Annotated in this window: 49 protein-coding genes (1 of these 49 only partly in view); 22 read left to right on the top strand and 27 right to left on the bottom strand. The window is 62.2% G+C overall.

The genetic code is table 11. The features are described from left to right. On the top strand, nt 1–782 hold the 3' portion of the coding sequence (locus tag GSQ90_RS03005) for a sugar-binding transcriptional regulator (protein ID WP_158813161.1). The gene continues 187 nt to the left of window position 1, outside the view; the window shows 782 of its 969 coding nt (coding positions 188–969); its start codon lies off the left edge, out of view; it ends in the stop codon at nt 780–782. Between the two features lie 92 nt (nt 783–874). On the opposite strand, the gene GSQ90_RS03000 is transcribed toward GSQ90_RS03005, so the two are convergent. The 3 genes from GSQ90_RS03000 to GSQ90_RS02990 form a co-directional block, all read right to left on the bottom strand. Further along, nucleotides 875–1243, bottom strand: a complete 369-nt coding sequence (locus GSQ90_RS03000; protein WP_158813159.1) for a DUF4189 domain-containing protein — start codon at nt 1241–1243, stop codon at nt 875–877. Nucleotides 1244–1335: 92 nt separating this feature from the next. Further along, nucleotides 1336–2100, bottom strand: a complete 765-nt coding sequence (locus GSQ90_RS02995) for a VanW family protein (protein ID WP_158813157.1) — start codon at nt 2098–2100, stop codon at nt 1336–1338. Beyond that, entirely contained in the window at nt 2097–2777 is a 681-nt protein-coding gene (locus GSQ90_RS02990) for a class I SAM-dependent methyltransferase (protein WP_158813155.1), read from the bottom strand. The genes GSQ90_RS02995 and GSQ90_RS02990 overlap by 4 nt, the downstream gene beginning before the upstream one ends. Before the next feature lie 189 nt (nt 2778–2966). Between GSQ90_RS02990 and GSQ90_RS02985 the strand changes: the two genes are divergently transcribed. After that, on the top strand, nt 2967–5348 hold the full coding sequence (locus GSQ90_RS02985; protein WP_158813153.1) for a glucose/quinate/shikimate family membrane-bound PQQ-dependent dehydrogenase: 2382 nt from the start codon (nt 2967–2969) through the stop codon (nt 5346–5348). Between the two features lie 35 nt (nt 5349–5383). Here the strand turns inward: GSQ90_RS02985 and GSQ90_RS02980 are convergent, their stop codons facing one another. Next, nucleotides 5384–5788, bottom strand: a complete 405-nt coding sequence (locus tag GSQ90_RS02980; protein ID WP_158813152.1) for a MarR family winged helix-turn-helix transcriptional regulator — start codon at nt 5786–5788, stop codon at nt 5384–5386. 93 nt (nt 5789–5881) lie between these two features. Here GSQ90_RS02980 and GSQ90_RS02975 point away from each other — a divergent pair, with 93 nt between their 5' ends. After that, entirely contained in the window at nt 5882–6661 is a 780-nt protein-coding gene (locus GSQ90_RS02975; RefSeq protein WP_158813150.1) for an alpha/beta fold hydrolase, read from the top strand. Between the two features lie 215 nt (nt 6662–6876). Here GSQ90_RS02975 and GSQ90_RS02970 read toward each other — a convergent pair whose 3' ends face one another. Further along, on the bottom strand, nt 6877–7641 hold the full coding sequence (locus GSQ90_RS02970) for a hypothetical protein (protein WP_158813148.1): 765 nt from the start codon (nt 7639–7641) through the stop codon (nt 6877–6879). Between the two features lie 370 nt (nt 7642–8011). Here GSQ90_RS02970 and GSQ90_RS02965 point away from each other — a divergent pair, with 370 nt between their 5' ends. Continuing rightward, the gene (locus GSQ90_RS02965) at nt 8012–8455 is read left to right on the top strand and encodes an acylphosphatase (RefSeq protein ID WP_158813146.1); all 444 of its coding nucleotides are present in this window, start codon (nt 8012–8014) and stop codon (nt 8453–8455) included. Nucleotides 8456–8528: 73 nt separating this feature from the next. Here the strand turns inward: GSQ90_RS02965 and GSQ90_RS02960 are convergent, their stop codons facing one another. Next, the gene (locus tag GSQ90_RS02960; protein ID WP_158813144.1) at nt 8529–9329 is read right to left on the bottom strand and encodes a hypothetical protein; all 801 of its coding nucleotides are present in this window, start codon (nt 9327–9329) and stop codon (nt 8529–8531) included. Between the two features lie 79 nt (nt 9330–9408). Further along, the gene (locus GSQ90_RS02955; RefSeq protein WP_158813143.1) at nt 9409–10200 is read right to left on the bottom strand and encodes a hypothetical protein; all 792 of its coding nucleotides are present in this window, start codon (nt 10198–10200) and stop codon (nt 9409–9411) included. A gap of 448 nt (nt 10201–10648) precedes the next feature. On the opposite strand from GSQ90_RS02955, the gene GSQ90_RS02950 reads away from it, so the two are divergent. The 3 genes from GSQ90_RS02950 to GSQ90_RS02940 all read left to right on the top strand — a co-directional run bounded on the left by GSQ90_RS02950 (nt 10649) and on the right by GSQ90_RS02940 (nt 15299). Then, nucleotides 10649–11311 carry a hypothetical protein gene (locus GSQ90_RS02950; RefSeq protein WP_158813142.1) on the top strand — a complete coding sequence of 221 codons (663 nt, stop codon included), beginning with the start codon at nt 10649–10651 and terminating at the stop codon, nt 11309–11311. A gap of 153 nt (nt 11312–11464) precedes the next feature. Then, nucleotides 11465–12709 carry a PLP-dependent aminotransferase family protein gene (locus GSQ90_RS02945; protein ID WP_158813140.1) on the top strand — a complete coding sequence of 415 codons (1245 nt, stop codon included), beginning with the start codon at nt 11465–11467 and terminating at the stop codon, nt 12707–12709. Between the two features lie 232 nt (nt 12710–12941). Beyond that, entirely contained in the window at nt 12942–15299 is a 2358-nt protein-coding gene (locus tag GSQ90_RS02940; protein ID WP_158813138.1) for a hypothetical protein, read from the top strand. A gap of 129 nt (nt 15300–15428) precedes the next feature. Here GSQ90_RS02940 and GSQ90_RS02935 read toward each other — a convergent pair whose 3' ends face one another. Next, nucleotides 15429–16484 (bottom strand): tetratricopeptide repeat protein, encoded by a 1056-nt coding sequence (locus tag GSQ90_RS02935; protein ID WP_158813136.1) that lies wholly within the window; start codon nt 16482–16484, stop codon nt 15429–15431. A gap of 216 nt (nt 16485–16700) precedes the next feature. Here GSQ90_RS02935 and GSQ90_RS02930 point away from each other — a divergent pair, with 216 nt between their 5' ends. After that, nucleotides 16701–17246, top strand: a complete 546-nt coding sequence (locus GSQ90_RS02930) for a hypothetical protein (RefSeq protein WP_158813134.1) — start codon at nt 16701–16703, stop codon at nt 17244–17246. A 67-nt stretch (nt 17247–17313) separates the two neighbouring features. Then, complete coding sequence (locus GSQ90_RS02925; RefSeq protein ID WP_158813132.1) at nt 17314–18261, top strand: hypothetical protein; 948 nt, start codon at nt 17314–17316, stop codon at nt 18259–18261. A 53-nt stretch (nt 18262–18314) separates the two neighbouring features. Here GSQ90_RS02925 and GSQ90_RS02920 read toward each other — a convergent pair whose 3' ends face one another. After that, complete coding sequence (locus tag GSQ90_RS02920) at nt 18315–18638, bottom strand: hypothetical protein (protein WP_158813130.1); 324 nt, start codon at nt 18636–18638, stop codon at nt 18315–18317. A 371-nt stretch (nt 18639–19009) separates the two neighbouring features. Between GSQ90_RS02920 and GSQ90_RS02915 the strand changes: the two genes are divergently transcribed. Next, a complete protein-coding gene (locus GSQ90_RS02915) occupies nt 19010–19732 on the top strand; it encodes a TetR/AcrR family transcriptional regulator (RefSeq protein WP_158813129.1) in 723 nt (240 codons plus the stop codon). Between the two features lie 206 nt (nt 19733–19938). Continuing rightward, nucleotides 19939–21417: an NCS1 family nucleobase:cation symporter-1 gene (locus tag GSQ90_RS02910; RefSeq protein ID WP_158813127.1), complete on the top strand. Its 1479-nt coding sequence runs from the start codon at nt 19939–19941 to the stop codon at nt 21415–21417. A gap of 311 nt (nt 21418–21728) precedes the next feature. Here GSQ90_RS02910 and GSQ90_RS02905 read toward each other — a convergent pair whose 3' ends face one another. The 7 genes from GSQ90_RS02905 to GSQ90_RS02875 all read right to left on the bottom strand — a co-directional run bounded on the left by GSQ90_RS02905 (nt 21729) and on the right by GSQ90_RS02875 (nt 27656). Next, nucleotides 21729–22493: a DUF5677 domain-containing protein gene (locus tag GSQ90_RS02905; protein ID WP_158813125.1), complete on the bottom strand. Its 765-nt coding sequence runs from the start codon at nt 22491–22493 to the stop codon at nt 21729–21731. A gap of 330 nt (nt 22494–22823) precedes the next feature. Further along, complete coding sequence (locus GSQ90_RS02900; RefSeq protein WP_158813123.1) at nt 22824–23225, bottom strand: PIN domain-containing protein; 402 nt, start codon at nt 23223–23225, stop codon at nt 22824–22826. Continuing rightward, a complete protein-coding gene (locus tag GSQ90_RS02895) occupies nt 23222–23452 on the bottom strand; it encodes an AbrB/MazE/SpoVT family DNA-binding domain-containing protein (protein WP_158813122.1) in 231 nt (76 codons plus the stop codon). The genes GSQ90_RS02900 and GSQ90_RS02895 overlap by 4 nt, the downstream gene beginning before the upstream one ends. A gap of 90 nt (nt 23453–23542) precedes the next feature. Continuing rightward, nucleotides 23543–23950 (bottom strand): type II toxin-antitoxin system VapC family toxin, encoded by a 408-nt coding sequence (locus tag GSQ90_RS02890; protein ID WP_158813121.1) that lies wholly within the window; start codon nt 23948–23950, stop codon nt 23543–23545. Next, nucleotides 23947–24237: an antitoxin gene (locus GSQ90_RS02885; protein WP_158813120.1), complete on the bottom strand. Its 291-nt coding sequence runs from the start codon at nt 24235–24237 to the stop codon at nt 23947–23949. The genes GSQ90_RS02890 and GSQ90_RS02885 overlap by 4 nt, the downstream gene beginning before the upstream one ends. An 818-nt stretch (nt 24238–25055) precedes the next feature. After that, entirely contained in the window at nt 25056–26699 is a 1644-nt protein-coding gene (locus GSQ90_RS02880) for an acyl-CoA dehydrogenase family protein (protein ID WP_246731389.1), read from the bottom strand. Nucleotides 26700–26768: 69 nt separating this feature from the next. Then, entirely contained in the window at nt 26769–27656 is an 888-nt protein-coding gene (locus GSQ90_RS02875; protein ID WP_158813119.1) for a DMT family transporter, read from the bottom strand. Nucleotides 27657–27837: 181 nt separating this feature from the next. On the opposite strand from GSQ90_RS02875, the gene GSQ90_RS02870 reads away from it, so the two are divergent. Both GSQ90_RS02870 and GSQ90_RS02865 read left to right on the top strand, forming a co-directional pair. Further along, nucleotides 27838–28404, top strand: coding sequence for a hypothetical protein (locus tag GSQ90_RS02870; protein ID WP_158813118.1), 567 nt, complete (start codon nt 27838–27840; stop codon nt 28402–28404). 18 nt (nt 28405–28422) lie between these two features. Continuing rightward, on the top strand, nt 28423–28896 hold the full coding sequence (locus GSQ90_RS02865) for a cupin domain-containing protein (protein WP_158813117.1): 474 nt from the start codon (nt 28423–28425) through the stop codon (nt 28894–28896). 42 nt (nt 28897–28938) lie between these two features. Here the strand turns inward: GSQ90_RS02865 and GSQ90_RS02860 are convergent, their stop codons facing one another. Next, nucleotides 28939–30006 (bottom strand): LacI family DNA-binding transcriptional regulator, encoded by a 1068-nt coding sequence (locus GSQ90_RS02860; RefSeq protein ID WP_158813116.1) that lies wholly within the window; start codon nt 30004–30006, stop codon nt 28939–28941. A 145-nt stretch (nt 30007–30151) separates the two neighbouring features. On the opposite strand from GSQ90_RS02860, the gene GSQ90_RS02855 reads away from it, so the two are divergent. The 5 genes from GSQ90_RS02855 to GSQ90_RS02835 all read left to right on the top strand — a co-directional run bounded on the left by GSQ90_RS02855 (nt 30152) and on the right by GSQ90_RS02835 (nt 35087). Continuing rightward, the gene (locus GSQ90_RS02855; protein WP_371418323.1) at nt 30152–31183 is read left to right on the top strand and encodes a Gfo/Idh/MocA family protein; all 1032 of its coding nucleotides are present in this window, start codon (nt 30152–30154) and stop codon (nt 31181–31183) included. Between the two features lie 12 nt (nt 31184–31195). Beyond that, the gene (locus GSQ90_RS02850) at nt 31196–32095 is read left to right on the top strand and encodes a sugar phosphate isomerase/epimerase (RefSeq protein ID WP_158813112.1); all 900 of its coding nucleotides are present in this window, start codon (nt 31196–31198) and stop codon (nt 32093–32095) included. Between the two features lie 101 nt (nt 32096–32196). After that, nucleotides 32197–33210: a substrate-binding domain-containing protein gene (locus GSQ90_RS02845; protein WP_158813110.1), complete on the top strand. Its 1014-nt coding sequence runs from the start codon at nt 32197–32199 to the stop codon at nt 33208–33210. 63 nt (nt 33211–33273) lie between these two features. Beyond that, on the top strand, nt 33274–34071 hold the full coding sequence (locus GSQ90_RS02840; RefSeq protein ID WP_158813108.1) for an ATP-binding cassette domain-containing protein: 798 nt from the start codon (nt 33274–33276) through the stop codon (nt 34069–34071). Further along, nucleotides 34068–35087, top strand: a complete 1020-nt coding sequence (locus GSQ90_RS02835) for an ABC transporter permease (RefSeq protein ID WP_158813106.1) — start codon at nt 34068–34070, stop codon at nt 35085–35087. The genes GSQ90_RS02840 and GSQ90_RS02835 overlap by 4 nt, the downstream gene beginning before the upstream one ends. An 85-nt stretch (nt 35088–35172) precedes the next feature. On the opposite strand, the gene GSQ90_RS02830 is transcribed toward GSQ90_RS02835, so the two are convergent. The 6 genes from GSQ90_RS02830 to GSQ90_RS02805 form a co-directional block, all read right to left on the bottom strand. Beyond that, entirely contained in the window at nt 35173–38313 is a 3141-nt protein-coding gene (locus tag GSQ90_RS02830) for an efflux RND transporter permease subunit (RefSeq protein WP_158813104.1), read from the bottom strand. Between the two features lies 1 nt (nt 38314). Further along, nucleotides 38315–39556 carry an efflux RND transporter periplasmic adaptor subunit gene (locus tag GSQ90_RS02825; RefSeq protein WP_158813102.1) on the bottom strand — a complete coding sequence of 414 codons (1242 nt, stop codon included), beginning with the start codon at nt 39554–39556 and terminating at the stop codon, nt 38315–38317. Between the two features lie 241 nt (nt 39557–39797). After that, entirely contained in the window at nt 39798–40625 is an 828-nt protein-coding gene (locus GSQ90_RS02820; RefSeq protein WP_158813100.1) for an EcsC family protein, read from the bottom strand. An 84-nt stretch (nt 40626–40709) separates the two neighbouring features. Continuing rightward, the gene (locus GSQ90_RS02815; protein ID WP_158813098.1) at nt 40710–41534 is read right to left on the bottom strand and encodes an undecaprenyl-diphosphate phosphatase; all 825 of its coding nucleotides are present in this window, start codon (nt 41532–41534) and stop codon (nt 40710–40712) included. An 87-nt stretch (nt 41535–41621) separates the two neighbouring features. Next, nucleotides 41622–42395 (bottom strand): DsbA family protein, encoded by a 774-nt coding sequence (locus GSQ90_RS02810; RefSeq protein ID WP_158813096.1) that lies wholly within the window; start codon nt 42393–42395, stop codon nt 41622–41624. A gap of 217 nt (nt 42396–42612) precedes the next feature. Next, complete coding sequence (locus GSQ90_RS02805) at nt 42613–45603, bottom strand: ribonuclease E/G (RefSeq protein ID WP_158813094.1); 2991 nt, start codon at nt 45601–45603, stop codon at nt 42613–42615. 704 nt (nt 45604–46307) lie between these two features. Between GSQ90_RS02805 and GSQ90_RS02800 the strand changes: the two genes are divergently transcribed. From GSQ90_RS02800 to GSQ90_RS02785, 4 genes are all read left to right on the top strand, one after another. After that, nucleotides 46308–47666, top strand: coding sequence for an N-acetylmuramoyl-L-alanine amidase (locus GSQ90_RS02800; protein WP_158813092.1), 1359 nt, complete (start codon nt 46308–46310; stop codon nt 47664–47666). Between the two features lie 186 nt (nt 47667–47852). Continuing rightward, nucleotides 47853–50270, top strand: coding sequence for a penicillin-binding protein 1A (locus GSQ90_RS02795; RefSeq protein WP_158813090.1), 2418 nt, complete (start codon nt 47853–47855; stop codon nt 50268–50270). A 300-nt stretch (nt 50271–50570) separates the two neighbouring features. Continuing rightward, on the top strand, nt 50571–51056 hold the full coding sequence (locus tag GSQ90_RS02790) for a GNAT family N-acetyltransferase (protein ID WP_158813088.1): 486 nt from the start codon (nt 50571–50573) through the stop codon (nt 51054–51056). A gap of 334 nt (nt 51057–51390) precedes the next feature. Further along, nucleotides 51391–51879 (top strand): DUF4760 domain-containing protein, encoded by a 489-nt coding sequence (locus tag GSQ90_RS02785; protein WP_158813086.1) that lies wholly within the window; start codon nt 51391–51393, stop codon nt 51877–51879. Between the two features lie 72 nt (nt 51880–51951). Here the strand turns inward: GSQ90_RS02785 and GSQ90_RS02780 are convergent, their stop codons facing one another. The 4 genes from GSQ90_RS02780 to GSQ90_RS02765 all read right to left on the bottom strand — a co-directional run bounded on the left by GSQ90_RS02780 (nt 51952) and on the right by GSQ90_RS02765 (nt 56724). After that, the gene (locus GSQ90_RS02780) at nt 51952–53115 is read right to left on the bottom strand and encodes an amidohydrolase (protein ID WP_158813084.1); all 1164 of its coding nucleotides are present in this window, start codon (nt 53113–53115) and stop codon (nt 51952–51954) included. Between the two features lie 5 nt (nt 53116–53120). Beyond that, complete coding sequence (locus tag GSQ90_RS02775; protein ID WP_158813082.1) at nt 53121–54362, bottom strand: Zn-dependent hydrolase; 1242 nt, start codon at nt 54360–54362, stop codon at nt 53121–53123. Continuing rightward, the gene (locus GSQ90_RS02770) at nt 54359–55432 is read right to left on the bottom strand and encodes a pyridoxal-phosphate dependent enzyme (protein ID WP_158813080.1); all 1074 of its coding nucleotides are present in this window, start codon (nt 55430–55432) and stop codon (nt 54359–54361) included. The genes GSQ90_RS02775 and GSQ90_RS02770 overlap by 4 nt, the downstream gene beginning before the upstream one ends. 62 nt (nt 55433–55494) lie before the next feature. Next, complete coding sequence (locus GSQ90_RS02765) at nt 55495–56724, bottom strand: MFS transporter (protein ID WP_158813078.1); 1230 nt, start codon at nt 56722–56724, stop codon at nt 55495–55497. Between the last annotated feature and the right edge of the window lie 144 nt (nt 56725–56868).

Genomic DNA, 56868 nt, shown 5'->3' with positions numbered 1-56868 from the left:
TGCAACTGATCCACCCGCTGGCCGAATGCATCGAGCTGGCCGAACGTCTCCGCGAACGATTTGATCTCGTCCATTGCGAGATCGCGCCGAGCCGAGCCGGGGTCGAAGAAGACGTTGCGACGATCGCCGCGACAGCCGCCATCTATCTTGAGAACTTTCTCAGCCAAAAGGCGCCCGTCACTATCGGGGTGGGCAATGGCTCGACCATGCGTGAGATCGTGTCGCGTATCGCGCCCATGGCGCGGCCACAGCACAAATGCGTATCGCTGATGGGGAATCTTACCCGGCAGGGCCGCGCTGCTCCCCACGATGTCGTCATGCGGCTCGCCGAGCGCGTTGGCGCACAATGCTATCCGCTACCCATGCCCGTCGTCACAAACACGGTCGCCGATCGTGAAGTGCTTCAAGCGCAAATCGCCTACAGCTTCTACCTATCGCTCGTCGAGGAGGCGAGCGTTGTCATGATGGGAATTGGCCACATTGGTTGGAAGGCTCCGCTGCACGTCGACGGCTTCATCACGGATGTTGAACTTGCACAGGCCATGGAGGCTGGCGCGGTTGGCGAGGTGCTCGGCCAATGCATTGACGAGACGGGCGTCATGATCGGATCGGGCTATCATAATCGATTGACCTCGTTCCGGCTGCCGATTCCGGCGGTTCGACCGACGGTTATCGTGCAGACCGGCAAGATCAGAGTCCCGGCGATCAAGGCCGCATTGGACGGGCGCATCGCCAACGCCCTCATTACAGACGAGCATACCGCGCATTTGATCCTCGATTGAGCGATTAAGCGCGATCATCGCGCGGGCGTGGAGAATAGGTCAAATCCCGATGCGATCAGTCAAATGGCGCGATTGTCCAATGCGAATGCGCCTCAATCGCACACCCAGCGCTTGACCTCGCATCGCTCGCCGCTCTGATTGATGCATTCGCGGACGGCGATTTCTTCGGCAGCGCCGCGGTCCGATCCTGTGCCCCAGCCTTCGGCGCCGCAGCTCTTGTTGACGTCGGTCGAGAGGGCGGCGCAGGACTTTTGAAACGTCTCGACGATCCGGCATCCTGGGCCGCATTGGCTGAGCGCCGCGTCCTGGGCTTCCTGATCGGTCGCATTGTTGTAGGAATAGCCGTCGACGCCGCAATGGCCGACCGCCAGGGCGCCGGCGGCCCAAGTCGGCGCCGACAAATAAAGGATCGACAGCGCCGCGGCCGCTGTCACAACCAGCCATCTCAGGTTCCGATTCATTGCGTTTCCCCCCAGTAACGCGCGATATCCGACCCATCAAAGCTCATGCGCGCGTCGGGCGCAATGATGTTGCGCGATCCGCCCCGCGGCCGTTACGACGATTCCGGCGCGAGCAGGTATTCGTCCTGGCTGACGCGTTGGAGACTTTGCGCGGCGAAGCGGCGCGAGACGCTGACGAGGCGTCGATGACCGGAGGGATCGTCGCGGCGGTCGATCGCAAGCTCGGCCAGAACAATCGGCGCGGGCGCCAGAATGCGCCCTTCGATCGCATCGTCGGCGACGGTGAAAGCGAAAACGATGGGCTCAGCGAGGACATTGCGCAGGCGCAGGTCCTTGTGACCCCAGACCACCGTCGCGTCGAGGCCGAGCGGCGTGAAGCGCGCATCTTCGGAATAGATGTCGCGCGTATGGGGATGGCGCTCGGCGATCGCCATGCCGGCGCGCAGGCCCATTTCATAGATCAGGCCGCTGATCTGGCACAATCCGCCCCCGACATTGGCTTCGAGCCGATCGGCGCGGATCGACCGGCCGATGTGAAAGCCGTTGGCGGCGCTCGGGCGGCCCAGAATATTCCAGAAAGAGAAGAGCCGGTCCGGCTCCACGATGATTCCATCTAAGCGCGCGGCGGCGAGGCGCAGATTGGCGAGCTTGCCTTGCCAATGCACGCTTTTGCGGATCGGCTGGACGATGCGAAGCGCGACATTGAGATCGCCAGGCGCGCGCCGCGCGTCGGGCCCCAGCATGCGCGACGCGTCGCCCGTCAGCCGATCGCGCCATGCGCGGCGCAGCGCCGCTACGCTGAGGCGCAAGGGTTCGGGCGCGGCGCGGCGCAACAAGCGGCGCGCCGGGCCCATCATCGGCGCGCGTCCCGCACGAAGCGTCCGACGATATAGGAAGCGAGATCGGGCGCCAGCGCGGCAAGATGGCGATCCATCGCGACGATCGGCGCGCGCAAAGCCCGCGGCAGACGATGAATCGGCGCGAGCATGATTCCAACGCAATCGGTCATCCGCAGTCCCACATCGGCGCCGATCGCGGCAAATTCCTCGCGCGTCAGGCTTGTCCCGCCATGCCATCCCGAGGTCGCGCGGCGCAGCAGGCGGCGACGCAAAGCGGAAGCGACATCGGCGATGAAAACGCCGCCCGGGCGCAACACGCGCGCCACTTCGGCGAAGGCCGCCTGGATCGCCGCGCGATCGAGATGCATGAAGACGTGAAAGCTGAACGCGGCGTCGAAACTCTCCGCGCGGAAGGGCAGAGCGGCGATATCGGCGGCGCAAAACCTTCCGCTCGCGTGGCGCGCGGCGGCGGCGCGCAGGCTCTCGACGCTGGCGTCGCAGGCATGACTGGCGCGATCGCTCAGGCGGCCCGTTCCGCAACCCAGATCGAGCACGCGATCGGCGCCGGCGGGCAAAAGGCGGGCGAGCAGCGCGCGCTCCTGCGCATCGAGGAAGCGGCCATAGGAATTGCCAAACCGATCCGCGTCATAGGACGGCGCAAGTCTGTCGTAATAGTCGATTATCCTGCGATCCATCGGAGGCCTACGGGAATAACCGGCGACTTGATCATGCGCGTCCTTGCGGCGCCAGGCATTTCTTGCAATCCTGCCGATGCAAGAGGAACCTTTCCGTAGTTCAGGCGTTTGGCGCGACCAGCCATTTTCGGAAAATGGGAGTTGGCCTCCCGGCGCCGCGCCTGGCGTTTTTGAGCGAGGACAAGGCCGATGCCATCCCCATCACGATCGTCCGCCATCATCACGATAACCGGGCTTGTCTACGCCTTGATCGGTCTTGCCCTGGCGGCCGGCGGCGTCTGGCTCGCGATCCTCGGCGGGTCGCTCTATTATGTCATCGCGGGTCTCGGCGTGCTGATCACCGGCGCTTTGTTGCTGGCGGGCCGGCCTTCCGCTCTGTGGGTCTATGCCGCCGTCCTGATCGGCACGCTGGCCTGGGCGATATGGGAGATCGGCTTTGACTGGTGGCCGCTCGCGGCGCGCGGCGACATCCTGTTCCTGCTTGCGCTGTGGCTGCTGACCCCCTGGATCACACGCAATCTCGCCGCGCCCGCTGGCCGGGCCGCGACTCTGCCGCTATGGGCGGGCGTCGCCGCGAGCGTCGTCGTGCTGGCGATCGGTCTTGGCTCTAATTATCATGAGATCGACGGCGCGATCGCCGCGGCCGGCGCCGCGTCGCCGCCGCAAGACGCGGCCGGTCAACCCGATGACGACTGGCGCAGCTATGGCCGGACGGACTTTGGCCAGCGCTATTCGCCGCTGGCTGAGATCACGCCGGCCAACGCCAAGGATTTGAAAGTCGCCTGGACGTTCCGCACCGGCGATCTGGCGGGCAAGAACGATCCCGTGGAGACGACTTTCGAAGTCACGCCGATCAAGGTGAAGGACACGCTCTACCTCTGCTCGCAGCATCAGCGTCTGTTCGCCCTCGACGCCAAGACGGGCGCGCAGCGCTGGTCTTACGATCCGAAGGTGCAGGACAATCCGACCTTCCAGCATCTGACCTGCCGCGGCGTCTCCTATCATGAGACGCAGCCCGGCGCGCTCGACAACGACGGCGCCCCGGCGCCGACCGATTGCCCGCGCATGATTTTCCTGCCCGTCAATGACGGGCGCATGATAGCGCTCAACGCCGACAACGGCGCGCCATGCGAGAGTTTCGCCAACCACGGCACGCTCGATCTGCAGGAGGGCATGGGCGTCAAGACGCTGGGCTTCTACGAGCCGACTTCGCCCTCGATCGTCAGCGACAAGATCATCGTCATCGGCGGGGCCGTGATCGACAATTATTCGACCGAGGAGCCGTCCGGCGTGATCCGCGGCTTTGACGTCCATACCGGCAAGCTGATCTGGGCCTGGGACTCGGGCGCGGCGGACGAGAATGCGCTGCCGTCGGCGACGCATGCTTTCTATACCAATAACTCGGCCAATTCGTGGATGGCCGCGTCCTTCGATCCTAAGCTCGGCCTCGTCTATCTGCCGATGGGCGTGCAGACGCCCGACATCTGGGGCGGCAATCGCAACGCCGACGCCGAGCGCTATTCGAGCGCTTTGGTGGCGCTCGACATCAACACCGGCAAGCGCGTCTGGTCGTACCAGACCGTGCATCACGATCTGTGGGACATGGACCTGCCGTCGCAGCCGACATTGGTCGACCTGCCGACAGCCGACGGCATCGTCCCGGCCGTCATGCAACCGGCCAAATCAGGCAATCTGTTCGTGCTCGACCGGCGCACCGGCAAGCCGATCGTGCCGGCGCCCGAGCGGCCCGTGCCGCAAGGTGCGGCGCCGGGCGACCATGTGTCGCCGACGCAGCCTTTCTCGGAACTAACGTTCCGTCCCGAGGCGAAGCTTACTGGCGCCGATATGTGGGGCGCGACGATGTTCGATCAGCTCGCCTGCCGCATCCTGTTCCATAAACTGCGCTACGAGGGCACGTTCACGCCGCCCTCCTTGCAGGGCACGCTCGTTTTCCCCGGCAATCTGGGCATGTTCGAATGGGGCGGGATCGCCGTCGATCCGGTGCGGCAGATCGCGATCGCCAATCCGATCGCCATGCCGTTCGTCTCCAAGCTGATCCCGCGCGGTCCCGACAATCCGGAGGCGCCCAATGACGCGCATCCCTCCGGCAGCGAGATCGGCGTGCAGCCGATGTATGGCGCGCCTTATGGCGTCGTGTTGCACCCGTTCACCTCGCCGATCGGCTTGCCGTGCCTGCGCCCGCCCTGGGGCTATATGGCCGGGATCGACCTGAAGACGAAAACGATCGCCTGGATGCACAGGAACGGCACGATCCGCGACAGCGCGCCACTGCCGATCCCGATTCCGATGGGCGTGCCCAGCCTCGGCGGCCCGATGACGACGGCGGGCGGCGTCGCGTTCCTGACTTCGACGAGCGATTATTTCATCCGCGCCTATGACGTGACCAATGGCGCTGAATTGTGGGAGGACCGCCTGCCGGCGGGCGGCCAGTCGACGCCGATGACCTATGCGGTCGACGGCAAGCAATATGTCGTCACCGCCGCCGGCGGCCATGGCTCGTTCGGCACCAAGACGGGCGACTATGTGATCGCGTATTCGCTGGGCAAGTAGGGCGGGGCGCAAGGCGGCCCCGACCTTCGCGCCTGTTACAAAAGACGGTCGAGAAGCTTTTGAAGGCGCCGCCGGTCTTCTTCGCTGAGCGGCGCGAAGGATCGCGTGAGCTCTTCCTCGGTCGCCGCATCGCCGCGTCTGAGCAGTTCGGCGCCCTTGGTTTTCAGGCAATAACCGATGACGCGTCCCTTGCCCGGTTCGCGTTCGACCAGGCCTTTGGCGGCGAGGCGCGTCGCGAGGGCGCCGAAGGACTGATCGGTCTGGAACGTCAGTTCGGCGAGATCGTGCGAGGATGCGCCGGGGTTCTGTTCGATGGCGCGCAATGCGTCCCATTGGGCGAGCGACGCGCCGATGGCGACGAGACGCGTCTCCAGCGCGCGGTGATGTTTGTATTGCAGTTGCTTGATCGCGCGGCCGAGGGCTTGCACAGAGATTGACATCGATATAAGTATCCTTATATAAATTAACTTATATTAAGCCATGCAGGGGCGTCAACATCGGCGTCGCCGCCAAGCCCGTCGCAGGAGAGCCCAATGCCGCAGGACCATTCCCATATCGAGACCTTTGATTCCGGCCTGACATTCGTCGTCGACGATCGCGGCGAAGGCCGGCCCATCCTACTGTTGCATGGCGGGGGCGGTCCCGCTTCCGTCGCAGCCTTCGCCAACACATTGGCGCAAGAGGCGCGCGTGCTCGCGCCGACCCATCCGGGTTTTGCAGAGACCGCGCGGCCGGAATGGTTCGGCACGGTGGAGAATATCGCAAGCGCCTATCTCGCGCTGCTCGATCGACATGGACTTCGCGACGTGCTGGTCGTCGGGTCCTCGATGGGCGGCTGGATCGCCGCGGAAATGGCGGCGCAGGATTCGTCGCGTCTGGCCGGTCTCGTTCTCGTCGACGCCGTCGGCATCGAGGTTCCCGGGGAGACGATCCTCGATGTTTTTTCCGTGCCGCGCAGCGAATTGTCATCATACAGCTATCATAACGCCGACGCTTTCCGCATGGATCCCACGAAGTTCACGCCGGAACAGGCCGCCCTGACGGCTTCGAACTTCGCCGCGCTCGCGGTCTATAGCGGCGCGGGAAAGATGTCCGATCCGGCGCTGCGCGGCCGGCTGAAGGCCGTCCAGAAACCGGTGCTGGTCGTGTGGGGCGAAAGCGATCGCGTCGTCACGCCAGCCTACGGCCGCGCTTTCGCGGCGGCCTTCCCGAACGGTCAGTTCGATCTGATCCGGGAATGCGGACACCTTCCGCAGATCGAGCAGCCCGCGCGGCTTTTGGCGACGATCGATGCGTTCCGAGGTCGATTGTGAGCCGGCGCGGGAGACGGCTTCCATCGTGATTGATATCTGATGCGCGCGTAGGCGCCGATTAACTGGAGTGCCTCCCAAAAGTGAGACACGTCTAACTGAGTGACAGGGCGGTTTCTGCTTCTGGTTGGCGGTTGCGAGACCGGCTGAGATCAGCTTCGAACTCAACGGCGTTTTTGTAGCCGAGCGCGGAGCGGAGGCATTCGGAGTTGTCGCAACTACATCAGAGGTTCGCTGCATTTCGACATCAGACCCGGAGCTTGGTTCACGTCCGGCTCTCCGGGTGGTCGCGGCTCCCCCGGCGGGTCCACTCTGATCTCTTCCTCGACGGTACCGTCAAGAAGCTTGGTGGCGCCCAGATATGAAAATGCAAACGAATCTGTGCCGACATACAATCTGTACGGCCGATAATAAACCTCCCGCGCTGGCGTGATCGTTCCAACGCATGCGTCAGACGTCGGGCGAGACTTCTCTACCGGCCTGATCTCCTCCCTATAACACAACACTCCATGCGCTGGAGGTTTGGTAATATTGAACTGGAGCTGTTCAGTGATTCTGCTGCAGTCGGCGCTCTGCCGAACCGGCGCAATCACCTTAATGTATTCCTTGTTTGGCCAATTGGCTCGTATCGTGACCCTCTGCGGCATCGTCTGAGTAATTTCAAGGTGCGTATGCGGCGAGTTGTACACGAAGACGTGCGGCTCTGATTGCGCGAGCGTCGAGGCGAGCAGGCGCACGAATGTTACTGTTCTCATCTGAAAATCTATTTGACGATTTCCGGCGACGAAAACGTAACATCCACGATATATGGCGGCAAGGAGCACACTACCGTCATGGAAGACGACGACCGCGACTTCTCCGATCTCGATCAAGGACGACCGCGAATGCGGTCGCCGCCAGAGGCGGTGCGCCTCGCGCAACTCGAACGCTGGCTTGAAAAACGCCCTCAGCGCGGGCAATGCTGCCCCGATCCAGACCTCCATCTGGAGAATTTCGGATGAGGGGCGCGGGCATGCGCGGCCGCGCACAAAATCGACGTGTCAAGATCGCCAATCCCGCCTGCAAGGCGGCGGGCCCGTAGGAAGCGTGGGAGAATGATCGAATCGACCCAAGCGCGCGCTTGGGAGCGCCGCCGTCCCCGCCGCAGCGGGCGAGGCGCCCGCGATCCCAATAGCGCGTTTATTTTCCGACGACGCGTTGGAGCGCGCCGCCTCGCGTTGGAAACGCGAGATCGGGTATTCCCGCCTGAGAAGAGCAACTATCGGGACAAACCCCGCGTTCACTACCGTGCGACTTGCGTTACAATGACGTTGACGGCGTCCGGGTTCGCGACGTTCGGCAGGAGGCAGGATGATGGCCGAGAAAGAAGCTGTTGAGGCGACCGTCACCGGAAACGACCAGCACGTGGGCTTCCGGGCCTTGGTGATGAAACAGGCCATCGAGTTCAACCTCGCGGGATCGGCGAGGAACGACGCAAACCAAATTGTCCACTTTACCTTGCAAGGCGACAAACATCGGAGCGATTCGGCGCTCGCGACCATTCAAGGAGGGACCAAGAGATCGTCTGACATCAGAATCGCGACGGCGCCCGCAGCCATCGACCCCGTTCTGAACGGGTTTACAATCGCGGATTGGACCTCGTCGAGCCGAAACATCACGAACAAGTATAATCTTGTCTTCGCGCTGAGGGCCGACGATACGGCGATTTCACCAAAAGACGCCAAAGCGGTATGGCGTCAGATTCTCGAGAAAACCCTCGACGCCGACGATCGCAAGAAGCTGCGGCCCGACGACTAAGTCGTCAACAGTGTGCTGGGGACATGAGCTCCGCCCCCGCAATTTCCGAACCTCGCGCGATTGCGTGATCGAATCAATCGACGTAGGAGCCGCCAGGCACCAACCTTGGATCGATCTTTGACATCGAAATTGCAGCTTCCATGACAATGAAGGCCGCTTTTTGCGCAGGAATTATTCCCTTCGACGCCTCGATTAACCTTTGTGCAGCTATCGCAAGTTTCAGGGACCAGTGAAGTGGGTCGTCCCCAGCGGTAATGAAAATCGTTTTGATGCGAGGCCAATGTCGCAACGACTGTTTTGGCGATTCTTGCAGTACTTCGTTATCGGGCCATGTCGGCGTGCCAAAAGCGGCTGTTCCCATGGTCTTGACAATGTTTGCTGCGATTGGATTGATATCGAACATCGGCCCTTCTTCCGCCTTCACCAATGCCCCCGCGACTATCCGCCAGATAGATAGCTGCCCTTCTTTTAGCGACGCCAAGATCAAATTTAGAAAGTCGCCGAGATAATATTGCTCGCCGTTGACCTTGATTGGAATAAATATTTGCGAAGAGCTCATCTTGCCGGTTTTCACAACGCTCTCCCAAATCGCCTGTTGGGCAGCGAATCCGGCGAGCGCTCCCACTGCGCTCAGTATGGTCTCCGCTTGAACGCCGCGTTCTTCGCGATGCGCATCAATTAGAAGGTTGATTATGCGCTGCTGCGACTCAGCGGACTCGTTTTTTGTTCCATCCCCGCTTTGAATCAAATTCAATCCAATGAATCTTGAATTTGGCAAGTCCGGCCGACGCTCAATGGGCGGCCACGCAGAAGGCGCGGGTTCATCTCCGCCGACGCGGCCGAAAGGATTGCCTACTCGCTTGCCAAACGCCATCCGGCCTTGCCTTCTCGATTTAGGAGCCTCGCGGGAGACGACGTCTCGACGCAAGGGTATCTGATTTGGGCCGAACATTTTAGAAACTTGCTGGTAGGCCGGCTTCGCCAACAAGCTTTGGATCGAGCTTCGATCCGTAGAGGGATGTTTCAAAGGCCAGCACAATAGAAACGCTGGGCTCTAAAACATCCTTTACTTCGGCAATGAATTGCCCCGTCACGTACGCCGCGATCAAAGGCCACGCGTGCCTCCAACTGGAAGCAGAATAGTTGCGATCTCCGAGCGGGATGCTCGTGAGCGCTCGACAACAGTGCGGCCAAATGGATGCAAACAGCTTTTCCGGATGGAGGAGCGGCTGATGCTCCGGACCCACGCAGAACTGGCTGTTTTGCTGGCTGATCATTCGCGCGACGTAACGATAGCTCTCATCGACCGCCGGAATGCTATCTGATGGCAGCCCTGCGGCCAAAGCGCCTCCCCGGGACCATCCAAACGCCGTCTTGAGCATTTCGTTGAGAGGATCCCCAAACAAATATCGAGGGCCGTCTCGATAAGGTTGAACGATGAGTAGCTTACCGTTCGGGGCCGACCCATTGAGCGCTCTGACCTGCAAGAGCAGCGCGCTCTGCGCTGCAAAGCCGGCTACAAGTCCGCTGGCGCAGATGAGCGTTTCCGCGTGGAGCCTACGATCCACAGCGACGGCGGCGCGCATGGTGTGCATAAGATTTCCCAAGCCGATATCGTAGGCGGGAGAATCGGGTTGATTGGACCAGGGGAACCTCGCATTCTGCTGGCCTCCGCGACCACCACCCTCACCATTCCCCATCGCCGGACTTGGGGGGATGCGTCGTTTGCCGAATGGTTCCACCATCGCACCCTCCACACTCGGCGCGCCTCGCCCACCTGGATGTTATAAGCTTTCCGATATGTAGATTTCGTTTAGCGGGGCGATCTCTGCCGCAGAACTCCTGCGCAGTCGCGACGTGCTGGATGAAATGTTAATCTAGGAGGTTCGATTTGATCGGCAGCGCGAAGGGACTGCGTTATCGGGCAATGAACTCCAAGATAACTTGTGCGACCCAACGAGCAATCACCACGATTTCCAGGTCACAATTTGATTGTCGTCCGGGGGCGAGCATTGTGGGGGTGCGCGAGTCGGGCGGCACTAAACTCGAACGCATGAGCGGGTGCAGGCCGACGGACTTGACGTCCGTTTTACGGCCGAAAGCTTTGGACGCCCTTCGACCCGCAGCCGACCTCTCAGCCAAAACCGAGCGCCTGCTAACGTGGCGTTAGCCTGCTTTATTCAAGATGGGGGGATGAGCATCGATGATCAGCCCCGCGCCGTTTTCGGTCGACGCGGACGCGAAATCCGCGCCCCGGCTGCGCCATCTAAACGTACGGCGAGACCGGCGCGCGCTATGGGCCCTATCGTGGGCCTGTTTGGTTTGACGAGTCTTTTGGCGGCCGTCATCGGTGTTATCTTCTGGACACTTCCAGATATCGAGAAGCTCAATGCAGAGACCGCGCGGGCCGAGCAGAGAGTGGTCGCAATCGTCAACCAGCCGATTACGCATCTGCCCCGCATGGGGCCGGTGGGGTTGTTTTCACCAGGCTGGTTTCACCCGGACGCCACAAAGCCGGACTTCAACAATGTTGATATCCGCGCCTCACAAGAATTCCCGTATGACCGCTATAGCCATGTCACATCCGACGTGAACCCTTCCGAAATGTTCATCGGAAGCGAACTCGAATTCAACGCGATGACTAAATATTTCTATACCGACCGGACGTTGCCCAAAAAACGGTTGTCCGATGCCGAAATGGTCGAGATCAACGGTCTTTATCGCGTTATCGGTCAAGATGAAGAGGCGTTACCCAAGCGATGGTTGACGATTGGCGGGCTGGTTACGGTTGGTTTTTGTCTGGGATACGCGTTGCTTCTGCTCACCCGTCGAACCCTTCGACTCCCGACGAGTTGATCCACAACGCTCGCTGGGTCGCTCGCGGGTTACGGCGTGTCGCTGCGGCGCATGTTGCTTTCTGAAGCTGAGGCGCCGCCCTTTCATACGTCGCCTTGCATTTAAGTCAACAATACTGTCCTATTGCGTCCTATCCGCACCTTGGGCGCCGACATGACATCTCTTGCAAAAGATTCTCCCGCGACCGATTCCTGGGAGCCGGCCTACGCCCGTCGGGCGGAGCGGATGAAGGCGTCGGAAATCCGCGAATTGCTGAAGCTGCTCGACCAGCCCGGCATCATTTCCTTCGCCGGCGGCATTCCCGACCCGCGCCTGTTTCCCGCCGAAGCGGCGGCTGAGGCCTGTGCCGCGGCGCTCGCCACGCCGGCCTCCGCCGGCGCGGCGCTGCAATATTCGGTCAGCGAAGGCTATGGGCCGCTCGTCGCCTGGATCGCCCGCGAGATGACGCGGCTCGGCTCGCCCGCCGCGCCCGAAAACATTGTGATGACCGCCGGCTCGCAGCAGGCGCTCGATTTTCTCGGCAAATTGCTGATCAGTCCGGGCGACACCGCGCTGGTCACCGCGCCCGCCTATCTCGGCGCGCTGCAGGCGTTCTCGGCCTATGAGCCGCGCTACGACACGATCCGCCCCGAACATGGCAACCGCACGCCGCAATCCTATGCGGACGCGGCCAAAGCCGCCGCGCCGAGCGGCCAGGTCAAACTCGCCTATGTCGTGCCCGATTTCGACAATCCGACGGGCGAGACCTTGTCGCTGGAGGCGCGGCATCATCTTCTGCGCCTCGCGCGCGAACTCGACGCGCCGATCCTGGAGGATTCCGCCTATCAGGCGCTGCGGTTCGAGGGCGCGTCCCTGCCGACCTTGCAGGCGCTCGACATCGCGCAGCAGGGCTCGCTCGACGCCTCGCGCGTCATCTATCTCGGCACGTTTTCAAAGACCATCGCGCCGGGCCTGCGCGTCGGCTGGATCTGCGCCTCGCGCGCGATCATCCGCCGGCTGGTGCTGATCAAGCAGGCGAGCGATCTCAATCTTTCGGTGATCAACCAGATGGTGATGCATCGCCTCGCTGCGACGCGCTACGAGGCCTTGGTCGAGACGGCGCGGGATCATTACCGCATCAAGCGCGACGCCATCCTCGGCGCGCTGGAGGCGCATATGCCCAAATCGGTGCGCTGGACGAAGCCGCAAGGCGGCCTGTTCGTCTGGGCGACGCTGCCCGAGGGGATCGATGGCGCGCTATTGCTGAAACGCGCGGTGGCGGAGGCGAAAGTCGCCTTCGTGCCGGGCGGCGCGTTCTTTCACGACGGCGGCGGCGACAATACGATCCGCCTGTCCTATTCGCTGCCGACGGCCACGGAGATCGGCGAGGGGATACGACGGTTGGCGTCGCTGTTGTAGGGGCGGGGGCGGGTGGGGAGAAACGAAGATGCGTCACCCACTGCCGAATGAGCGTATGCCGTATAATCGAAGCGCCGACTTTTTGAATGGATGCTCATTTTTGAACATTCACGGTTCAAACCAGATGCTTCCGAGTTTCATCGACATTTTGATAGGTTCAATCGGCGTCGGGCCGTCATATCGATTGGGCCTTGCGCACTAGCCCGGGGGGGACGGTATGCGGCGAAGCGCGTTGTTCCGAAATGTTTACGCTCCAACTCTCAGAGGCGTCGTCGACGCGCTGCTCGTTGCGATCGTCTGGTGTTTTTGTGCGAGTGCGGACATTTCTGCGGCCGCAACAGCAACGGAGCCGCAAATCGAGTGGCAGGTTTATAACCGCTTTCGTTTCTATCAGGAGCCGCAAGCGTTCAGGCGCTATCTTTACGCCGCCGCCGCCGAGGCCAAGAAGGAAGACTTGGCGTTCGACAAAGACACGGACAATTGTCGGTCCAAGAGCAATTGGATTTTATGTTCGGAGCGGGCGTTACAGCAAGATTTCGAAGACGCTCATGCGAAAGGCCCCCTAGGCTGGGCTTCGGACAATCTGGGTAAGAATGATCTTTGCTGGGATCGCGAGCATTTCGAATTCGTGAAGAACGATGTTTGCGGAGACAATTTTGCCGTCCCGAACACGCATCGCATCCTGTTGCGGGCGCCAGGCTTGGCGGCGGCGCAGTGTTCCTGGCATATTGAGACGTTTGGCGACATACCGGCAAATTACGCCAAGCTGGCGAACGAAAACGGGTTTACGGGCGGGCTTCACAACGCGACGACGTGCGACTGTCCCATCAAGCTCGACGAAGACGCCGCTTGCGCGCAGGCGGAAATCCCTTACTCGGCCGACGAAACAAAACCAACGGGCGCGAATATCTCTGTCATTGTGACGCTTCCGGGCCAACCTCCGGCAACGTCAAAACCGCTTCCGGTGATCGTCAAGGACTATCTGGTTGTGGGAATGGGGGATTCTTTCGGCGCCGGGGTCGGCAACCCAGATCGGCCCGCGAGGATCGGCAGGTTCGACAGCCTTGCTTATGGCTCGGTCAATTCCAAGCAGCTTCCTGTTCGCTTGGATGCCGCGAAGAGCGGAACAACTTCATCGCAAGCCTTCGTCGCCGCCGCCCCGCAATGGTTGGATGTGCGATGCTTTCGATCTCAATATGGGCCTGAATTCAAAACCGCATTGCATCTAGCGATCACGTCTCCGCATGCCTCGGTCACCTATCTGGATTTTGCGTGCAACGGCGCGCGGATATTGGAAGGACTGATGGCGGCCAAGGCGCTCCACAAGTCCGACGGCTTTGCGTACGACGGTCAGGTTCCGCCTCAGATTTCCGCTGTCGCCGATCTTGTCTGCTCGAGCTCCGACAGTGCATTCAATCAAAAGATCTTGCTCACCGCCAAACCAAATTCGGCGGCATGCAAGGCGGCCGATACGATTTGCGAATATAACAATGCAATTTATAGAGATTATAATTTTTCATCCATTGCGCTTAAGGGTTGTTCTGCGAATAGTCCGCACGTGAGAAGGCCAATCGATTACGTCTTGCTGAGCATTGGCGGCAACGATATCGGATTTGCGCCGATGGTCGCCGACGTGGTTCTGACGACGGACGAAGTCGGAATTATCCCTGGAAGTCTGGCGGATTACTTAAGTTCCAGAGGCGATCTTGAGACAGGCGACATCGGCCTTAAGAGGCTCGGCTATCTCAGAAGCAAATACGAAAAGCTTCGGGACGCCTTTTCAAAATTGCTGCCGATCCGCGACAATGACCAGTCCCGAATCTTTGTCGCCTCCTATCCGATGCCGATCGCAGCCGGCGCGGGACTGGATGGCCTGTGCGACGCCACCGAACAGAACCGCCAAAACGCGGACGCCTCGATGGATGTCCATACAGCGCTGGGCGGTTTTCTTGGTCTCCATGGACCGAAGCCCCAGCTTCGATCGGTCCTGGTCGCAGCCTGTAGTTTGAACCGGTGGCGGTTTTCATGGTTTGCGCCTCCCTCAGACGACGAGTCGAAAGCGGCGGAGCAATGGTTCAAGGACGGCCCGTGCAAAAGCAGCGGGGACGTCGACGTCTCGACGCGCATTCCCTGGACCTATGTCTCAGGCTTTTCCGAGAGCTATTGGCCGCACGGATTTTGCGCGGGGCAATCTGCGCCCGCGCCAAGCGACGCTGATTGTACGCCCAGCGTCGCGGGCGAACCCAAGGCGGCCGAGCGCCTGAATATTCCAACACACGATCCGGGGGAGGCGCCAAACTGCGCGGCTACGCCCTATGATTTGAGCGACCTGCGTCCCTATCATTCCCGTCGACGATGGGTGCGAACGATGAACGACGCTTTCCTCGTCACAAATTGGCACGGCTCTGGCGCAATCGGCACATTCGAGAATGCGGTGCTGGCCGAGAGTACAGGCGCTTTGCACGCGACGGCGGAAGGCTATGCCGCGATCGCTGATTCAATGTTCCACAGCCTGCTCAGCCATCTTTGCGCAAACAAGGGCGCCGCAGAGATTGAGGCTGTCGACGGCCTATCGACATGTACAAAATGATCCGCCCGCATTCGAAGCATGGCGGCGATTATTACTTGCTCTGATAGCGGCATTTGAGTCGGCTAAAACAGCAGCTTCGGGCCGACTGGCCTCATACGTTCCTGAGGCGACACACCGTCGAACCGCGCCTCATCGCTTGCGCAGGGCTTGGGCGTCAGCGAGATTCTCGGCTGCCATCGCGTCTTGCGGATTGATGCGCAACGCCGCCTGATAGTCGGCGATCGCCCGGATCAGGTCGCCCTTGCGGCGATAGGCCGTGCCGCGGTTGTTGTAGGCGTCGGCGTAGGCCGGGTTGAGCTTGATCGCGCGGTCATAGTCGGCGATCGCGGGCTCGAGCGCGCCCTTGGCCTGATAGGCGTCGCCGCGATGGGTGAAAAAATCGGCCCGCGCGGAAATCCGAATCGCCTCGTTGTAGTCGATGATGGCGCGGTCGAAATCGCCCTCCGCGGCGTAGGACAGGCCGCGATTGTCGTAATATGCGGGCTCCGACGGATTGAGCTTGATCGCCTCGCTCACGTCGGCGATCGCCTCATTGTTGCGGCCAAGCTTGCCGTAGGCGGCGCCGCGATTGGAGTAGGCGCGATCGCTGCGGGAATCGAGCTTGATCGCCTCGGAATAGTCATCAATCGCGCGCTGGTAATCCTGCTTGAAATAATAGGCGGCGCCGCGATCCCTGAACGCCAGGCTCAGTTTCGGATCGAGCCGCAGCGCTTGGTCATAGTCCTGGATCGCGCGATCGTATTTGCTTTTGCCGACGAACGCGTCGCCGCGGGTGTCGAAGGCCTTCGCGTCCTTCGGATCGAGCCGCACCGCCTCGCTCGCGTCGGCGAGCGCGCGGTCGAGCGCTCCGGTCGAGCGCCAGGCGTTGGAGCGCTCGCGAAAGGCGCGAGCGTTGTTCGGATCGAGCGCGATGGCGCGATCGAGATCGGCCAAGGCCCGCTTCGTGTGGCCGGCGTACCAGGCGGCCCGGCCGCGATCCACGAGCGCCTCCGCGACCTGCTTGGGCGCGTTCCCCGCCGCCTTGATCATGGCGTCGCATGCCGCGATGCGCTGCTCCGGCGAGAAGGCGCTGTCGTCGTCCGCGGCGCAGACCGTCGCGTTGGCGTCGCCCTGGGCGCTGGCCGGCGACGCGGCGAGGGCGGCGAGCAGACAAAGGGCGGCGCAAGACGGCAGGAATCGGCGCATGGCAGTCGATCTCGTTGATGGCCAGTTTGTCTTACGGGACGATCCCGCAATGAGGAAAGTGGGGCGGTGTTCCAGGCGGTGAGGGTGGGGCGTCAGGGCGCCTCGGCGCTCGATGGGGCAACCGCTTGAAGTCGCGGCGGCTGTTGACGCGGCCTCTCACCGAGTTCCAAAGTCAGACCGTAACGCGACAAGGCCGTCGCAGCGCCGGGGGAGCCCATGCGCCGACTTTTGACAATCGTCTTGATCGCCTTGAGCCTGTTCGGCTCTGACGCGGCTTTCGCGCAAGGCGCGCCGGCCGAGGTTGTCGCCAATATCTACCGCGAGGCGGTTCGTTTTGAGAAGGCTAAGCCGGGATTGGGCATCTTTTTCGACGCTCCATTCCGACGCCGGTATTTCACCGCTTCCTTCCGCGCCGTCGCCCAGACGATCGACGCGCGGCAAGAGGCCGCCAAGGATCCCACCAACCTCATTATCGCCGATGGCGATCCGATCATGGCGTTAGACGGCGCCCGCAATGGCGATCTGGCGGCCAGAGCTTTCACGGGCCGGGGCCTGGTCATTAAAACGGAGCGCGAAGACGCGACGCGCGCGCGCGTCATCGCTCGCTTGGGCGAAGGGCGGGTCTCCGTGATCTACGCGATGGTGAAGGAGGCGGGCCAATGGCGCGTCGACGACATCGCCGTCGGCGACGATAGGCCCAAGGCTTGGTCCGTGCGCGGCGCGCTCGCCGATGATCTCGCGGCGGGCGCGAAAAAACAGTGAGCGCCGGGAATTTGCCGACGCCGGGCGGCGGTATCAGGCGCCTTCAACGCCAGCGGGAGACAGGACTATGTTCGCAATGCAGGCGCGGCGCCGGCCCGGTCGGGTGAAGACGCTCGTTCTCGCCGCGCTGCTGCTGGCGCCGACCGGCGCCCGCGCCGCGTCGCCGGAGGACGATTATGTCGCCGCGCGGGACCGCTATATCGCGGAGCTCAAGGCGCTCGAAGCCCCGGAAGATTCGGCGGCGCACGAATCCTTGAAGGAAAAGGATGCCAAGGATCTCGAGCGGCGGCTAAACGCCATGATCGGCTCTTTTGCGCTCACCGGCTTTCCCGCCGAAGGCAAACTCAACCCCGACCTGTATGAGACAGATGCGCCCCTCGGCAATCTCGATGGTCTCGCCTATTACTTTGACGACAAAGCGTATGTCGGCGACGCTAGCCGCCTCCTCATCACCACCGATGGCCTGCTCGACAAATGGCTCCTCCACCATCCTCGTCGGGAGTCGGACCGCGATCTGCCGCGCTCCGCCGTCGCCGCGGTGCGGTCCGATGCGTTCTACAGCCAGGCCCTGAGCAAGATAGCGCCCGCCGTCGCGCGCTACGCGATCATCCCGATCCTTGCCCCGCCCGGCGCGAAATTCGCGACGGCGATGCTGGCGACCACCGACGTCGGGCCCGAAATTCCCGACACGCCGGATCGGCTGTTTGTCGCCCTCGAAAAAGGGGGGCGCGTCTTCATTGTCAGCGCGCGCCCCGCGACCCCGATCAAGGGGATCGCCGCCTGCGACGCGCTGCTGGGGACCTACGACAAAAAAGCAGACGCCGCCGAGAAGGCGACCGCTAGGACCAACGACCCGAAATCGCAGGACAAGCTTGGCAAGCTCGCGGATAAATTCCGCAGCCAGGGCCAGGCCGCCTTCCTCACCTGTTTCAACGACAAGATGAAGACCACGCCTGAATTCGAGGCTGCGACGAAACAGGCCGCGGCGATTGTCGAGGCGTTGGCAAGGAACTGAGCGGGCCGCCGGGCGTCACCGTAATGCCTAGCCCGCAGCCGCGTCGCGCTGGTTCACTTGCCGCTCCACTGCCAAAGCGTATCGCAATTCAAAATCGGCCTGTCGAACCGGACGCCAAACGCGGCAAACTCGGCTCCAAGATCGATCATCGGTTGAAAAGTCGCCATTTGCTGCGCATCGGCGACGCTCTCCCAAACACTGACATTGTGCATGGCGTTGTTGGTGCGGTCGACGCCGACATAGAAGGCGATATTTCCGTTCATCGCGCGTATTCCGCTTTCGACCCGCCCTCTCATTTCATTCAACTTCTCCTCGACGAGGGCGGCTATATCGGGGTCAAATTTGCCTAGGGATATGCGAATGACCGGGGCCTTCATGGTTTGATCCCTTCACGCTCGGCGTTTTCAATTGGAGACAGGCTTCTCGGCTTGGCCCACGGCAAAATACCCTCCGGACTCCGTGCGCGAAAGCGGGAAATGAGATTTTCTCAAAAGACCGCGATGTGAATCGGCGCGGGGTTTGACTCCCTTTTGGAGGACGCCCCGGCGCCCGGTCGCGTCAATCCCTCGCCTTCGGCAACCCGCTTCGCGGGCTTCGGGGATTGACCCGCCCTGTGCGCCGTGGCGTTCTGGAAGCGTCGGGACGAAGGGCGTCCCAACCGCTTCTCACGGTTGCATGCAAGGTTTGGATAGGGCACGACGCCGCAGTCTGATCCCATCGCGATGGGAGGTCGGCGGCGAAGGACGAGGTGACCAACAAAATGCCATACGACGATCTGAAGGCGTTCCGGATCAGAAAATCTCCCAAGGGCGGCCGCAAGCCGCCGCCTGGCCTGGATATCGAGGCGAAAATCCTCGACGCGGCCGAGTTCGTCTTCGGCCATTTCGGCTTTCGCGGGGCCACGACGGCGCTGATCGCCAAGAAAGCCGCGATCGCCAAGCCGCATATCTACTACTATTTCGAGGACAAGGAGGACCTCTACAGGGCCATTCTCGAGCGCGCCATGCACATGTGGGCGCGAGAACTAGAGGCGCTTGACACCGCCGGCGACATCCAGACCATCTTGATCCGTTACATCCACAAAAAGGTCGACTTCTCGCGCGACCATCCGGACCTGTCCCGCCTCTACGCTAACGAAATCATCAGCGGCGCCGCTTTTATCGGCGGCTTCATCGAGAAGGTTTCGACGCCGCTCCTGCGGGACAAGGTTGCGACCGTCGAGGCATGGGCGTCGAGCGGCGCCATCCGGCCCATCAGCGCCGTCGATCTTTTCTTCTGCATCTGGGCCATGACGCAGGCCTATGCCGATTTTATGAGCCAGATGACCATTATGAAGCACAAGCGAGCCTTGCAGGACGCCGACTACGAGACCGCGAAGGCCACGATCGTCCAGCTTGTTCTTGGGGGACTCGGCCTCGCAGAGACGCCCGCTCCGCAACCCCGCGCAGCCCGAAAGCCGCGGCGGACATAGCGCGCTACGGCCAAACGGCGCACGGTTTGGTCAAGAATTTTTACCGATCGTTATAAATCTGGCACGCGAATTGCGAAAGCAGGTCTGCTTCGCATGGTGCGCGGCGCCGGACCACAGACTGCAGCGGCCCGGTCAAATCGTTCGACGGCGCGATTGCATCCGCCATGGTCATCGCAGCCGGCGACCTAAAATGTCGAGGTCGAACCATGACGTCCCATAGCGGCGAAGTCCCAACGCTGGTCATCACCGGAGCCCATCCCCAGCTCTATAATCACGATCTTGCGCCGACGGCCCCGGCGGGCCGCACATGGGGCGCTTTCAGTCTCTTCGCGATGTGGATGTCGGACGTCCATTCGGTCGGGGGCTACACTTTCGCCGCGAGCCTGTTCTTCCTGGGCCTGACGGGCTGGCAGGTGCTCATCTCCATGCTGGTTGGCATCACGGCCGTCTACTTCCTGATGAACCTCATTGGCCGCCCGTCGCTGCGCTATGGCATTCCCTTCCCGGTTATGGCCCGCGTCTCCTTCGGCGTGATGGGCGCCAACCTCGCGGCCATCGTGCGCGGCGTCGTCGGCATCGTCTGGTATGGCGTGCAGACCTATTTCGCCTCGAAAGCGGTGCAGGTCCTTGTCGTGACGCTGATCCCCGCGTCGGCCGACCTGACGCACAACAGCATCATCGGCCTGTCGACGCTGGCGTGGTGCAGCTTCCTTTTCATGTGGTTCTTTCAGCTCATCATCTTCCTGAGCGGGATGGAGCGCATCCGCCGGTTCATCGATTTCTGCGGCCCCGTCGTTTATGTCGTGATGTTCGCCCTGGCGATCTGGATGCTCTACCAAGCCGGGTTCTCCAGTCTCACGCTGCAGCTCAGCCCGCCGGCGTCCTCGAATGTCGCCACCGTCGGCGTCATGGCCAATGCAGCGATGCTGATTGTCGCCTACTTCGCCGCTCTGTTGCTGAACTTCGGCGACTTCGCGCGCTTTGGAAAGGACGAAGCGGCGATGAAGACGGGGAATTTCCTCGGGCTTCCCGTCAACTTTCTCGTCTTCTCGATCATCACCGTGATTGTGACGGCGGGAACGCTGAAGGTGTTCGGCCAGGCGATCATGGACCCCGTGCTGATCGTCGAGAAGATCGGCAACCCGGTCGTCGTGATCATCGGCTCGATCACGTTCATCGTTGCGACGATGGGCATCAACATCGTCGCGAACTTCGTGTCGCCGGCCTACGACATCTCCAACCTCAAGCCGGAGAAGATCAATTTCAAGATGGGCGGTCTTATCACGTCGATCTTGTCGGTCCTGGTCTGTCCCTGGCTGTTCGTCGCCAGTCCTTCGGCCATTACGCTGTTCGTGAGCATCTTCGGCTCCGTGCTGGGGCCGATGTTCGGCATCATGCTGGCCGACTATTACCTCGTCAAAAAGCAGTCTGTCGTGCTGGACGACCTCTATACGATGTCGCCGAGCGGCGCCTACAATTACGACGGGGGCTGGAACCATAAGGCGCTGATCGCTCTGGCGATCTCGGGGCTCCTGTCGATCGGCCTTTCGCTAGCCGGCGCGTATGGCGTGATGTTCAACGTGGGCGACTGGGGCTGGCTGATTGGCGCAAGTGCGGGCGCGCTGGTCTACCGCAGCCTTTCGGCGCCGGGGCGATCCCTGGCCGCCTTGCACGCGGGCGAGTAAAACGCGAGACAAACGAAGCCTCGGCCATGACCGACATGGCCGAGCGCGTTGGCGGCTCTCTCAAAGCCTTTTTTGGAGCCGCTTTCGCGTCGCTCCGTCGACTACCACTTCGTGCGCGGCGGATGCGCGTGCGGGCGCAAGGGCAGGGGGCGCCACGGCGCCCGGGCGCGTCAATCCCTCGCCTTCGGCAACCCGCTTCGCGGGCTTCGGGGATTGACCCGCCCTGTGCGCCGGGGCGTTCTGGAAGTGTCGGGACGAAGGGCGTCCCGCAGCAAGATCGACACGCCTGCGGCGCGTCGAACAAAGGGGCGTTATCGACGGTAGGCGTGATGACCTTGGGTCTCAAATCGCTCGGCGAAAGCGCGGATCGCGTCGCTTTGCGAAGTTCCCTCCAACAGTTGATTGACGCCGACGGATACTCCTAAAAGCGCACTGCACGCCTCATCTATGGTTGCCAGCCGTTCTGTTGGCTTGAAAGGAGGCGCGACGGTCATAGTCAAAAAGTGCTTATCGCCTTCCTTCTCCCATTTGGAATGGCGTCGTAGAGCAGTGACCGAGGCGTGTCCGGCGTCCATTGATAACACTGCGTAGGAAAGATATGAGCGCGATGTCACGCCTTCATCGGCAACATTCTTGACGCTGAATTTTTTGGGCTTCGGAAACTCCGCCAAGAGAGCCCTAATTTGCGTGCGTATGATCTGCGCCGACTTGTCGGCCCTTGCTTCGGGGCTGCTGACTTTGAGCGACAACTCGCCAATGGCCTTTCTATTCGCCGCCTCGTCGCTCCGCATGTCCCTAACGAAATCTGCGCCACGCTCGCAAAGAGCCGCCACCAAGAATAAATTTTCAAAACACAACCGAACCAACGCTCGGGACTCTACGGGCTGGTCGTCACGCGCCATCGTGAGTGCGCCCCTGAAATTCGTTATTGTGCGACACAGAAGCGTAAGCCCCACAACTTTCGGATCGCGGGCGCTGTTCAAATCAACTTCAACGGAAGACGCACCAACAATATCGATTGCAAGCCCAAGAAGCTCGCTGGCAAAATCGAAAGCCTGCTTCTCTTCTGGCGTCACGCGTCAGCCTTCCGGTCGCCAGCGGAGCGACGTTATTGCGCCATCGAGCCAGCCTGACACAGCTCGCGCTCGTTCCCTTTATGTTCGCATGTCGATCGAGACTTTACAAGATGCCTTGTCGGCGGGCGGCAGTTCTCATTTTGGCATCCCTTGTGTCATGGCCGTGCTTGTCACGGCCATCCACGCCGCGAGGTTGCGGCTTCGTTCCGTAAACTTAGCGCGACGTCACGGCGTGGATGGCCGTGACAAGCACGGCCATGACGGAGGAGCGGCATCAAGCGATGAGAACTGCCTGTCGGCGGGCTGGCGGGGCGACGAGGGATTGCGCGTTCATGGCGCGCTCACAAAGGGATTGCGGATCGTCAATCCGTCGATCACGCGGCCGTCCTGCATGTCTTCGCTGAATAGCGTGTCGCAACCGGCTTCGAGCGCGGCGGCGGCGATGAGGGCGTCGTAAAAGGAAAATCCGTGGTCGCGCGCGATCGCCAGGGCTGCCGCATGGGTTTCGGCGCTGAGCGCCGCGATCTCGGGAAACTGGCGACGAATCGAAGCGACGGCCAGTTCGATAATTGGCCAATCCTGCTTCTGCTTGTTGCGCAGAACATTGGTGAACTCGTTGAGAACCTGCACGCTGATCTTGCCGCCCGGGGCGATGACCTCGATCGCCCGATGGCGCCGCCGGTCGATCGAATAGGCGTAGATGAGGATGTTGCTGTCGAAGAACGCTTTCACCGCTCGTTGGCCTCGTCACGGTCGAACGTATAGCCTTCGGGCAATGGGAATCTGAACTGCTCTACGTCCTTGAGGAACTGAGCCTTGCGGTCGATCTTTTCCACCTCGATCGTCTTGTTGGCGGCCGCGGTGAGTTTGACTTCGTCGCCCTCCGCGACCCCCAATTCCTCGACCAGCTTTTTGGGCAGCCGAACGGCGAGGCTGTTGCCCCATTTGGAAACATGCATGATATCCTCCGATGATATCTTTGGAAAGAGGATATCATTGGAGGATATCATCAACAAGGGCGATCAGAACTCAGAGCGCGTCGGCGCCGCTCATCTCGCCCAGTCCGCGACGATGAGCCCCGGCACGCGCTCGAATTCGCGGCTGTTGGCCGTGACGAGCGGCGCGCCACGGCAGCGGGCCTGCGCGGCGATGAGATAATCATAGTGCCCGATCGGTTCGCCCTGGCGCTCCAGATACGCGCGGATGTCCCCGGCGTGGCGAGCGTCCGCCTCTTCAAACGGGAGGATGCCGACGCCCGTCGCGAGAAATCTGTCGAGAATCCGCTCGGAGGCCTCGCGGCGGTCGCTCTTCGCATTGCCGTATCGCATCTCATAGAGCGCGATGACCGGCATCACGACGCGGACGCGCGATCCCAGATATTCATTCAGGCGCGCGCGGATCACTGGGTTGCGTCCGTTGATCGCGCCTATAATGACATTGGTGTCGAGGCAAATCATTCGCCGAAGAACTTGCGCGGGTCAGGCTGGGCCGGAGGATCGTCTGGCGGACCGTCGGGGAAGAAATCCCTGGCCCCCAAAGCATCGAGACTCGCCCAAAGCGCATCGACATCGAGCTGCGGGCTGATCATCGGCTCCAGAATCACCTTGTCGCCTTGCCGGGTGACGCGCACTTCCTTGCCCTCGAAGCGGAATTCCTTGGGCAGGCGAACGGCCTGGCTGCGGCCATGCATGAACAGCTTGGCGGTCGATTTCGCTTCGTCGGGCTTTTTGACGTTCGCGGTCATGTCGCCTCCTTTGCTGCTGTGGCGATGCGCTGTCCGGCGTCATAGTCGGGCCGATCCGGCGAATGCCCGGTTGAGAGGCACGCGCTATGCGGGGGCAGGGCCACGCCGCCGAGCCGCCGTCAAGCGGCAAGAAGCCGCTTCTTCGCTTCGCTTCGACCCCTGCGGGGTGACTGCGTCTCGTCGGCGCGGCAAGTGGCATCCATGTTCTTTTGGTGATCGACGCGGCCGACCGGCCGCGTTCGTTCACCAAAGGAACATGGCATCCGCATCGTCTGAGCCCTCTGCCGCCCAGTCCATGTCGGCCCACCCGGCGATCCTGATGGCGGATAAGGCGCCGGCGTCGGCGCAAACAAACGGTATCTACCTTTGGTAGCTATTATGTCGCCGCGTATCTGTCAAATTCTTCGGGCTGGAGCGAGAGCGCCGGGCAAGCCCCTCAGCGCCGGCGCGTGTTTGCCCTGAGTTAACACGGCGGCGGCACGTTTCTGTTTTAGAGAAACATTGTCTGGACATTCCAGCTTTTCCGGTGCACACTTTCCGATGGTTCCGACTGGAGGCGCTTGGACTTTCTCCGAGGACGAGAAGCAGTCTGCGGTGCGCCGGGGAGGGGGAAGGAAGGGCGCTGTGGCTGCGGTTTTTCAGAAAATCACATTTTTTCGGTTTTTCGCTTGCAACGCTTTGAAATTGCTCAATCAGGCCTGAAAAAGATTTGCGGAGGAGAAATGTAACCCCTTGATATCATTAGGATGGTTTCGAGGGCACTAAGCTGGGATCGCGTCAAACCCGCACAATGCAAGGTTTTGCAAATGCCCTCTGGCTCAGTTGCCGCCCTCCAGCAGGCGCCGCGCGATCACTTGCGCCTGAATCTCGGCCGCGCCTTCGAAAATGTTGAGGATGCGCGCGTCGCATAAAACGCGCGAGATCGGATATTCCAGCGCGAAGCCGTTGCCGCCGTGGATCTGCAGCGCATTGTCGGCGGCGGCCCAGGCGACGCGCGCGGCGAGCAGCTTGGCCATGCCCGCCTCCATGTCGCAGCGGCGGCCCTCGTCCTTGGCGCGGCCGGCGAAATAGGTGATCTGACGGGCAATGTGGATCTCGACCGCCATCATCGCGATCTTGTCGGCGACGCGCGGAAAGGCGATCAGCTTTTTGCCAAACTGCGTCCGCTCTTTAGCGTAACGAAGCCCGAGCTCCATCGCCGATTGGGCGACGCCCACCGCCCGCGCGGCGGTCTGGATGCGCGCCGATTCGAACGTCGCCATCAATTGCTTGAAACCCTGGCCTTCTTCGCCGCCGAGCAGCGCTTCGGCGGGAATCTCGAAGCCGTCGAAGGCGATCTCATATTCCTTCATGCCGCGATAGCCGAGCACTTCGATCTCGCCGCCCGACATGCCCTTGGCCGGGAAAGGCTCAGCGTCTGAGCCGCGTGGTTTGCGCGCCAGGAACATCGACAGGCCCTTGTAGCCGGGCTCATTGGGGTTCGTGCGCGCCAGCAGGGTCATCAGATCGGCGCGCACGGGATGGGTGATCCAGGTCTTGGCGCCGCTGATCTTGTAGACATCGCCTTCGCGAATGGCGCGCGTGCGCAGGCTCGCCAGATCGGAACCGGTGTTGGGCTCGGTGAAGACGGCGGTGGGGAGGATTGCGCCCGACGCGATTTTTGGCAGCAGTTCTCGCTTCTGTTCGGGCGTGCCGCCGACGAGGATGAGTTCGGCGGCGATTTCCGAACGCGTGCCAAGCGAGCCGACGCCGATATAGGCGCGCGACAGTTCTTCGGAGACGACACACATCGCGACCTTGCCAAGGCCCATGCCGCCGTAATCCTCGGGGATCGTCAGCCCGAACACGCCCATGCCGGAAAGGCCTTCGATCACCTCCATCGGAATGTAGGCATTGGTGCGATGCCAGCCCTGCGCATGCGGGATCACTTCGGCGTCGGCAAAGCGGCGCATTTCGGCGCGGATCGCCTCGAAAGTCTCGTCGAGGCCGGGGTCGCCAATCGTCGCGGCATTGTCGGAGCGCTCGATCAGGCTGGCGAGGCTCGCGCGTGTCTCAGGAATATTGCCGCTCTCGATTAATTGCGCGATCGCGGCCGTCCGGTAGGGCGCGACTTGCGCTTCATCGAGGCCGAAATCGGCAAGGCGCAGGATCTCGCCCTGGCTCATCGGAATGCCGCCGAAAATCTGCGCGCAATATTCGCCAAGGCCGATGCGGGTCAGCAGAATCTCGATCTCGCCGAAGCGGCCTTCGGCGCGCATGCGCAGCGCGTAAGCGGTCATTTCCCGGATCGCCTCGACATAGGTGGCGAGCCAGGCGAGGCCATGGGCGGCGCGTTGTTCGCGCTCGATCAGCGGCGCGCTCAACCGTCCCCCTTCGCTGACGCGCGCGCGAACGCTGGCGATGGCTTGCGCGAGCAGCGCTTCGACTGAGGCGAGCGCTTCCGTCGCGAGGTCAAGCTTCACGCCAATTCTCCGTTCACCGCCCCATTGCAGCGCAGCATGCGATGGCTTGGCCCTCGTTGCAATGCGCCTTTAGCTTTGCCGCCGGGCGGCGATCGCGACGCCGACCGCCGTCAGCGCCATGCCGGCGATCTGCAGCGCGTTCAGCGTTTCGCCAAACAGCAGCCAGGCCTGCGCGGCGGCGGTCGGCGGCACGAGATAGATCAGCGCCGAGGCGCGCGAAACCTCGCCATGCCTGATCAGCAGCAGCAGCAGCCAGATCGCGCCGATCGACAGAGCGAGCACGGACCAGGCGAGAACGAGCGCCATGGTCCAGTTCCATTCGATGTGCATCGGCTCCAGCAAGTAAGCGGCGGGCAGCACGAGGACGAAAGCGCCGACATATTGCACGCCGGCCATGGCGCGCAGATCGCCGGCGGGAAGAAAGCGCTTCTGGTAGAAAAAGCCGGCCGTCGCGCCCAGCATGGCGAGAATATTGACGCCGATGATTGTCAGCGCGCCCGCGCCAATATTGGCCGCGCTCAGTTTTGGCCAGAGCACCAGAACCAGGCCGACGAGGCCAAGGACGACGCCGAGCGAGCGCCGCCATGAACCGCGCTCGCCCAGCAGCGCCGGCGCCAGCAATGCCGTGGCGATCGGCTGCACGGCGGCGATCAGCGCCGAGACCGAGGCCGGCAGCCCCGCGCGGATCGCCCACCACACGCCGCCGAGGTAAAGGGCGTGAAGGAAAGCCCCTGAGATCAATGCGTGACCCCAGTCGCGGCCGGTCTTGGGGAATGGCGCGCGTGCGACGACGGCGAGCCCGAGCAGCAGCAGGCCGGCCGATCCGAAGCGAAAGCACAGGAAGGTCAGCGGATCGGCATATTCAGCGGAATAACGCGCGACGATCCAGCCGGTCGACCAGATGAGGACGAAGAAAAGCGGCGCGAAGCGATCGAACAGCGGGGAGGAGGAGGGCATCGGGGCTGAGTAGAGGAGCCGCGCATGGCGGGCAAGCGCCGGATTTTCGAGCGCGGCGCCAGACCGTAACGCTCGCCCGACGCGAAATTGTCACATCGCCCTGCGAAGCGTCGGCGAGACTTGAACCGTCAGCCGGGTATAACCTAAACTGGCTCTTGCACCCGCTCACAAGGAGACCGCCATGCGCGCCGCCATTCGCCCCTTTGTCACCGCGTTCAGCATCGCGTGTCTGCCGATTTTGATGGCCGCCGCCCCCGTCGGCGCTGCTTTTGCGCAGAATGCGCAACCTGACGCCGCGCAGGCGCCGGTCAAGCAGATCGCGCTCACGGAAAAGCAGATCGAGGGCGCTCTCGCGGCGAAGGCGGATATCGATCCGATCGTGTCGAAATTGCCGGAAGGCGCCAACGACAAGCCCGATCCGAAGGCGCTCGCCCAACTTGATGGCGCGGTGAAGAAACACGGGTTTGCCAATTACGCCGAATACGAGGACGTCGACGACAATATCAATCTGGTGATGGGCGGAATCGATCCGCAGACGAAGAAATATGTCGGCGATGAAATCGTCCTCAAGAAGGAAATCGCGGAAATGCAGGCCGACAAAAAGATGGCGCCGAAGGACAAGAAGGAAGCGCTCGACCAAATGAACGACGCGCTGAAATCGATCACGCCGCTTCAGTTTCCCGCCAATATCCCGCTGGTCGTGAAATATTACGACAAGCTCAGCGAAGAATCCCCGCAGAACCAATAGGCGCGGAGCGGGGAAACGATGAGCGCTCCTCACGACGGCGAGCCTGCCTGGAAGCACGATGGCGTGCGCGTCGTGCCAGGCGACAACCTCGACGCCAACACTGCGCAGACGCCCGGCATGGACCGCAAGGCGGCGATCAATTTCGCGCGCGTCGGGGCCCAGAAGCTATGGGCCGGCACGGTGAAAATCCACGCTAACGCCAAGACCGGCGCGCATCACCATGGCGCGCTGGAAAGCGTGATCTACGTGGTGCGCGGCAAAGCGCGGATGCGCTGGGGCGAGCGGCTGGAATTCATGGCTGAAGCAGGGCCTGGCGACTTCATCTACATCCCGCCCTATGTGCCGCATCAGGAGATCAACGCCAGCGCCGACGAAACGCTGGAATGCGTATTGGTGCGCAGCGATGGCGAAGCGGTCGTCGTCAATCTCGATATCGAACCCGTCGAGAAGCCCGAAAATGTGCCATGGATCGACCCGATCCACCGGAGCTGATGGCTTGAGCGTTTATGACGGGTCGCGCGACTTGCCGCCCATTCACGGAGGCGCGGCGTTTCCGATGCTTTCTCCAGCGCGCAGCGCGACGGGCATGATCGTTTGAATGGCGGGAACGGCGCCTAATGCGGAACTCGCCTTCGCCCGCTCGGCGGGCGCCAGCGAAGGGCGCGCCATCGCCGAAATGAGAGCTTCGCCCAGGCGCACGCCGATCGCCGTCCAGTCCGTCTGAAAGGTCGCAAGAGCGGGCGAGAGAATTTGCGCGCGTTCTTCCGGCAGAATGCCAATCAGTGAGACGTCGCGTCCGGGCTGCAGGCCGGTGTCGTTCAGCCTGCGATAGAGTCCCAGCGACTGTATGGCGTCCGACACGAGGATCGCGGTCGGGCGTTCCCTTATGGCGAGAAGAGCCTCGCCCGCCGCATAGCCGCCGCTCTCGGCCGCGGCGCGTCGTTGCACGAAGCCAGACTCAAGCAGAAGGCCGCGTTTCTGCATCGCGTTTAGATAGGCGTCGAAGATGAGGTGCAAATAATTTGTTTCGCCCACGGGAAGCATAAGCGCGATCCGGCGATGGCCGAGGCCGTAGAGTATTTCGATCGAAGATTCGACGGCTTTGGCGAAATCGGGATCGACCCAGGCATGATCGCCGCCCGAAAGGCTGCGCCCGAACGCGGCGAAAGGCTGGCGCCTTTCGATGAGATAGTCGATGCGCGGATCGACATGCTGGGTCTCGGAAATGATCAGCCCGTCGACAAGGCCACGTTCCGTGACGCGTCGGAGGGAGCCGAAGAGTTCTTCGCCGTGGCCATGGAGGAAGATCGCCAGATCGAGGCGCTGTTCGGAGAGGCGACGACGTAAGCCGTCGAGAACGGAAAGGAATACGGGGTTGATCAACGTCTGGTCTTGGCCCGTTGGAACAATCACCCCGACGAGATCGGTCTTGCCGCGACGCAGGCTGCGGCCCGACTGGTTGGGCGAATAGCCGAGCCGCGCAGCGGCCTCGCGAACCCTTTCGCGCGTCTCAGGATTGACGTCCGCCTTATCGTTGAGCGCCCGCGACACTGTCCCGATCGAAATGTCGAGATGACGCGCGAGTTCGCGAATGCCGGTCAAGATCAATTCCCCCCAGGCGCGGAGCCATCAGTCCCCATAGCGATTTCGTCTCTCTATTGACAGGGCAGGCGGCGGCGCCTATTGTCGTAAACGTTTACGGTTTCGTCAACGCGGCAAAGTCCGACAGCGCGGCCCGACAGGGAGGATGTTGATGAGGCTGAGGGCTTCCCTCATAGGCTGTGGCGCGATGAGCCGCGCCTGGCTCGATGCAGCCGGCAAGATCGACGGGCTGGAGATTGTCGGGCTGGCCGATCTGGACCCTGCCAGGGCGGCAAGCCGCGCCGCCGAATTCGGTCTGAACGACGCTATCCTCACAGGCGACGTCAAGACGCTGCTCGCGCGCACTGAACCTGACATCTTGCTCGACATCGTCGTGCCGGCGGCCCGCCATACGATCGTCGTAGCCGGGTTGGACGCCGGCTGCCATGTCCTGAGCGAAAAGCCGATGGCCGAAACGCTCGACGAAGCGCGCGACCTTGTGGCGCGCGCGCGCGCCGCCAAACGCATTCACGCGGTCGTGCAGAATCGGCGCTATCTCGAAAGCGTTCGTCGCATCGCGCGCGCCGTCGCCGCCGGCGCGATCGGCGAGGTCACCAGCGTTCACGCCGACTTTTTTCTCGCGCCGCATTTTGGCGGCTTTCGCGAAGAGATGAACCACGTCCTGCTTCTCGACATGGCGATCCACAGTTTTGACGCGATGCGCTGCATGACTGGGCTTAGCGTCGACGGCGTCTATTGCCGGGAATGGGAGCCCGAAGGCTCCTGGTATCGCCAGGGCTCGTCCGCCGTTGCTCTGTTCGACCTCGAAAATGGCGCTGTTTTCACCTATCGGGGCAGTTGGTGCGCGCAGGGTCTTGGCACGAGCTGGGAATGCGCATGGCGCATTGTTGGCGCCAAGGGTTCGCTGGTTTGGGACGGGCGCGACGATATTCGGATAGAGGTGGCCGGCGACGCGCTTAGCGGCCTCTTTGCCGAAGTCTCCAGCGTTGCGGTTCCACCGCTTGATTCGGCCGATAAGGTCGGCGGCCATCTCGGCGTCATGCAAGATTTTGTCGCTGCGGTGCGGGGCGGGACAGAGCCCGAAACCGTCGGCCGTGACAATATCAAGAGTCTCGCCATGGCGCTGGGCGCCATTCACAGCGCCGAGCAAAGCCGGCGCATCGACATCTCCATTTGAAGCGAGTGTGAAATGAAGGCTCTTAAAGATATCCGCATCGGCACGATGATTCGCGGCGCCCTCAAGGATCCCAGCGGCTACGTACGCGAACTCGTGAAGCTCGGCTTTGAGAGCGTCGAGCCCTTCTTCTGGCAGACGATGGATGCGGATTTGGCCAAACTGGCGCGCGAGCTGAAAGAGGCGATCGGCGACGCCAATGTCACGATCGACACGCTCGGCATGTTCGGCAATCCGCTCGAAGAAACGGACATCGACCGTAGGACCCTCGCCGGTTGGGAAGCCCTTATCGACAACGCTCATCTCTTCGGCGCCAAAACAATCGCCGGGTTCACCGGGCGGGTGCGCGGTAAGCCGATCGAAGAGAGTCTGTCGCGTTACAAGACCGTTTGGGGTGCGCTGGCCAAACGCGCCGCCGACAAGGGGGTGCGGCTCGCCTTTGAAAATTGCGCGATGGATGGCAACTGGAGCAGCGGCGACTGGAACATTGCGCATAATCCCGACGCCTGGGAGCTGATTTTCAACGCGCTTCCTGACGAGAATATCGGGCTGGAATGGGAGCCCTGCCACCAGCTCGTTTATCTCATCGATCCCATCCCGCAAATTCGCAAATGGGCCCCCAAGTTTTTCCATGTGCATGGCAAGGATGCGACCGTGCGCTGGGACGTCATTCGCGAGCATGGCGTGTTCGGCAAGGTCCCTTTCGTACAGATGCGTTCGCCGGGATTTGGCGACAGCGACTGGACGCGGGTCATCAGCGAATTGCGTCTGGCCGGATACAAGGGATCGATCGACATCGAGGGTTGGCACGATCCGGTCTATCGCGACGAGCTTGAGCTGACCGGCCAGGTTCATGCGCTCAACTATCTCAAGAATTGTCGTGGCGGCGCGGAGTTCATTCCCAATCCGGCATGATGACGCTTCCGGCGGCGGACGTCGGATCGAACGCCGCGCCGGATCAACCGGCGGGCTCATAAACGGCGAAAAGCTAATCAAATCGACATGGAGGAAGTCTCATGGGGAAATCATATTTGAAGCGGGCGTTGCGCGGGTCGGCGGCGGTGGCGCTCTTGGTTGCGACCTTGGTTGGCGTTGGCGACGCCGCGCAAGCGGCGGCGCTGCGCGATAAATGGTGCAGCAAAGTACATATTCGCTTCTTTGTCGGCGGCGCCGAAGGCGATGCCTTCGGCACGATCGTCTACAATGGCGCCAAGCAGGCCGCCGCCGATACCGGCGCGCAGGTCGACTATGTCTTCTCGGGTTGGGTCAATGAGAAGATGGTGCAGCAATTGCGCGAGGCGGTCGCAGCCCATCCTGACGGCATTGCGATGATGGGGCATCCGGGCGAGGCGGCGGTTGTTCCATTAGCGCAGGAAGCGGCCAAGAGCGGCATCAAGATGATGTATCAGAACGTGCCGGTGCCCGCGGCGGTCGACAAGGTTGGCGGCGGCTATATCGGCGCCCAGCAGGCGCCGCAGGGCCATGCGCTTGGCGTCGAGATCGTGCGGCGGTTCGGTCTGAAGAAAGACGACGTGGCAATCGTTCTGGGCGGGTTTGACGATAACATCCGCGGCGCCCGCGAGGAGTCCACGGCGAAGGCGATGGAAGAGGCGGGCGTCAAGGTTGTGCGCCTGTTTGCTCCCCCCGAATGGGCGGCTGACCCTAACTTGGCCATCCCGGTCATCACGGCGACGTTGCAGGCCAACCCGAAGGCCAGGGCGATCGTCTATCCCGGCGGTCAGGAATTGGGCAACGCCGCGACCTATATGAAAGCCGCCGGCAAAAAGCCCGGTGAAGTCATCAATGTCGGTTTCGACACCAGTCCGCAGATTGTCGAGGCCTTCAACGGCGGTTGGGTTCAGTTGACGGCGGATCAGCAACCCTTCCAGCAGGGCTATCTGCCGATTCTCAGCCTCTGCGAACAGATTGTTTATGGTCTGGCGCCGATCAACGTCGACACGGGCGCAGGCTATGTAACGCCGGAAAACTACAAGGCCGTCGCGGGTCTGGCGACCGAAGGTCTGCGTTGATCTGAAGGCGGCAAGGACCAGGGCGCATCGCGGCCTGGTCCATCGATGACAGGGGGAAACGCTATGAGCGAACGGCTTGTCGAGCTCAGAAACGTCGCCAAATCCTATGGCCGGGTTTTCGCGGTTGGCGGCGTCAATTTGCATGTCGATCGGGGCGAAGTCGTTGGACTGCTCGGCGACAATGGCGCCGGCAAATCGACGCTGATCAAGATGCTGGCGGGGGCGATCCAGCCGACCAGCGGCGATATCCTGGTTCGCGGCAAAGTCGAAACGCACTGGGACGCCGCGCGTTCGCGCAATGCTGGCATCGAGACCGTCTTTCAGGATCGCGCGCTGGCGGTTCAGCAATCGATCGTTCGCAATATTTTCATGGGGCGCGAGATCTCAAACTGGTTCGGCTTCATCGATTCCACGCGTGAACGGCGAGAGGCGGAGCGCCTCATGCGCGAGATCGGCTTCACCTCGAAAGTGTTTTCGCCCGACTCGATCGTCGGCCAGCTTTCCGGGGGCGAGAGACAGGGCGTGGCGCTGGCGCGCGCCATCTATAACCAGGCCGATCTGATCGTGATGGACGAGCCTACGACGGCGCTTTCGCTGACGGAAACCGAGAAGGTGTTTCGTTTCGTGCGCACGGTGCGCGCGGGCGGGCGATCTGTTCTTTTTATCGGCCACAACATTCACCACGTCTATGACATAGCCGAGCGCTTTGTCGTGATGGATCGCGGCACGGTGGCGCTACAGGCGACCAAACAAGAGGTCGGTTCGGCCGAGCAATTGATCGCTTTCATGGAAAATATCGCCCACCCCCAGGGCGTCGTGTCATTCGATCCAGCGTCAACGCAGGCAGGAGCATCGTCATGACCTTGTCGCTTGAACCAGCCAACGCGCGCGCGGCGCCCGCCGTCCGGCCGCCCGACAGCGCGCTGCGGCGTTTCCTGATGGCGAATCGAGCGGCCGTCGGCAGTTTTGCCGTGTTCGTCGCGATGATGGCCGTTTTTACCATCTTCAGCCCTTCAGTCTTCACCCATTGGCCAATTTACAGTTCGGTTCTTGTGACGCTGCCCGTGGCGCTCTGTCTGGTAGCGCCGCTGGTCTTCATCGTCACCGTCGGCGAAATCGACCTATCCTTTCCCGCGACGATGGGCTTTTCGGCGTGGGTTTTCGCGCTGCTCGTCCAGGCGGGGTTCAGCCCTTTCCTCGCCATTCTGGGCGCGTTGGCGACCGGCATGATTCTGGGTTATTGCGTGGGCGCGCTTGTGGTCCTCGCCAGCCTCTCTTCGCTCATCGCGACGCTGGGCATGAACTATATGCTGCGCGGATTCATCATGATCGTCACGCAAGGCAAATCGATCGCTTTGCTCGATCTGCACGATACTGCCGCCGGTGCGCTCTTTTCCGGGGATTTCCTTGGACTTCCCGTACAAATATTCTGGGCGCTCGGCTTCGTCGCCTTCGCCGCGCTGCTGTTCAATCGGCATCGCTTCGGCGCCCGCGTCCACGCGGTGGGCGATCATCCCGACAGCGCCGCGCAGATGGGCATCAACGTCAATCGCACCCGCATTGCGACCTTCGTCTTCATGGGGCTTGGGGCGGCCATAGCGGGCGTGTTCAGCGCCATGATCAATTATACGTGGTGGCCGACCACCGGCGACGGCTACCTCCTGGGGACGATCGCCTCGGTTTTCGTTGGCGGCACGCCAACATGGGGCGGCATCGGCACCATCACCGGCGGCGCGATCGGCGCCTTGATCGTTTCATTCATTCAAAGCGGCATCGTCGCGGCGGGCCTCAGTGGTTTCTATGTCCAGTTCTTCAACGGCCTGATCATCATTCTCGCTTTGCTTGGGCATCGCTGGAATCAGAAGCGGTATCGATAAGGCTGCCGCCTCGCGCGGATCCGATCGCCCGCGTTCATTTCGGCCAGATCGCGCCGCGCAAACTTAGGCAGCCCGATTGCTGCGGCTATTCAGCCGGCGCGCCGACCGGCGCATGCTCGCCGATCGCCGGCGCGGCAGGCGCCGATTTCGGCGCCTTCTTGCGCCGCCCCGCCAACATGGAATCGACCTTGTCGAGATAGAAATAGATGACCGGCGTGATGTAGAGCGTCAGCACTTGCGAAAAGCAAAGACCGCCGACGATGGCGATGCCTAAAGGCTGACGCAGTTCAGAGCCGGCGCCGGCGCCAAGAGCGATCGGCAGCGAACCGAGCAGGGCGGCCATGGTCGTCATGATAATGGGCCGGAAACGGATGAGCGCGGCCTCGCGTATCGCCGTCAGGGCGTCGAGGCCGCCCTCGCGCCGCCGTTCGATCGCAAAATCGACCATCATGATCGCGTTCTTTTTCACGATGCCGATCAGCAACAGGATGCCGATGATCGCGATAACCGACAAGTCCATATGGAAATATTCGAGTGCGAGCAGCGCGCCGATGCCGGCCGAAGGCAAACCCGAGAGAATGGTGATCGGATGGATGTAGCTCTCATAGAGCACGCCCAGCAGGATGTAGATCGTCAGCACGGCCGCCATCAGCAGCGCGCCTTGCCCGGCCAGGGCCTGCTGAAAGAGTTGCGCGTTACCGGCGAAGCCGGTGATGATGCTCTGAGGAAGATTGGCTTTGCGTTCTATCGCGTGGATGGCCTCGATCGCCTGGCCAAGCGACATGTCGGGCGCGAGATTGAATGAAATGGTCACCGCGGGCTGCTGCGCCTGACGATTGATCTGCAGCGGGCCGACGGTCCGGGTCATCGTCGCCAATTCATCCAATGGAACGAGGCCGCCTCCGGTGGCGGAAACATAGATCCGCCCGAGCGCCGCCGGGTCGTCCTGGAAATTTGCGTCGGCCTCCATGATCACCTGGTAATCATCGGCCTCGGTGAAGATGGTCGAGATTTGCCGCGTGCCATAGGCGTTGTAGAGTGCGGTGCGAACCTGGTCGGTGGTGATGCCGAAGGCCGCCGCTTTCTCGCGGTCGATTTCCACCCGCACCTGCGGATTGGTGATCTGCAGATCGCTGTTGACGTCGCGCAATCCCGGCAATTGCCTGATCGCCGCTTCCATCTCCGGCGCTTTTTTATAGAGCGCGTCGATGTCGCCAGATTGCAGTGTGTATTGGTATTTGGCGCGCGCGATGCGCCCGCCCGTGAATTGCAAGTTCTGGACTGGCTGCAGAATCGTGCGAAGGCCGGGAAGCACGCCGGTCGCATCGCGCAGCCGCGCCATCACCTGGTAGATCGGGCCGCGCTGATCCTTCTCCTTGAGCTTGATGAACAGGAACCCTTTGCTCGTCACGCCGCCGAAGCCGACGGCTGACGTGACATAGTCGACGGCAGGATCATTCTGGATGATTTTGGACACTGCCATTTCGCGCTGCGACATCGCATCGAAGCTCGTATCCGGCTGCGCCTCAGTTATGCCGCTCAGAAAGCCCGTGTCTTCGTCCGGAAAAAAGCCTTTAGGGACGTCGACGTAAAGCGAAAAGGCGATATAGCCCGTCGCGAAAGTTCCGATCAGGGCGAGCAACCGGAATTTCAGGACGAAATCGAGCGATATGCGATAACCGGTTGCGAGGCCGTCGACGAAGAAGTCGGAAACGCGCGAGAACAGACCCGCCGCCGCTCCGTGTTTGGGGGCGCTGAGGATTCGTGCGCAAAGCATCGGCGTCAATGTCAGCGACACGAAACCCGAGACGAGAATGGCGACTGTGATGGTCACTGCGAATTCCCGAAATACGCGCCCGACCACGCCGCTCATCAACAGCACGGGAATAAACACGGCGACCAGCGAAAAGGTGATCGACAGAATCGTGAACGCGATCTCGCGCGAGCCTTTCAAGGCGGCGTCGAATGGCTTCATGCCTCCTTCGATATGGCGCGTGATGTTTTCCAGCATGACGATTGCGTCGTCGACGACAAAGCCGACCGATAGCGTGATCGCCAACAAGGATATGTTGTCGATCGAATAGCCGAACATATACATGAAAGCGCAGGTGCCGATCAGCGACACCGGCAGCGCCAGCGCGGGAATGATGGTCGCCGAGGCGGATTTCAAGAAAATGAAAATGACCGCGATCACCAGCACGATCGACAGCATCAACGTATGCTGCACGTCGTCGATCGATTGACGGATCGAAACCGATCGATCGTTGATAACTTTGACGTCGACGGACGGCGGCAGTTGCGACTGGTAATAGGGGATCTTGGCCTTCACATTGTCGACGACATCGACGGTGTTGGCGTCGGATTGGCGGAAAATCGCCAGAACGATCGAGCGCGTGTCGCCAACCCAGCCGGCGAGCTGATTGTTCTCGACCGAATCATAGACTCTTGCGACTTCATTGAGACGCACCGGAGCGCCGTTACGCCATGCGATAACGAGGTTGCCATATTCGGCGGCATGCGGCATTTGGCCGGTCGCGTCGACGGTGACGTTCTGCTTGGCGCCCAGCATCGCGCCGACCGGCGTCGAAGAATTGGCCGCGGCGACGGCGTTCTGAACATAATCGAGCGTCAGGCCGCGCGCCGCCGCCTTGTCGGAATCGACGTCGACGCGCACCGCGAATTTCTGCTGGCCGAACACTTGTACCTGCGCAACGCCGGTGATCTGCGAAATCTGCTGCGCGAAGACCAATTCGGCATAGTCGTCGACGGTCGTCAAAGGCAGGGTCTTTGAAACCAAAGCGATGAACAGGATCGGGCTGTCGGCCGGATTGAGTTTCTGGAAACTGGGCGGGGCGGGGAGCTGCGGCGGCAGCTTGCGCAAAGTGGCCGAAATATTCGATTGCACGTCCAGCGAGGCGCCGTCGATATTGCGATCGAGGTCGAATTGCATGACGATGCTGGTGCGCCCGAGGTTCGACGACGAGGTCATCATCGTAATGCCGGGGATTGTCGCGAAGGCGCGCTCCAGCGGACCGGCGACCGAGGACGCCATCGTGTCCGGGCTGGCGCCGGGCAATTGCGCATAGACCGCAACGGTCGGAAAATCGACGCGCGGCAGCGCCGAAACCGGCAATTGCCGGTAGCCAAAAATGCCAAAGACGATGAACGACAGCATGAGCAGAGTCGTCATCACTGGCCGGCGGATGCAAAGCTCCGAAAGGGACATGTCAGCTTGCCCCCTTCTGCGGATCGCGGGCCTCGACCTTGACGCCTTCGGTGAGAAGAAGGGCGCCGTCGACGACGACGGTCTCGCCGCCGCTCAGACCTTGGGTCACCACAATCTCGCCGTCCTGCGAACGGCCCGCGACGACCGGTTGCACGTGGGCGGCGCCATCGACGATTGTGAAGACGTAATTGCCGCTTTGGCCGATCTGGATCGCCTCGCGCGGCGCCACAACCGTATCAGGCTCGTTGCGAAGCGTGAGCTGGAGATTGCACAATTGCCCCGGCCACAGCGTCTCATCGGCATTTTCGAAAACGGCATGCGCCATAATCGTGCCGGTGCCGGGATCGACCGTGTTCTCGAACAAGGCGAGCTTCCCTTCGGCGCCCTTCTTCGAGCCCTGCGGCGTGGCGACGACTTTGGCGCCCTTCGCCATGGCTTCTCGGATCGCAGGCAACAGCGTTTGCGTGACCGAGAAGGAGACGTAAATGGGCGAAATCTGGTTGATCGTCGCAAAAGCCCCGGCGGCGCTGTTGTCGCCCGTCCTGGCGATATTGCCGGCCTTGATGGCCACAGTGCCGACGCGGCCCGAGATAGGCGCTGAAATCGTATACCAACTTAGCTGAACCTGGAGATTGTCGATGGCGGCAAGATCGCCCAGGATCGCGGCTTCGTTCGTCGCCGCCGCGGTCCTGGCGTTGTCGAGATTGAGAATGGGCGTCGCGGATCGCGCCACAAGGTCGGTGTAGCGGACGACATCGCGCTTGTTCTGATCGAGCTGCGCCTGATCCTTGGCGAGCTGCGCCTGCGCGCCTTTCAGTTGCGCGTCGGCCTGTCGCGCGTCGAGCTTGAACAGAATGTCGCCTGCCTTGACGGCGGCGCCGTCGGCGACGAGCACCTGATCGACAGCGGCGTCGACCCGCGTGCGCAACGTTACGGTCGCAATCGGCTGGACGGTTCCTATTGCCTCGACCCGCCACGGCAAATCCTTGCGCACAGCCTTGGCGACGATAACAGGAACAAGCGTGGTCGACGGCGCAGGGGCGGCGATGACGGGAGAGCCGGCGACCGACGTTGGGCTCACTTGCCGCCCGGTCGCCGAGGCCGGGAGGAAATCATGCAGCTTCCACGCATAAATTCCGGCCGCCGGCGACCATTTCTCGATGGTTTCCGGCATATAGGCGCCGTAAGCGGCAAGGGCGACCGCCAGCACCAAGATTAAGCCGGCGACTCGACGAAACCCCATCTATCGGCGCCTCCAATAGCGTTTGATGGAACCACGAAATATCATAGCGGAGCCGCGATCGATCGCGCCAAACTTTAGCCGTATTAAGGCGCGGTTTTTGCCTGCCTCGGTAGCCAGACACATTAATGCTGATTTTTCCGTCGTTTGACGGGTATAGCCCCTCGCGATCCTTAGAGGCAAAGCCCCCGAATCTCAAGAAGGGCGACGCTTCACATGAACGTGAACGGCGCGTTGCGCCTCATCATTTCCGGCCAGGCTTCTCGTTGCGCAGCCGTTCATAGTCGAAGCGCACAGCTTCTGCGCCGTAGGCCCGCTCAAGGCGACGCACAGTGAAATGGCCGCGGGCAATGTTCTGGAAATGCTCGGTGAAGGCCAGATTGACCGCCGCGCCGCCGAGCGCCCCGATGACGGGAATCGCTTGGGCGGCGAGCTTTTGGCTCACAACCAAGCCGAAGCGCGCGGCGATCTGCACGACAAGGCGGACCAGAACCGGCGCCGTCTCGTCGGTCAGCCCACGCTGGAGAATGAAACGCGCGCTTTCGCTCACCGTTTTGGCGAGCACGCTGCGGATGGCGAAATAGCTGCCCTCAAGCGCCGCCGCCTCGCCTGGCGCTCGTCCGCCGAGCGCGAAAACCTCGACGCAGGCGAGCGCCGCTTCCGGTTGGGTCAGATCCTCGCCTTGCTCGCGTGCGATCTGGGCGATCGAGCGGAGCATGATGGTCGTGGAAACCGGCAATTCGACCGCGACGGCCGCCAATCCGAAGGCGCCGCCGGCGGCGCCTGACGCGGCGGCGAGGGCTTTGTGCATGCCGCTGGCGGCTTTTGGCGGAGTCTTCGCGTCAATCGTGCTGATCGCGACGCGCAACGCCGCGCGCAGGGCGGTTTCGGTGGCGCGAGCGACAACCTTGCGCACCGGCGAGGGCAGGGAGCGCCCCACCATCTCAACCTGCCGTCCAAGCAGATTGGTCAGCCGCGAAGAAAAGCCGTTGCCCTCCAGGGCGTCGACAGCCGCGCGAAGCTGGTCGGTCTCCGCCTCGGTCAAATGCGTCGGCATGACATCGAGCATCATGGTCCACCCTCGCCGCTCTCGCAGGGCGACGCGCGAGAGATATAGGCGCTTGCGCCTGACGGGCCAAGTGGCGGGCCCCGGGGCTCAGGTCAATGCGATAATCGCAAGGCTGGCGACCCCTGCCGCCCAGCAATAATAGGCGAACGGGTTCAACGCTTCGAATTCGTGACGGCGGAAATAGCGCATGAGAAAGACGATGCTGAAATAGGCGACGATTCCCGCGACGATTCCTGAAAGGATGGCCGCCCCGCCTAAAGTTGAGCCCTGGTGGAGGAGCTTTGGCGCTTCGAGGACGGTTGCGCCCAGCATGATCGGCGGCGCCATCAGAAACGAAAAACGCGCCGATTCCTTATGTTCAAGTCCTGCGACGACGCCTGCGACAATCGTTGCGCCCGAGCGCGAAATGCCGGGAATGAGCGCGAAGCACTGCGAAAAGCCGACCGCCAGCGCGCCTTTCCAATTGAGTTGCTCAAGTTTGCCGATCGCCTGTCCCGCAACCTTGTCGCCAAGAAACAGAATGAACCCGTTCACGATCAAGAATATCGCGGCGATCCATGGCGCCGCGAAGGCGTCTCCGAGCAGTTTCCGAAACCCATAACCGACGATGACCGCCGGAATGGTCGCCAGCACGACAAACAGGAAGATGCGCCGATCGGTCTTCGCGCGCGGACTCGACTGGCTCAGCAAGGAGGCCGCAAAAGCTAGCCAGTCGCGCCAGAAATACAGCAAGAGCGCGATCGCTGTGCCCAGATGCATGACGACCAGATAGGGCAGGAAGTCGGCCGCCGCCTGGTCGATCGCCCAATGCAGCAGGCGCGGCAGGATGACCGCGTGGCCTAGGCTGCTGACCGGAAACAATTCGGTGACGCCCTGCAGAATCGCCATGACGATCGCTTGCAATGTGGTCATGGCGAAGACGAGCCTTATCAGGTCAAAAAAATGCGGGCCGGCTCAATAATGAGCGAGCCCGCTTTATTAAAGGTTTATTTTTGCCGTTCAGCAGACGGCATGCCCGCATTTATGCACGCTATCCAGCTTCTGCTTGAGCTGGTCATAGCCAACGGCGCCGACGACGACTTCCTGGCCGACAACGAATGTCGGGGTGCCGTTGATCTGCAGCGCGTCGGCCATATGCATGACTTCTTCGAGGCCGGCCGTCACGTCGGGGCTCTCCATATCCTTGTTGAGCCGGTCCATATCGACGCCCATCTCTTTCGCGACGGCAAGCGCTTCGGTCTTGCCGACCGGGCCGTGACTGCCAAGAAGCTTGACATGGAACTGCCAGAACTTGTCGCCGTGAAGCTGGTTGCGCACCGCAGTGGCGACTTTCGCCGCTTCGACGGACCCAGGCCCCAATACCGGGAAATCCTTCAGAACAAGCTTCATGTTCGGGTCGGTTTGCATCAGCTTGGCCATGTCGGGCAGCGCGCCTTTGCAATAATGGCAATTGTAATCGAAGAATTCGACGAGCGTGGCGTCGCCCTTGGGATTGCCGACATTGGCTTGATGAGCGGAGGAGAACAGGGGGCCGGCCTGATCGGCGACGGCGCTCTGGCGCGCCTGCGCCTCGACCTGTTTGTCGTGTTTGTCCAGCGCGTCGATCGCCGCGCGCAGGACATCCGGATTCTGAATCAGATAGTCCTTCATGATCGCGCCGATTTCGGCTTTTTGTTCGGGCGTAAATTCAGCGGCCGAAGCCGGCGCCGCACAGGGCCCGGCAAGCGCCCCGAACAGAGCCGCGGCAAAAGTCAAACCGAGCAATCGTTTCATTTCGTTCTCCCAGGTCGGATTCGACGCCCCGCCAAAATTTTACCCGGCAACGCCTCTCTCACGATCGAATAATCCATGAGGGTCTATCGTGCCGAAATCTCACCAGCGATTCATTAAAACGACAATCGCGCGCCGCCAAGACGGAACGGCCCGCGTTCACACTTTCGTGCGAGACCCTTCTTCCGTAGGACGAGAGAAGGGTCTCTTGTTAATCGGCCTATTCGCCAACGAATGTGGCGCGCGCCCGTCGCCACCAGCCTGAACGTTTGGGGCGAGACGGATCGTCGGCTTCAGCCTGTGTCGTCGCCTCTGCCGCGGAGGGCGCTTCTTCCGTGGAAGCAGGGAGGGCCGCTTCCCGGCGTTCCGGCGTTTGCTCGGTTTCCGGCTGATGGAACATCGGCCCATCGGCCACGGACTCGTGGACAGCCGACGGCGGCCGATGCTCTGGCTCCCATGCGAAAGATTCCTGCGTCGGCTCGCCGCGCGCCTCATGGACGCCGCTCTCGTAAGGCGAACCGGGCGGCGGAACATCGATCGCCTGCGCCTGCGGTTGCTCTTCTCCTTCTGCCCCGGACGCGTCCATCAAACGCGGCTGTCGTCCGCGATCGCCGCGGCGCGGCCCGCGTGCGCGACGCTGACGACCGGAGACCTCGCGAGGCCGTCCATCCCCGACGATCTCCGCGTCTTCCGCAGATTCGTCAGTCACCGGCGCGGGCAACGGAAGATCGCCCCCGATTTCCGCCATGACGGCCAGACCCGAGTCGGTCGGTTGCGGCGCGTCGGGATTGATCCCCTCGACAGGGCTGCGCTCGCCGCGCCGCCGCCGGCGGCGGCGGCGGCGGCGCCCCGCCTCGCCTTCCTCGCCCGCATTTTTTTCGCCTCTGCCGGCATGGTGAGGGGAGCGGCCTCGCGCCCCTTCTTCCGACGATTCGTCGCTCTCGGCTTCCTCGCTCTCCGATTCCGCCTCGTCTTCGGACGGAGTCTCTTCCTCGATTTCGTCGTCGGCGGGGATCGAATAGTCGTATTTTGGCGCTTCGCCTTGTGTGTCGTCCGCCTTGACGCCGGTCGCCGGCTCGCCGCGCTCGAAGGCATGGTAGTTCAAGCCCGTCAGCGTATCGTCGGCGGCGAGCATAATCGTCACGCCAAAGCGCCGCTCAAGGTCGCGCAGATGCGCGCGTTTTTGATTGAGAATATAAAGCGCCACCTCGGTGCGGGTCCGCACGGTCATGTTATGCGAGGCGCTCTTGATCAGCGCGTCTTCGAGAACGCGCAGCACGTGCAGGGCGATCGACGCCGTCGAGCGAACGACCCCCGCGCCCATGCAATGAGCGCACACGACGGTCGAGCCTTCGAGCACGCCGGTGCGGATGCGCTGACGCGACATTTCGAGCAGGCCAAAATGCGAAATCCGGCCCACCTGGATGCGCGCGCGATCGTTCTTGAGCGCATCCTTGACGCGTCGCTCAACCGCGCGATTGTTGCGGCCCTCCTCCATATCGATGAAATCGACGACGATCAGACCGGCCAGATCGCGCAAGCGCAATTGCCTGGCCACTTCGTCCGCCGCCTCAAGATTGGTGCGCAGCGCCGTGTCTTCGATATTGTGTTCGCGCGTCGAGCGGCCCGAATTCACGTCGATGGCAACCAAAGCCTCGGTCTGGTTGATGACGATATAACCGCCCGATTTCAGCGTGACCTGATTCGAGAACATCGCATCGAGCTGCGCTTCAACGCCGACCCGCGCGAAAACCGGCTGAACGTCCCGATAGGGCAGGACGTTCCTGGCATGGCTCGGCATCAACAAACGCATGAATTCCTTGGCTTCGCGAAAAGCCTCCTCACCCGCGACGATCACCTCCTCGACATCCTTGTTGTAGAGGTCGCGGATCGCTCGCTTGATCAGTGAACCTTCCTCATAGACGAGGGTCGGCGCGCTTGAAGACAGGGTCAACTCGCGAACCGTCTCCCACATGCGCAGCAGATATTCGAAATCGCGTTTCACCTCCGCCTTGGTGCGCGAGGCGCCCGCCGTGCGCAGGATGATGCCCATGCCCTCGGGCACTTCCAGATCCTGGGCGATCGATTTCAGGCGACTGCGATCAAGCGTATTGGTGATTTTGCGTGAAATGCCGCCGCCGCGCGCGGTATTGGGCATCAAGACGGAATAACGACCGGCAAGCGACAGATAGGTCGTCAAAGCCGCGCCCTTGTTGCCGCGCTCCTCCTTGACGACCTGGACGAGCAAAACCTGCCGGCGCTTGATGACTTCCTGAATCTTGTATTGGCGGCGCAGGCGCGGCGCGCGGCGCGGCATTTCCTCCATCGCGTCGCCGCCGACATTCTCGATCGCCTCGCCTTCGTCGTCGCCGCGCGAATGGCGCGCCCGCGGCGCGCGCTCTTCAGCGCCGCCGTCAAGCGTCGTGACCTCGTGCTCGTCCTCATCCTCGTCTTCATCTTCGTGGAGCGGCTCGCCCGATGGCTGAACTTCGGAAGAACTTTCCCCCTCCATTGCGGCATGGCCGCTGTCTTCGCGGCTGTCGTCGTCGCCGTGGGAGAGGCCAGCAGGTTCCGAACCCGGTTCTTCGTCGAACGATTGAAATGGCGTATCGGGCGCGTCCATGGGCGCCGCCGAGGGCTCCTCATGCAGGATGACGGGCGCTGGCTCCGCTGCTTCGCGCGGGGCGTCAATGTCCAGATGGGCTTCTTCGTCCAGATGGGCTTCTTCCGCATGGGCCGGCGCGGATGCGTCTAGGGCGGCGTGCGGCGCACGATCGTCGCCGTCAACGGGCGGCTGCTCCGATTCCGCGGGTTCGGAGACGCGCTCCTCGCCCCGCGACCGCATTTCGGCTTCCTGCGGGCGTGGGCGACGATGGCGCCGGCTGCGGCGTTCGCCGCGCGGCTCTTCTTCGTCCTCGCGATGCGAGCGCGCTTCTTCTTCGAGCAGCGCCTGACGATCGGCGACGGGAATCTGATAATAATCGGGGTGAATTTCCGAAAAAGCGAGAAAACCGTGACGATTGCCGCCGTAGTCGATGAAGGCGGCCTGGAGCGAAGGCTCCACGCGCGTCACCTTGGCGAGATAAATATTGCCGCGCAGCGGTTTCTTGTTGGCCGATTCGAAATCGAATTCCTCGACCCGATTACCCCTTAACACGACCACCCGGGTCTCTTCCGGGTGAGAGGCGTCTATAATCATCTTGTTGGGCATGTTGAACTCTCTTGGGGCGCGCGCGCGCGGCTTCCGGCGCCCGAACTGGGCGCTTGAAAGTGCGGCGCGCTGCGCCCGCGTATGATGAATTGTGATGAGGATATTGAATATCAGACGCAGCGACAGCCGCGCCGAGGGTCGCGTCCGAATCGCGCAAGACAAGGCCGAATCGCGCATCTTGATGAGCGATTTGTCGGCCTTGCGTGCATAATTCGGGCATTGCGCACCAGATTAGTCGGCGGAGCCTGTCCTCGTCGCCTATCGAGGGGCGCAAGTTGCGCCATTGTCCCGCTCCGGTTCGCATTTCGAAAGGCGTTGGCCCATCGAACTGCATTCCAATCTTCAAACCGCAAAACCCTCGCTAAGGGAGGCGCTTGAAGAGACGGGCGGAGGCCCGCTGGGTTGGATTTTTCCGCCGCCGCCTCGGCTGACATGCAGCCGTCGCTTCGGCAAAACTCTTGATGTAACCGGCAAAACCGGCGCCAAGCGGAATCGATCCGAACGCAAAACAAGTCTTACATAAGGACTGCCAAGAGCCTTGGCAAGGTTTTTCCCGGCCTGTTGCGCGGCGGCCACAGCGCTGAGGACGCGATCCGCTTATGGTCATAGATCATTAACCGCGAAGGTCCTATGCGTTAGGGCTAACGCGCAGTGGCGAGTCCTTGAGACAAGGGTCGGGACAGATGCCTCACGGAATCTGTAAAATGAGCCGATGGCCGGCCGGGCGCGCCGTCGAAGCGCTTGCGCCGCCAACTCGATGGGCCGCGCTCGCCGTCGCCCTGGTTGTGGCTTGCGTTCCCCTCGAACCCTCGCTGGGGGCCTCGACCGCGCCAGATCCAGGAGCCACGGTCGCAGCCGCCGTCAATCCGCCCGTCGCCGTCGATGCGCGTCTGGTTGATGAAGGCGGCGCCGCCAAGCTCACTTTCGATCTTTCGGCGCCCGTCGAGGCGCGCGCTTTTTCGATGGCCGACCCCGACCGCATCGTTGTCGACGTCCCCGAAGTCAATTTTCAGATCGATCCGGCGGTCGGGCGGGCGCCGCAAGGACGCGCTCTCGGGCCAATCGTCAAATCGTTCCGTTTTGGCCTTCTTGGCCCCGGCAGATCGCGCATCGTGATCGATCTTGCCGGTCCCGCGCGCGTGACGCGGCTCGCAACGCAAGCGATCGCCAACGGCGCCGCGCCGGCGCGGCTGCAAATTGAGCTGTCGCGGTGCGAGCCGGCGGCGTTCCAGCAGGCGGCAAGGGATGGCGAACAAGCCGCGGCCCCCACGCAGGACACGCAGGCGCGTGGCGAAACGTCGCCCACGGCTCCGGGCCCTCTGGCGATCGTGCTGGATCCGGGCCATGGAGGCGTCGATAGCGGCGCGATCGGACCGGGCGGCGCTGTCGAAAAGACAATCGTCTACGAATTCACCACAGAACTTGCGCAAAAACTCGAAGCGAGTGGGCGCTACCGGGTCGTGCTGACCCGTCACGGCGATGAATTCGTCTCGCTGGCCGATCGCGTCAAGATCGCGCGCGATGAGAACGCCGCGCTGCTCATCTCGATCCATGCCGACACGTTGCAGGCGGCGGCCGATGTCTCGGGCGCCACCGTCTATACGGTCGCCGATCGGGCGTCGGACGCCGAGGCGGCGCGTATCGCCGAGCGCGAAAACGCCGCCGACAAGGCCGCCGGCGTCGAGCAAAAGCAGGAGGCGGTTGGCGTCGCCGACATTCTCTTCGATCTCAAGCGGCGGGAGACGCGCGCCTACGCCCATATTTTTTCACGCGGAATTGTCGAGGAATGGCGCGGCGCCGCGCGGCTCAATCACAACCCCGAGCGTTCGGCCGGCTTCGTGGTGCTGAAAGCGCCCGATTTCCCTTCGGTCCTGCTGGAGCTGGGCTATCTCTCAAGTCCGCAAGACGTAAAGTCCATGACGTCTCCTGAATGGCGCGCCAAGGCCACAACGGCGCTGGCGAGCGCCATCGATCGCTTTTTTGTCCCCCATTCCGACGCCGGGCGCGCCGCGCCCAAGGCCGAGGCGAGCGCAAATCCGCCAGATGTCGAGGGCGCGCATTGAGGCGGGATAGGGGCGTGGTAAAAAGGTCACTTCGATCGTCCAGAAAGGCGTTTGAGGACCGTATCGGGCCGCCGGCTTAAATTCGCCGCGCTTGCAACACAAATTGATCCTCTGGTGCTTGTGCTCTAAGGAGTTCGCCCGGCTCCGGTTTGAACCGTCGGCGGCGAGACAGGATTTGATCAGAACATGCGGCGGATTGCCCGTTTCATAGGCTTCATTTTTGCGACATGCGCGATCGTCTTCGTCGTGCTGGCGGCGGCCGTGGGGGCGGTCGTATGGAAATATCAGCAGGACCTGCCGGACTATAGCCAATTGCAAAATTATGAGCCGCCGGTGATGACGCGCGTTCATGCCGGCGACGGCAGCCTGCTGGCCGAATATTATCACGAGCGCCGCCTGTATCTGCCTTCATCCGCCATTCCGCCCCTTGTCAAAGAGGCGTTCATTTCGGCCGAGGACAAGAATTTTTACATCCATCGGGGCTTTGATCCCGAGGGCATTCTTCGCGCGGGCTTCGTCTTCCTCCAAGGCTCCAAACACGTTCAGGGCGCCTCGACGATCACCCAGCAGGTCGCCAAGAACTTCCTTCTCAACAATGAGCGCACGTTCGACCGCAAGATTCGCGAAATCCTGCTCAGCATGCGAATCGAATCGGCCTATTCAAAGGAAAAGATCCTCGAGCTTTATCTGAATGAAATTTATCTCGGCCTCAGCAATTACGGCGTCGCGGCGGCGGCGCTGAACTATTTCGACAAATCGGTGCACGAACTGACCATCGCCGAGGTCGCCTATCTCGCGGCGCTGCCCAAGGAGCCGAGCGAGCTCAATCCATTCCGCAATCACGATCGCGCCCTCGACCGCCGCAATTACGTCATCGGCCGCATGGCCGAGGACGGCTATATCACCCAGGCGGAGGCGCAGAAGGCGCGATCCGAACCGCTGACCATCAATCCGCGCGTGCTGACGCCCAATTCGATCGCCGCCGGCTTTTTCGCCGAGGAAGTGCGCCGCGAAATCCTTGTGCGCTATGGCGATCAGAAGCTGAACGAGGGCGGTCTTTCCGTTCGCACGACGCTCGACCCCAAAATACAGTTGATGGCGCGCAAAGCGCTGGTCGACGGCCTCGTGCATTATGACGAGGCGCATGGCTGGCACGGCACGGTCAAGTCGATCGACTTGGGTCAGGACTGGGGCGTCTCGCTGGCCGACATCCCGCAATTGGGCGATGTGAAGCCATGGCGCCTTGCCGTGGTGCTCGACGCCAATGACATATCCGCCCGCATCGGATTGCAGCCCGACCGCGATCCGTCCGGCGCGGTCGGTCAAAACCGCGAAACGGGATCGATCACCATCGATGGGACGAAATGGACCGGCAAGCGGCCGCGTGCGCTGATGAAGCCGGGCGACGTCGTCTATGTCGAGCCGATCGCCGGTAAAACCGCCGAATTTCGCCTGCGCCAGATTCCTGAAGTGTCGGGCGCCTGCGTTGCGATGGACCCCTTCACCGGCCGCGTCCTGGCGATGGTCGGCGGCTTCTCTTTCGACCAGTCGGAATTCAATCGCGCCACCCAGGCCAAGCGCCAGCCCGGCTCGTCCTTCAAACCGCTCGTCTATGCGACCGCGCTCGACAACGGCTATACGCCGTCCTCGATTGAGCTCGATGAGCCGATCGAAGTCGACCAGGGCAATGGCGAGATGTGGTCGCCGCAAAATTTTGAAGGCAAGTCGGGCGGCCCGCATACGCTGCGTTTTGGCGTCGAACATTCGATCAATCAGATGACGGTGCGTCTGGCGCGCGACATCGGCATGCCGCTGATCGTCGAATACGCCAAGCGTTTTGGCATTTACGACGATCTGCCGCCCTATCTCTCGATGTCGCTGGGCGCCGGCGAGACGACGGTGCTGCGCATGGTGACCGCCTATTCGATGTTCGCCAATGGCGGCCGGCGCATCAAGGCGACCCTGATCGACCGCATCCAGGATCGCTGGGGCCATACGATCTACAAGCACGACGAGCGCATTTGCCAGGGCTGCGACGCGACGCATTGGGACGATCAGAGCGAGCCGAAGCTGATCGATACGCGCGAGCAGGTGATTGATCCGCTGACCGCCTATCAGATCACCTCGATCATGGAGGGCGTTATCCAGCGCGGCACGGCGGCCGGCGCCGGCATCCGGGAATTGGGCAAGCATCTGGCCGGCAAGACGGGCACCACCAACGACGCCAAGGACCTGTGGTTCGTCGGCTATTCGCCCGATCTCGCCTTCGGCGTGTTCATGGGTTACGACCATCCGCGTTCCCTCGGCGATTCCGCGCAGGCCGCGCTCTATACCGCGCCGATTTTCCGCGACTTCATGAAATTGGCGCTCAAAGACACGCCCGATACGCCGTTCCGCGTGCCCCCCGGCATCAAGCTGATTTCGGTCGACGCCCATACCGGCACGCGCTCCAGCGGCCCGGGCTCGATCCTCGAGGCTTTCAAACCGGGCACCGGGCCGCCGGACTCCTATGCTGCGGGCGATGGCGGGGAATCGCCCCATGTCCTCAATGTTTCGCCTGACATCGAGAAGGCGGTCGGCTCAGGGACGGGCGGCCTTTACTAGGCGAGCCGTCGCGGCCCGGATTCGACAAAAAAGAGACGAAGCGGGCCGAGTCAATGATATCAAGGGGTTGGTAAAATTTTTATCTGGCGGGAATGAGCGATATCAAAGGGTTGCAAGCGAAAAATCTAGAAAATTCTCTTTTTTCGAAACTTCCGCCAAACCTCAAGCGAACTTTGTCCTCTCGACCCTCCGCTGACGCCTTCGTCGCCGCAAAACAAATCATTATGCGACGGAAAAGCCGCAGTGTCGAGGAAACAATTCTCTAAAACAGAAATTGCCTGATCGAACGCGGAGAACGCGATGATCGAAGACTCCAGGCGTCAGGTCGTTTCGACCTCTGAGCGGCCCGACCTCGCGCCGCTGGTCGCGTCCTGGCTCTGGACCGAGTTCTGGCGCGCCGGCGGTCATTCCCTGCAACAGACGCTGGAGGCCGTCCAGACCTCCGTCACGGCGCCGCGAATGCCCAAAACCTTCGTTCTGCTCGTCGATGGCGAGCCCGTCGGCACGGCCAGCCTGGCCGAAAGCGATCTCGAAGAGCGCCCCGATCTGACGCCGTGGCTGGCGGGCGTATTCGTCGAACCCGCGGCGCGCGGGCAGGGGCTCGCCGCGACGCTGATCGTCGCGGTGGAAGACCAATGCCGGAAGATTTCGATCCCCACGCTCTGGCTCTACACCAGGCGGGCGGAGAAGGTTTATCTCCGTGCGGGTTGGCGCACCGTCCAGACCGTCGTGCATAAGGACAAGCCCCATGCGCTGATGCGGCGCGATCTCGGCGGCGGGGGATAATCAGCGCCGGGCGGGGTTTTCCATTTTCTGGACGATTCCGGAGGGTTGTTTGAGCATACGCACAAATGTGCATGAGCGCGCCGCCGAACCCATCGGCCGTCCGCGGGGATCGGAGCGCAACGATCGGGGAAGGAGAATTAGGGCTTCCGCAACCCTTAAGGTGGAGATTTGTTAAGGAAGACGCTTCTTGACATTCTACCTGGGGTGGACGACCTGTAACTCAACGTCGGGGTCGCTCCCGCGAGTAAAAATGGAGGCTCCTATGCACATGTGCGAAGGATGGGGCGGCGAGACAAGGCCCCTTGGCGGCGAAGTCCGACCCAAATAATCACTTATGACGACCGATGAAATTCAGTTCTATGGCCTCTGTGTTCAAACAGGGGCCATAGTTGTTTCTGCGATCGGCGTGATCTTCTCGATCGCGTGGAATGTGCGCATCGCCCGTCGCCGCGCGACCCTCGATCTTCTGATCAATGAGCAAACCCACGAAACCCCTCTTTCCGAGCGCACGGAATTTCTGAAGGCGAAGAACGGCGGGGACCTCGCAAAATGGGCGGCGCCAGGCAACGAAAGCGCCAAGGAGGCGGTGGCGATGCGCGCCGTTTTGAATCGCTACGAACTGGTCGCAATCGGTATTTCAGAGGGAACGATCGACGAGGGCCTCTATAAAAAGTGGTGTCGGTCGACGCTCGTCAACGATTGGATATCCGTCAAGCCCTTCGTCACGCAATTGCGCGCGAACACGCGCGTTTGGACCGTCTTCTCCGATTTTGAAGCTCTCGCGAAGAAATGGGCGACGAAAGACGAAACTCCCCACCTTTGACCATCAAACTCCGACTGCGAGGTCGGTGATTCGAAGACCATTCGCGGCGGGGCTGAAAAGAACACTCTTCCCTCAGCCCGCCGGCAGTCGCTGCCGCGCGATCGCCGCATAGAAACGCGCGCCGTCAAGGAGGGCCGCGTCGTTGAAATCGTAGCAGGGGTTATGCAGCGGCGCGGAATTTTCGCCGTTGCCGATGAAGGCGAAACATCCGGGCGCGTGATCGAGGAAACGGGCGAAATCTTCCGAGGCCGTGAGCGGCTCCCGGTCGCCGCGGATCGCGGCGGGGTTAAAGACGGTCGCGGCCGCCGCCAGCGCCGCTCGGGTGGCTTCGGCATCGTTCACGAGCGGCGTGAACTCCCTGATGTAGGCGACTTCGGCCGAGCAATCGTAGAGGGCTGCGGTCCCCGCCGCGATGCGCCGGATCTGCGCTTCGATTTCGGCGCTGACTTCGGGGCGGAAGCTTCTCGCGTCGCCGAGCACGCGCGCCATGCCCGGCAGGATATTGCGCGCGCCGTCGGCGATCAGCTCAGTCGCCGAGACGACGGCGATATCGGCTGGGTTGAGCCGGCGCGCCACAATCGTTTGCAGGCTGACGACGAGCGCGCAAGCGGCGACGAGAACCTCGCGCCCCTCATGCGGGCGCGCCGCATGGCCGCCGATGCCGTTGAGCGTGATCTCGAAATTATCCTCGGCCGCCAGCAGCGGACCGACTCGCGTTTCGAAACTGCCGACCGGCAAGCCCGGCCAATTGTGCAGGCCGTAGATTTCGTCAAAGGGAAAGCGCGCCATTAGGCCATCGGCGAGCATGGCGAGCGCGCCCTTGCCCCATTCCTCGGCCGGTTGGAAGATGAATCGAATGGCGCCGTCAAAGCCCCCCTCGGCGGCGAGCAATTTGGCCGCGCCGAGCAACATCGCGGTATGCCCGTCGTGGCCGCAAGCGTGCATCAGCCCGGAATGTCGAGACTTATAAGCCTGCGTTCCCTGCTCATCGATGCGCAATGCATCCATATCGGCCCTGAGCGCAATGGCGCGATTGGACGTTCCAAGGCGCAGCGCGCCGACAATGCCGGTGCCGCCGATTCCTTCGGCGATTTCGTCGAGGCCGAAGCCCCGCAGCTTGGCCGCGACGAACGCCGCCGTGCGCTTCTCCTCGAAGCCAAATTCGGGATGGGCGTGGAGATCATGGCGCCATTCCGTCATCTCTTTTGCAAGCGCGTCGAGATCGAGCTTCGCCATGGATTCTATTCCTGTTCCGCCGCGAGACGACGAACCACATCGAGCAACACATTAGCGCCGGCGGCAAGGTCGGCGGGAGACGTATGTTCGCGCGGATTGTGGCTGATGCCGTCGACGCTCGGAACAAAGATCATCGCGGCCGGGCAGAGGCGCGCCATCATCTGCGCGTCATGGCCGGCGCCCGAAGTCATGCGCTTGGCGCTGAGGCCGCGCTGATGAGCGGCCTGCTCGATGAGTTGGACGATCTTATTGTCGAACGTCACGGGCTCGAAACGCGCCAGCCGCTCTACCGCGATCGAAACGGATTCCTGCTCCGCCAGTTGGGTCAGATAAAGCTCAAGCGCCGCTTCCGCTTCGCGCAATCGCGCTTCATCCGGCTCGCGCAGATCGATGGTGAAAATGGCGCGCGCGGGGATCACATTGATCGCATTCGGCTCAAAGCGCATGCAGCCGACCGTCGCCACGGTCGGGGCGTTGGCGCCGGCGGCAAGATCATGCAGGAAGGCGACGACCTTGGCGGCCGCATAGCCCGCGTCGCGCCGCATCGCCATCGGCGTCGTGCCGGCATGATTGGCGACGCCTTCGATCGTCACGCGCCGCCATGAAATGCCCTGCAGATTCTCCACGGCGCCGATGGCGATCCCCTCGCGATCGAGAATCGGCCCCTGTTCGATGTGAAGTTCGATATAGGCGTGCGGGCGCAGGAAGCCCGGCTCCTTTTGCCCGGCATAGCCGATGCGCGCCAGTTCCGCGCCAAGCGTCGCTCCATCCGCGTCGACCGACGCCAGCGCTTCATCGACGCCAAGCCCGCCGGCATAGACGAGCGAGCCCATCATATCGGGTGCGTAGCGCACGCCTTCCTCATTGGTGAAGGCGGCGACCACGATCGGGCGCGACGGAACGAAGTCCGCAGCTGCCAGCGTCTCGACGACTTCCAGGCCGGCAAGGACGCCGAAGCAGCCATCGTAGATTCCAGCGTCGACGACGGTGTCGATATGCGAGCCGATCATCACCGGCGCGAGGTTGCTGCGATCCGCGCCGCGCCAGATGCCGAACATATTGCCGAGGCGATCGACCGCCAGTTCGAGGCCGGCGTCCTTGATCCAGCCTGCCAGCGCATCACGCCCGGCCTTGTCGGCGTCCGAAGCGGCCAGACGCGTGAGCCTTCCGGCTTCATCGCGGCCGATCTCGCCCAATTGCCGGATGCGCGCGAACAGGCGTTGGGAATCGATTGATAGGGAAGTCACGTCGCCTCGCCTTCGATTTCGGCCTCGCTGACGATGAGAAGAATGCGGCTCGCCGCGTCGATGGCGAAATTCGCGTCGCTCTCTTCGCCGATCGCGCGCAACAATCCGGCGAGGCCTGTCGCGCCCGACGGCGTGGTGAGGGGCCCGCCCCCTTTTCGCAGTTCGCGCGGCGCTTTGGCGAGTTCGTCCTCAGGAACTGCGATGGCGCGCGCGCCAGCCCGGCGCAACGCGTCCATCGCGGGCGCGCTCGCCTTGCCGCAGGACAGCATTTCGGCGACGGTTTCGAGGTTTCCAGGCACGCGGGGAAGGCCGCCTTCGGCAAGAGCGGCCGCGACGCAGGCCGCCTTTTCCGGCTCGACGACGACCAGGATCGCGGGCGGCGCCAGCCATGATTTCAAGCCATCCGCCATCGCACAGGCGAGGCCGCCGACGCCCGCTTGCACAAAAAGATGCGTCGGCCGCTGATGGCCTGCAGCTTCGACCCGATCGCGAATTTCGGCGGCGATGATTCCATAGCCGGACATCACGTCGGCGACGATTGGATCATCGGGATCGTCCGATGTGTCGGCGACGAGAATGCCGGCGCCGGCCCGCGCCGCTTCGACGGCGGCGTCGACCGCGTCGTCATAGGCGCCGTCCACCCAGCGGATTTCGGCGCCTTGCGCCGCGATCCGCTGGGCGCGCGCCGCTGGAACGCGGTGATGCAGGTACACCCGCGCTGGCGCGCCGGCGAAATGGGCGGCCGCGGCGACGGCGAGGCCATGGTTGCCGTCGCTGGCGCAAACCAGCGCAGGCAAGGCGGCGCCGCGGTCGGCCCGTCCGAGCACGCCGGCGATATCCGTTCCCGAGGCTCTGGCGAGCGCGCGCAGGCCGGCATAGACGCCGCCAAGGGATTTGAAGCTCCCCAGGAGCCGGCGCCCCTCGTCCTTGGCGAGAATCTGCGCGACGCCGAGCGCGCTTGCGAGCTCGGGAAGATCGATAAGCGGGGTCGGCGCATAGGCTGGCGAAAGACGTAGCAATTCCGCGGCTATTTCTTCGGCGGTTTGACGCGGGAGGGAAGAGGCGTTCATCTCGGGCGTTCTCACGGGCACGTTGATCTTGTATGCTGAAAACAAGCCGGACGATGGGGCGCTTAGCGCTCCGCCGACCGCACCGCCCAATTATAAACCGCGCCGCAGGCGATCAACACTGACGTTCCTAGGAACACCGCGCGCATGCCGAAATGGCCGCCGATGAAACCTCCGACGAGTGGGCCTGTGACCTGGCCAGCATATTGGGCCGAGGTGGAATAACCAAGGATCGCGCCGCCGACGCCGTCCGGGACATTGTGCCGGATGACGCTGGCGATGCAGGGCAGGAGGCCGCCGAGCGCCAGGCCCATCAGGAAACGCAATCCGACGAGTTGCCAGCCCTGCGTCACGAAAGCCTGCGGGATCAGCAGCAGCGCGCAGGCGGCGAGCGCGCCGACGATCACGTTCCAATGGCCGACGCGGTCGGCGAGCTTGCCGAGACGCGAGGCCGACAGAATGCTGCCCAGCGCCGCCGCGGACATGACAATTCCCGACACCAGCGTCACCTCGCTCTGGTCGCGGACGAGCTGCGCCACATAAACCGTGATGATCGGCTCGATCGACATAGTGGCGAACATCAGCAGCATGCCGGTGAACATCATCGCCAGCGCGGGACGTTTGTCGGGGATCGCCGCCCATCCGCCGCGCCGGGCTGATTTCGCACGGGGCGGACGACGCTCCTCCTTGATCAGGAACGTGGTCGCCAGAAAAGTCAGGAAGATGACCGCTCCCGCCGCCCAGAACGTATCGCGGATGCCGATCAGCGGCGGCAGCGCGCCGCCGATCAGCGGGCCGACGAGATTGCCCGCCATGATTCCCGACGCCAACATGCCGAGCGCCCATCCCGAGCGGTCTTTGGGCGTTTGGGTCGCCACCAGCACCATCGATCCCGAGGAATAGCCGCCGAGCAGGCCGACGAGGAGGCGCAACGCCACCAATTGCCAGACATCCTGCGCCATGCCGATCAGCGGCATCGCGATCGTCATGCCGAGGCTGGCGCGGATCAGCATCAGCTTGCGTCCATGGAGATCGGCGAGCCAGCCCCAAAGCGGCGCGACAAGCGCCGCCGTGAAGAAGCTCGCCCCATAAGCGATGCCCGACCATTGCACGATCGCCGCCTGATCCCTGACGCCGAGCTGCTCGACGTAAAGAGGCAGAAACGGCAGCATCAGCGTCATCGCGACGATCGTCGTGAACGAGCCGACCAGGCAGACCGTCATGTTGCGGAGCCAATATTGCGACTCGACGCCGGCCGTGGGAGCCGCGACCGGATTTGCCGGGCGAGCGCTCATGAGCGAACAGAAGACTGAGGCATTGCGAGCGCGGACACCTGGGGACCCCGTGACGAGACCCCAATCTCTCATCAATCGCAGCCGGATATAAGAGGAATAGATATACGAGTATATCTGGTTCCAGGTTAAGCGCGCTGCGCCCCC

Source organism: Methylocapsa sp. S129, assembly GCF_009765995.1.
Taxonomy (GTDB): domain Bacteria; phylum Pseudomonadota; class Alphaproteobacteria; order Rhizobiales; family Beijerinckiaceae; genus Roseiarcus.
This window is presented reverse-complemented; position numbering and strand designations above follow the sequence as displayed.

Excerpts from the sequence above, each read along its gene's own strand:
- GSQ90_RS02870 (WP_158813118.1), top strand. The coding sequence starts at position 27,838 with ATGCGCGCCGCCATTCGCCCCTTTGTCACCGCGTTCAGCATCGCGTGT.
- GSQ90_RS02975 (WP_158813150.1), top strand. The coding sequence starts at position 5,882 with ATGCCGCAGGACCATTCCCATATCGAGACCTTTGATTCCGGCCTGACA.
- GSQ90_RS02985 (WP_158813153.1), top strand. The coding sequence starts at position 2,967 with ATGCCATCCCCATCACGATCGTCCGCCATCATCACGATAACCGGGCTT.
- GSQ90_RS02820 (WP_158813100.1), bottom strand. The coding sequence starts at position 40,625 with ATGATGCTCGATGTCATGCCGACGCATTTGACCGAGGCGGAGACCGAC.
- GSQ90_RS02800 (WP_158813092.1), top strand. The coding sequence starts at position 46,308 with ATGAGCCGATGGCCGGCCGGGCGCGCCGTCGAAGCGCTTGCGCCGCCA.
- GSQ90_RS02925 (WP_158813132.1), top strand. The coding sequence starts at position 17,314 with ATGTTCGCAATGCAGGCGCGGCGCCGGCCCGGTCGGGTGAAGACGCTC.
- GSQ90_RS02955 (WP_158813143.1), bottom strand. The coding sequence starts at position 10,200 with ATGGTGGAACCATTCGGCAAACGACGCATCCCCCCAAGTCCGGCGATG.
- GSQ90_RS02950 (WP_158813142.1), top strand. The coding sequence starts at position 10,649 with ATGAGCATCGATGATCAGCCCCGCGCCGTTTTCGGTCGACGCGGACGC.
- GSQ90_RS02830 (WP_158813104.1), bottom strand. The coding sequence starts at position 38,313 with ATGTCCCTTTCGGAGCTTTGCATCCGCCGGCCAGTGATGACGACTCTG.
- GSQ90_RS02890 (WP_158813121.1), bottom strand. The coding sequence starts at position 23,950 with ATGATTTGCCTCGACACCAATGTCATTATAGGCGCGATCAACGGACGC.
- GSQ90_RS02845 (WP_158813110.1), top strand. The coding sequence starts at position 32,197 with ATGGGGAAATCATATTTGAAGCGGGCGTTGCGCGGGTCGGCGGCGGTG.
- GSQ90_RS02995 (WP_158813157.1), bottom strand. The coding sequence starts at position 2,100 with ATGATGGGCCCGGCGCGCCGCTTGTTGCGCCGCGCCGCGCCCGAACCC.
- GSQ90_RS02790 (WP_158813088.1), top strand. The coding sequence starts at position 50,571 with ATGATCGAAGACTCCAGGCGTCAGGTCGTTTCGACCTCTGAGCGGCCC.
- GSQ90_RS02815 (WP_158813098.1), bottom strand. The coding sequence starts at position 41,534 with ATGACCACATTGCAAGCGATCGTCATGGCGATTCTGCAGGGCGTCACC.
- GSQ90_RS02910 (WP_158813127.1), top strand. The coding sequence starts at position 19,939 with ATGACGTCCCATAGCGGCGAAGTCCCAACGCTGGTCATCACCGGAGCC.
- GSQ90_RS02960 (WP_158813144.1), bottom strand. The coding sequence starts at position 9,329 with ATGGCGTTTGGCAAGCGAGTAGGCAATCCTTTCGGCCGCGTCGGCGGA.
- GSQ90_RS02810 (WP_158813096.1), bottom strand. The coding sequence starts at position 42,395 with ATGAAACGATTGCTCGGTTTGACTTTTGCCGCGGCTCTGTTCGGGGCG.
- GSQ90_RS02835 (WP_158813106.1), top strand. The coding sequence starts at position 34,068 with ATGACCTTGTCGCTTGAACCAGCCAACGCGCGCGCGGCGCCCGCCGTC.
- GSQ90_RS02840 (WP_158813108.1), top strand. The coding sequence starts at position 33,274 with ATGAGCGAACGGCTTGTCGAGCTCAGAAACGTCGCCAAATCCTATGGC.
- GSQ90_RS02805 (WP_158813094.1), bottom strand. The coding sequence starts at position 45,603 with ATGCCCAACAAGATGATTATAGACGCCTCTCACCCGGAAGAGACCCGG.
- GSQ90_RS02990 (WP_158813155.1), bottom strand. The coding sequence starts at position 2,777 with ATGGATCGCAGGATAATCGACTATTACGACAGACTTGCGCCGTCCTAT.
- GSQ90_RS02875 (WP_158813119.1), bottom strand. The coding sequence starts at position 27,656 with ATGCCCTCCTCCTCCCCGCTGTTCGATCGCTTCGCGCCGCTTTTCTTC.
- GSQ90_RS02825 (WP_158813102.1), bottom strand. The coding sequence starts at position 39,556 with ATGGGGTTTCGTCGAGTCGCCGGCTTAATCTTGGTGCTGGCGGTCGCC.
- GSQ90_RS02865 (WP_158813117.1), top strand. The coding sequence starts at position 28,423 with ATGAGCGCTCCTCACGACGGCGAGCCTGCCTGGAAGCACGATGGCGTG.
- GSQ90_RS02785 (WP_158813086.1), top strand. The coding sequence starts at position 51,391 with ATGACGACCGATGAAATTCAGTTCTATGGCCTCTGTGTTCAAACAGGG.
- GSQ90_RS02770 (WP_158813080.1), bottom strand. The coding sequence starts at position 55,432 with ATGAACGCCTCTTCCCTCCCGCGTCAAACCGCCGAAGAAATAGCCGCG.
- GSQ90_RS02855 (WP_371418323.1), top strand. The coding sequence starts at position 30,152 with ATGTTGATGAGGCTGAGGGCTTCCCTCATAGGCTGTGGCGCGATGAGC.
- GSQ90_RS02850 (WP_158813112.1), top strand. The coding sequence starts at position 31,196 with ATGAAGGCTCTTAAAGATATCCGCATCGGCACGATGATTCGCGGCGCC.
- GSQ90_RS02895 (WP_158813122.1), bottom strand. The coding sequence starts at position 23,452 with ATGCATGTTTCCAAATGGGGCAACAGCCTCGCCGTTCGGCTGCCCAAA.
- GSQ90_RS02970 (WP_158813148.1), bottom strand. The coding sequence starts at position 7,641 with ATGGAGGTCTGGATCGGGGCAGCATTGCCCGCGCTGAGGGCGTTTTTC.
- GSQ90_RS02980 (WP_158813152.1), bottom strand. The coding sequence starts at position 5,788 with ATGTCAATCTCTGTGCAAGCCCTCGGCCGCGCGATCAAGCAACTGCAA.
- GSQ90_RS02765 (WP_158813078.1), bottom strand. The coding sequence starts at position 56,724 with ATGAGCGCTCGCCCGGCAAATCCGGTCGCGGCTCCCACGGCCGGCGTC.
- GSQ90_RS02885 (WP_158813120.1), bottom strand. The coding sequence starts at position 24,237 with ATGACCGCGAACGTCAAAAAGCCCGACGAAGCGAAATCGACCGCCAAG.
- GSQ90_RS02965 (WP_158813146.1), top strand. The coding sequence starts at position 8,012 with ATGGCCGAGAAAGAAGCTGTTGAGGCGACCGTCACCGGAAACGACCAG.
- GSQ90_RS03000 (WP_158813159.1), bottom strand. The coding sequence starts at position 1,243 with ATGAATCGGAACCTGAGATGGCTGGTTGTGACAGCGGCCGCGGCGCTG.
- GSQ90_RS02930 (WP_158813134.1), top strand. The coding sequence starts at position 16,701 with ATGCGCCGACTTTTGACAATCGTCTTGATCGCCTTGAGCCTGTTCGGC.
- GSQ90_RS02920 (WP_158813130.1), bottom strand. The coding sequence starts at position 18,638 with ATGAAGGCCCCGGTCATTCGCATATCCCTAGGCAAATTTGACCCCGAT.
- GSQ90_RS02795 (WP_158813090.1), top strand. The coding sequence starts at position 47,853 with ATGCGGCGGATTGCCCGTTTCATAGGCTTCATTTTTGCGACATGCGCG.
- GSQ90_RS02780 (WP_158813084.1), bottom strand. The coding sequence starts at position 53,115 with ATGGCGAAGCTCGATCTCGACGCGCTTGCAAAAGAGATGACGGAATGG.
- GSQ90_RS02945 (WP_158813140.1), top strand. The coding sequence starts at position 11,465 with ATGACATCTCTTGCAAAAGATTCTCCCGCGACCGATTCCTGGGAGCCG.
- GSQ90_RS02935 (WP_158813136.1), bottom strand. The coding sequence starts at position 16,484 with ATGCGCCGATTCCTGCCGTCTTGCGCCGCCCTTTGTCTGCTCGCCGCC.